58 protein-coding genes and 1 tRNA gene (1 of these 59 cut by a window edge) are annotated in these 55,501 nt (G+C 63.6%); 43 read left to right on the forward strand and 16 right to left on the reverse strand.

Features of this window, described 5'->3' with window-relative positions:
- From H8S57_RS03560 to H8S57_RS03615, 12 genes are all read left to right on the forward strand, one after another.
- Positions 1-43, forward strand: the end of a protein-coding gene (locus tag H8S57_RS03560; RefSeq protein ID WP_186906704.1) for an AfsR/SARP family transcriptional regulator. The gene continues 1,166 nt to the left of window position 1, outside the view; 43 of the gene's 1,209 nt are visible here — the last part of the coding sequence; its start codon lies off the left edge, out of view; its stop codon occupies positions 41-43.
- 20 nt (positions 44-63) lie between these two features.
- Positions 64-816: a sortase gene (locus tag H8S57_RS03565; RefSeq protein WP_186906705.1), complete on the forward strand. Its 753-nt coding sequence runs from the start codon at positions 64-66 to the stop codon at positions 814-816.
- 9 nt (positions 817-825) lie between these two features.
- The gene (locus tag H8S57_RS03570; protein WP_186906706.1) at positions 826-1,758 is read left to right on the forward strand and encodes a transglutaminase-like domain-containing protein; all 933 of its coding nucleotides are present in this window, start codon (positions 826-828) and stop codon (positions 1,756-1,758) included.
- 70 nt (positions 1,759-1,828) lie between these two features.
- Entirely contained in the window at positions 1,829-2,878 is a 1,050-nt protein-coding gene (locus tag H8S57_RS03575; RefSeq protein ID WP_186906707.1) for a type II secretion system F family protein, read from the forward strand.
- Positions 2,879-2,881: 3 nt separating this feature from the next.
- Positions 2,882-3,193, forward strand: coding sequence for a hypothetical protein (locus H8S57_RS03580; RefSeq protein ID WP_186906708.1), 312 nt, complete (start codon positions 2,882-2,884; stop codon positions 3,191-3,193).
- 35 nt (positions 3,194-3,228) lie between these two features.
- Positions 3,229-3,693: a DUF4860 domain-containing protein gene (locus tag H8S57_RS03585; RefSeq protein ID WP_186906709.1), complete on the forward strand. Its 465-nt coding sequence runs from the start codon at positions 3,229-3,231 to the stop codon at positions 3,691-3,693.
- Positions 3,690-4,007, forward strand: a complete 318-nt coding sequence (locus H8S57_RS03590; RefSeq protein WP_186906710.1) for a hypothetical protein — start codon at positions 3,690-3,692, stop codon at positions 4,005-4,007. The genes H8S57_RS03585 and H8S57_RS03590 overlap by 4 nt, the downstream gene beginning before the upstream one ends.
- The gene (locus H8S57_RS03595) at positions 4,000-4,500 is read left to right on the forward strand and encodes a hypothetical protein (RefSeq protein ID WP_186906711.1); all 501 of its coding nucleotides are present in this window, start codon (positions 4,000-4,002) and stop codon (positions 4,498-4,500) included. Before H8S57_RS03590 ends, H8S57_RS03595 begins: the two co-directional genes overlap by 8 nt.
- Positions 4,415-5,479 carry a type IV pilus twitching motility protein PilT gene (locus H8S57_RS03600; protein WP_186906712.1) on the forward strand — a complete coding sequence of 355 codons (1,065 nt, stop codon included), beginning with the start codon at positions 4,415-4,417 and terminating at the stop codon, positions 5,477-5,479. Before H8S57_RS03595 ends, H8S57_RS03600 begins: the two co-directional genes overlap by 86 nt.
- A gap of 15 nt (positions 5,480-5,494) precedes the next feature.
- Complete coding sequence (locus H8S57_RS03605) at positions 5,495-5,938, forward strand: hypothetical protein (protein WP_186906713.1); 444 nt, start codon at positions 5,495-5,497, stop codon at positions 5,936-5,938.
- A gap of 350 nt (positions 5,939-6,288) precedes the next feature.
- On the forward strand, positions 6,289-7,659 hold the full coding sequence (gene mnmE / locus H8S57_RS03610; RefSeq protein WP_186906714.1) for a tRNA uridine-5-carboxymethylaminomethyl(34) synthesis GTPase MnmE: 1,371 nt from the start codon (positions 6,289-6,291) through the stop codon (positions 7,657-7,659).
- A 127-nt stretch (positions 7,660-7,786) separates the two neighbouring features.
- A complete protein-coding gene (locus tag H8S57_RS03615) occupies positions 7,787-9,142 on the forward strand; it encodes a short-chain fatty acid transporter (protein ID WP_186906715.1) in 1,356 nt (451 codons plus the stop codon).
- 56 nt (positions 9,143-9,198) lie between these two features.
- On the opposite strand, the gene H8S57_RS03620 is transcribed toward H8S57_RS03615, so the two are convergent.
- On the reverse strand, positions 9,199-9,588 hold the full coding sequence (locus tag H8S57_RS03620; RefSeq protein WP_243204671.1) for a hypothetical protein: 390 nt from the start codon (positions 9,586-9,588) through the stop codon (positions 9,199-9,201).
- A gap of 190 nt (positions 9,589-9,778) precedes the next feature.
- Between H8S57_RS03620 and H8S57_RS03625 the strand changes: the two genes are divergently transcribed.
- Positions 9,779-10,276 carry a deoxycytidylate deaminase gene (locus tag H8S57_RS03625; protein ID WP_186906717.1) on the forward strand — a complete coding sequence of 166 codons (498 nt, stop codon included), beginning with the start codon at positions 9,779-9,781 and terminating at the stop codon, positions 10,274-10,276.
- 26 nt (positions 10,277-10,302) lie between these two features.
- On the opposite strand, the gene H8S57_RS03630 is transcribed toward H8S57_RS03625, so the two are convergent.
- The 8 genes from H8S57_RS03630 to H8S57_RS03665 form a co-directional block, all read right to left on the reverse strand.
- The gene (locus tag H8S57_RS03630; RefSeq protein WP_186906718.1) at positions 10,303-11,967 is read right to left on the reverse strand and encodes an acyl-CoA dehydratase activase; all 1,665 of its coding nucleotides are present in this window, start codon (positions 11,965-11,967) and stop codon (positions 10,303-10,305) included.
- Positions 11,964-13,238, reverse strand: a complete 1,275-nt coding sequence (locus H8S57_RS03635; RefSeq protein WP_186906719.1) for a 2-hydroxyacyl-CoA dehydratase subunit D — start codon at positions 13,236-13,238, stop codon at positions 11,964-11,966. The genes H8S57_RS03630 and H8S57_RS03635 overlap by 4 nt, the downstream gene beginning before the upstream one ends.
- A 167-nt stretch (positions 13,239-13,405) precedes the next feature.
- A tRNA-Gly gene (locus tag H8S57_RS03640) sits at positions 13,406-13,481 on the reverse strand.
- A gap of 38 nt (positions 13,482-13,519) precedes the next feature.
- The gene (locus tag H8S57_RS03645; protein WP_186906720.1) at positions 13,520-14,638 is read right to left on the reverse strand and encodes a hypothetical protein; all 1,119 of its coding nucleotides are present in this window, start codon (positions 14,636-14,638) and stop codon (positions 13,520-13,522) included.
- A 19-nt stretch (positions 14,639-14,657) separates the two neighbouring features.
- Complete coding sequence (locus H8S57_RS03650; protein ID WP_186906721.1) at positions 14,658-15,248, reverse strand: lactate utilization protein; 591 nt, start codon at positions 15,246-15,248, stop codon at positions 14,658-14,660.
- 120 nt (positions 15,249-15,368) lie between these two features.
- Positions 15,369-16,238 (reverse strand): YitT family protein, encoded by an 870-nt coding sequence (locus H8S57_RS03655; RefSeq protein WP_186906722.1) that lies wholly within the window; start codon positions 16,236-16,238, stop codon positions 15,369-15,371.
- A gap of 47 nt (positions 16,239-16,285) precedes the next feature.
- The gene (locus tag H8S57_RS03660) at positions 16,286-18,532 is read right to left on the reverse strand and encodes a DNA gyrase subunit A (RefSeq protein WP_186906723.1); all 2,247 of its coding nucleotides are present in this window, start codon (positions 18,530-18,532) and stop codon (positions 16,286-16,288) included.
- Positions 18,533-18,790: 258 nt separating this feature from the next.
- A complete protein-coding gene (locus H8S57_RS03665; protein ID WP_186906724.1) occupies positions 18,791-20,782 on the reverse strand; it encodes a DNA gyrase/topoisomerase IV subunit B in 1,992 nt (663 codons plus the stop codon).
- Positions 20,783-21,268: 486 nt separating this feature from the next.
- On the opposite strand from H8S57_RS03665, the gene H8S57_RS03670 reads away from it, so the two are divergent.
- The 17 genes from H8S57_RS03670 (at position 21,269) to H8S57_RS03750 (ending at position 35,722) form a co-directional block, all read left to right on the forward strand.
- A complete protein-coding gene (locus H8S57_RS03670) occupies positions 21,269-21,526 on the forward strand; it encodes a DUF2508 family protein (protein WP_186906725.1) in 258 nt (85 codons plus the stop codon).
- 57 nt (positions 21,527-21,583) lie between these two features.
- A complete protein-coding gene (locus H8S57_RS03675) occupies positions 21,584-21,853 on the forward strand; it encodes a pro-sigmaK processing inhibitor BofA family protein (protein WP_186906726.1) in 270 nt (89 codons plus the stop codon).
- A gap of 162 nt (positions 21,854-22,015) precedes the next feature.
- Entirely contained in the window at positions 22,016-22,657 is a 642-nt protein-coding gene (locus tag H8S57_RS03680) for an S-layer homology domain-containing protein (protein WP_186906727.1), read from the forward strand.
- A 21-nt stretch (positions 22,658-22,678) separates the two neighbouring features.
- Positions 22,679-23,113 (forward strand): MarR family winged helix-turn-helix transcriptional regulator, encoded by a 435-nt coding sequence (locus H8S57_RS03685; RefSeq protein ID WP_186906728.1) that lies wholly within the window; start codon positions 22,679-22,681, stop codon positions 23,111-23,113.
- Between the two features lie 92 nt (positions 23,114-23,205).
- Positions 23,206-24,294: a putative glycoside hydrolase gene (locus H8S57_RS03690; protein ID WP_186906729.1), complete on the forward strand. Its 1,089-nt coding sequence runs from the start codon at positions 23,206-23,208 to the stop codon at positions 24,292-24,294.
- A gap of 406 nt (positions 24,295-24,700) precedes the next feature.
- Positions 24,701-25,015: a hypothetical protein gene (locus H8S57_RS03695; protein WP_186906730.1), complete on the forward strand. Its 315-nt coding sequence runs from the start codon at positions 24,701-24,703 to the stop codon at positions 25,013-25,015.
- Positions 25,015-27,039: a V-type ATP synthase subunit I gene (locus H8S57_RS03700; RefSeq protein WP_186906731.1), complete on the forward strand. Its 2,025-nt coding sequence runs from the start codon at positions 25,015-25,017 to the stop codon at positions 27,037-27,039. Before H8S57_RS03695 ends, H8S57_RS03700 begins: the two co-directional genes overlap by 1 nt.
- A gap of 1 nt (position 27,040) precedes the next feature.
- The gene (locus H8S57_RS03705) at positions 27,041-27,535 is read left to right on the forward strand and encodes a V-type ATP synthase subunit K (RefSeq protein ID WP_186906732.1); all 495 of its coding nucleotides are present in this window, start codon (positions 27,041-27,043) and stop codon (positions 27,533-27,535) included.
- A gap of 13 nt (positions 27,536-27,548) precedes the next feature.
- Positions 27,549-28,139, forward strand: coding sequence for a V-type ATP synthase subunit E (locus H8S57_RS03710; protein WP_186906733.1), 591 nt, complete (start codon positions 27,549-27,551; stop codon positions 28,137-28,139).
- 30 nt (positions 28,140-28,169) lie between these two features.
- Complete coding sequence (locus H8S57_RS03715; RefSeq protein ID WP_186906734.1) at positions 28,170-29,168, forward strand: V-type ATPase subunit; 999 nt, start codon at positions 28,170-28,172, stop codon at positions 29,166-29,168.
- A complete protein-coding gene (locus H8S57_RS03720) occupies positions 29,161-29,481 on the forward strand; it encodes a V-type ATP synthase subunit F (protein ID WP_186906735.1) in 321 nt (106 codons plus the stop codon). Before H8S57_RS03715 ends, H8S57_RS03720 begins: the two co-directional genes overlap by 8 nt.
- Positions 29,482-29,618: 137 nt before the next feature.
- Positions 29,619-31,397 (forward strand): V-type ATP synthase subunit A, encoded by a 1,779-nt coding sequence (locus tag H8S57_RS03725; protein WP_186906736.1) that lies wholly within the window; start codon positions 29,619-29,621, stop codon positions 31,395-31,397.
- Complete coding sequence (locus tag H8S57_RS03730; protein ID WP_186906737.1) at positions 31,394-32,776, forward strand: V-type ATP synthase subunit B; 1,383 nt, start codon at positions 31,394-31,396, stop codon at positions 32,774-32,776. The genes H8S57_RS03725 and H8S57_RS03730 overlap by 4 nt, the downstream gene beginning before the upstream one ends.
- A 3-nt stretch (positions 32,777-32,779) precedes the next feature.
- Positions 32,780-33,493 carry a V-type ATP synthase subunit D gene (locus H8S57_RS03735; protein ID WP_186906738.1) on the forward strand — a complete coding sequence of 238 codons (714 nt, stop codon included), beginning with the start codon at positions 32,780-32,782 and terminating at the stop codon, positions 33,491-33,493.
- A 131-nt stretch (positions 33,494-33,624) separates the two neighbouring features.
- A complete protein-coding gene (locus H8S57_RS03740; RefSeq protein WP_186906739.1) occupies positions 33,625-34,575 on the forward strand; it encodes a hypothetical protein in 951 nt (316 codons plus the stop codon).
- A 9-nt stretch (positions 34,576-34,584) separates the two neighbouring features.
- Positions 34,585-34,818: a helix-turn-helix domain-containing protein gene (locus H8S57_RS03745; RefSeq protein ID WP_186906740.1), complete on the forward strand. Its 234-nt coding sequence runs from the start codon at positions 34,585-34,587 to the stop codon at positions 34,816-34,818.
- The gene (locus tag H8S57_RS03750) at positions 34,802-35,722 is read left to right on the forward strand and encodes a hypothetical protein (RefSeq protein ID WP_186906741.1); all 921 of its coding nucleotides are present in this window, start codon (positions 34,802-34,804) and stop codon (positions 35,720-35,722) included. Before H8S57_RS03745 ends, H8S57_RS03750 begins: the two co-directional genes overlap by 17 nt.
- Positions 35,723-35,739: 17 nt before the next feature.
- Here H8S57_RS03750 and H8S57_RS03755 read toward each other — a convergent pair whose 3' ends face one another.
- Complete coding sequence (locus H8S57_RS03755) at positions 35,740-36,447, reverse strand: rubrerythrin (RefSeq protein WP_186906742.1); 708 nt, start codon at positions 36,445-36,447, stop codon at positions 35,740-35,742.
- A gap of 163 nt (positions 36,448-36,610) precedes the next feature.
- Here H8S57_RS03755 and H8S57_RS03760 point away from each other — a divergent pair, with 163 nt between their 5' ends.
- The 3 genes from H8S57_RS03760 to H8S57_RS03770 are packed head-to-tail and all read left to right on the forward strand — an operon-like array spanning position 36,611 to position 38,662.
- Entirely contained in the window at positions 36,611-37,351 is a 741-nt protein-coding gene (locus tag H8S57_RS03760; protein ID WP_186906743.1) for an ABC transporter ATP-binding protein, read from the forward strand.
- The gene (locus tag H8S57_RS03765; protein WP_186906744.1) at positions 37,348-38,271 is read left to right on the forward strand and encodes a SufB/SufD family protein; all 924 of its coding nucleotides are present in this window, start codon (positions 37,348-37,350) and stop codon (positions 38,269-38,271) included. Before H8S57_RS03760 ends, H8S57_RS03765 begins: the two co-directional genes overlap by 4 nt.
- Positions 38,255-38,662 (forward strand): PaaI family thioesterase, encoded by a 408-nt coding sequence (locus tag H8S57_RS03770; protein WP_186906745.1) that lies wholly within the window; start codon positions 38,255-38,257, stop codon positions 38,660-38,662. The genes H8S57_RS03765 and H8S57_RS03770 overlap by 17 nt, the downstream gene beginning before the upstream one ends.
- 42 nt (positions 38,663-38,704) lie before the next feature.
- On the opposite strand, the gene H8S57_RS03775 is transcribed toward H8S57_RS03770, so the two are convergent.
- Both H8S57_RS03775 and H8S57_RS03780 read right to left on the reverse strand, forming a co-directional pair.
- Positions 38,705-39,133, reverse strand: coding sequence for a hypothetical protein (locus H8S57_RS03775; RefSeq protein WP_186906746.1), 429 nt, complete (start codon positions 39,131-39,133; stop codon positions 38,705-38,707).
- A 211-nt stretch (positions 39,134-39,344) separates the two neighbouring features.
- On the reverse strand, positions 39,345-40,946 hold the full coding sequence (locus H8S57_RS03780; protein ID WP_186906747.1) for a peptide chain release factor 3: 1,602 nt from the start codon (positions 40,944-40,946) through the stop codon (positions 39,345-39,347).
- A gap of 941 nt (positions 40,947-41,887) precedes the next feature.
- Here H8S57_RS03780 and H8S57_RS03785 point away from each other — a divergent pair.
- From H8S57_RS03785 to H8S57_RS03820, 8 genes are all read left to right on the forward strand, one after another.
- Positions 41,888-43,033 (forward strand): TRAP transporter substrate-binding protein, encoded by a 1,146-nt coding sequence (locus H8S57_RS03785; RefSeq protein WP_186906748.1) that lies wholly within the window; start codon positions 41,888-41,890, stop codon positions 43,031-43,033.
- A 77-nt stretch (positions 43,034-43,110) separates the two neighbouring features.
- The gene (locus H8S57_RS03790) at positions 43,111-43,626 is read left to right on the forward strand and encodes a TRAP transporter small permease subunit (RefSeq protein ID WP_186906749.1); all 516 of its coding nucleotides are present in this window, start codon (positions 43,111-43,113) and stop codon (positions 43,624-43,626) included.
- Positions 43,623-44,927, forward strand: a complete 1,305-nt coding sequence (locus H8S57_RS03795) for a TRAP transporter large permease (RefSeq protein ID WP_186906750.1) — start codon at positions 43,623-43,625, stop codon at positions 44,925-44,927. Before H8S57_RS03790 ends, H8S57_RS03795 begins: the two co-directional genes overlap by 4 nt.
- A gap of 30 nt (positions 44,928-44,957) precedes the next feature.
- The gene (locus H8S57_RS03800) at positions 44,958-46,226 is read left to right on the forward strand and encodes an NAD(P)/FAD-dependent oxidoreductase (RefSeq protein ID WP_186906751.1); all 1,269 of its coding nucleotides are present in this window, start codon (positions 44,958-44,960) and stop codon (positions 46,224-46,226) included.
- Positions 46,223-48,358: a molybdopterin-containing oxidoreductase family protein gene (locus H8S57_RS03805; protein ID WP_186906752.1), complete on the forward strand. Its 2,136-nt coding sequence runs from the start codon at positions 46,223-46,225 to the stop codon at positions 48,356-48,358. The genes H8S57_RS03800 and H8S57_RS03805 overlap by 4 nt, the downstream gene beginning before the upstream one ends.
- Positions 48,355-48,798 (forward strand): 4Fe-4S dicluster domain-containing protein, encoded by a 444-nt coding sequence (locus H8S57_RS03810; protein ID WP_186906753.1) that lies wholly within the window; start codon positions 48,355-48,357, stop codon positions 48,796-48,798. The genes H8S57_RS03805 and H8S57_RS03810 overlap by 4 nt, the downstream gene beginning before the upstream one ends.
- An 86-nt stretch (positions 48,799-48,884) precedes the next feature.
- Entirely contained in the window at positions 48,885-49,631 is a 747-nt protein-coding gene (locus H8S57_RS03815) for an IclR family transcriptional regulator (RefSeq protein ID WP_186906754.1), read from the forward strand.
- A 36-nt stretch (positions 49,632-49,667) separates the two neighbouring features.
- Positions 49,668-50,387, forward strand: a complete 720-nt coding sequence (locus H8S57_RS03820; RefSeq protein WP_186906755.1) for an IclR family transcriptional regulator — start codon at positions 49,668-49,670, stop codon at positions 50,385-50,387.
- Between the two features lie 99 nt (positions 50,388-50,486).
- Here H8S57_RS03820 and selD read toward each other — a convergent pair whose 3' ends face one another.
- Genes selD through yedE form a run of 4 tightly spaced genes read right to left on the reverse strand, consistent with a single transcriptional unit; the run spans position 50,487 to position 53,099 of the window.
- Positions 50,487-51,527: a selenide, water dikinase SelD gene (gene selD, locus H8S57_RS03825; RefSeq protein ID WP_186906756.1), complete on the reverse strand. Its 1,041-nt coding sequence runs from the start codon at positions 51,525-51,527 to the stop codon at positions 50,487-50,489.
- A gap of 14 nt (positions 51,528-51,541) precedes the next feature.
- Positions 51,542-51,787, reverse strand: coding sequence for a putative Se/S carrier protein (locus H8S57_RS03830; RefSeq protein WP_186906757.1), 246 nt, complete (start codon positions 51,785-51,787; stop codon positions 51,542-51,544).
- 1 nt (position 51,788) lies between these two features.
- Positions 51,789-51,995 carry a sulfurtransferase TusA family protein gene (locus H8S57_RS03835; RefSeq protein ID WP_186906758.1) on the reverse strand — a complete coding sequence of 69 codons (207 nt, stop codon included), beginning with the start codon at positions 51,993-51,995 and terminating at the stop codon, positions 51,789-51,791.
- 15 nt (positions 51,996-52,010) lie between these two features.
- Entirely contained in the window at positions 52,011-53,099 is a 1,089-nt protein-coding gene (gene yedE, locus H8S57_RS03840) for a YedE family putative selenium transporter (RefSeq protein WP_186906759.1), read from the reverse strand.
- Between the two features lie 232 nt (positions 53,100-53,331).
- On the opposite strand from yedE, the gene H8S57_RS03845 reads away from it, so the two are divergent.
- Both H8S57_RS03845 and H8S57_RS03850 read left to right on the forward strand, forming a co-directional pair.
- On the forward strand, positions 53,332-54,513 hold the full coding sequence (locus H8S57_RS03845; protein WP_186906760.1) for an aminotransferase class V-fold PLP-dependent enzyme: 1,182 nt from the start codon (positions 53,332-53,334) through the stop codon (positions 54,511-54,513).
- Entirely contained in the window at positions 54,503-55,426 is a 924-nt protein-coding gene (locus H8S57_RS03850; protein ID WP_186906761.1) for a selenium metabolism-associated LysR family transcriptional regulator, read from the forward strand. Before H8S57_RS03845 ends, H8S57_RS03850 begins: the two co-directional genes overlap by 11 nt.
- The last annotated feature ends 75 nt before the right edge of the window (positions 55,427-55,501 follow it).

Genomic DNA, 55,501 nt, shown 5'->3' on the forward strand with positions numbered 1-55,501 from the left:
GAATTTCCTCAAGATCACCTACCGGATCCGTGAGCTGTCTTGAAACAATAGGAGCTTATCTCTATGAAAAAACGCACCGCCACTCGTTTGGGTACCGTCCTTGTGTGCCTGGCCTGCGTCTGCCTGGGCGCAGTCCTGGCCCTGGTGTGGCAGGGCAGGCAGTCCGTCCTGCCCGCCGCCCCCCAGATATCAGCCGCGCCGCTGCCTGCCGCCACGCCGGAGCCTACCCCCAATGCCACCGCTGCGCCGGAGCCGACGCCGGAGGCCGAGGCGGGCGGCGACCCGGCTCTGGTCGAAGACAACGGATTGCCCAAGGATCAGCTGTATGTGACCGACGCGCGGAAGGGCTATGCCGACGGCGCGCTGCGCCTCATCATCCCCAAGCTGGGAGTGGATGTGCCGGTGCTGGACGGGGTGGACGCCCAGACCCTCCTGCGGGGGGTGGGACTGTACGATTACGCCCAGCTGCCCGGCGAGGGCGGGGCCAACACCTCCATCGCCGGCCACCGCAACGGCCTGCGGGGCGGCAAGATCACCGACAATATGCCCTTCTACTACATCAATACCCTGACCGAGGGAGACTACCTCTACCTCCAGGACAGTGAGCAGATCTACCAGTACCTTTGGGAATGCACCGAGGTCATCGAGCCCAGCAACTGGAGCCCCATCTACAATCAGGGCTACGCCTGCGTCACCCTGACGACCTGTACGCCCATCGGCGTGGCGGACCACCGGCTGGTGGTCCGGGGGGCGCTGGTGGACACCATTCCGCTGAGCGGGGATTACGATTATCCCGCCAACACCACTGAGGAGTGACCGATCGATATGAAACACAGCAAGCTCAGGCGTGCCGCCGCCGCTCTGCTGGCACTGGCGCTGGTGCTGGGCGCGGGTGGCGTCCTGCTGGCCGCGTCGGAGGCCAAGGCGGCCAAGCCTGCCTCCCTGCCCGTCAAGGCGGAGACCAAGACCGGCGTTACCGTATACGCCAACGCCAAGGCATCCATCGACGCCTCCAACCTGGCGGAAGGCTACCTGCTGGTGACGTATACCGGCGGGAGGAATGTGAAGATCAAGGTACAGATCACCAAGGAGGGCGGCGTCACCTACACCTATAACCTGAACAACCAGGGCGGTACGGAGACCTTTCCGCTGACCGAAGGAGACGGCAAATATACCGTCAAGGTGTTTGAGAACACCACCGGCACCAAATATGCCGTTGCCCACAGCGCCGCGGTGGAGCTGAAGCTGCGCAACGATTTTCTGCCCTTCCTTTACCCCAACCAATTTGTCGATTACAACGCCAAGTCCGCCGTGGTGTCCAAGGCCGCGGAGATCGTCTCCGCCGCCGGGGCGGCGACGGACCTGTCCAGGGTGCAGGCGGTGTTTGATTTCGTTACCAAGAACTTTTCCTATGATTATGAGCTGGCCAAGACGGTGCAGAGCGGTTATCTGCCAGTGGTGGACCGTGTGCTGGAGGGAAAGAAGGGGATCTGCTTCGATTATGCCGCGGTGATGTGCGCCATGCTCCGCAGCCAGAACATCCCCTGCAAGCTGGTGGTGGGCTATGCCGGGACCACGTATCATGCCTGGATCAACGTATATATCGACGGCGTGGGCTGGGTGGACAAGGTGATCTATTTTGACGGAGAGAGCTGGACGCTGATGGACCCCACCTTTGTTTCCACCGGCAAGGCAAGCCAAAGCATCATGAAGTACGTGACCGACGACACCAATTACACGCAGAAATACGCCTATTGACATAATTATGCTGGAAAGCGGGGGTCCTGCGGCACGCCGTGGGGCCCCTTTCCAAAGGGAGGGTGGCCGGATGGAACGGGATCGGATGCGGCGGGAGACGCTGGACGACGACACGCTGTCTTTGTTTTGCAGTCAGCTTTCCCTGATGCTCCAGGCGGGTATCGGCGTGGAGGAGGGGGCGGCCCTGTTGGCCGGCGATGCGGACGAGCCGGGGCAGCGGACCCTGCTGGCCGGCCTGCGGGCCGGCCTGGACCGGGGTGAGCCCCTCTCGCAGGCGCTGGAAGCGACGGGCGGGTTCCCGGATTACCTCCTGCGCATGGTAGAGATCGGCCAGGCGTCGGGGCGCCTGGATCAGGTGCTCGCCGCGCTGGGGCGCTATTACGCCCGCCAGGCGGATACCCGCCGGGCCCTGCGCAGGGCGGTGGCCTACCCCGCGGTGATGGCGGTGCTCATCGCCGTGATTTTCCTGGTGCTGGTGGCCCGGGTGCTTCCTGTGTTCCAACAGGTTTTCGTGCAGCTGGGGGTGGAGCTCTCCCCGGTAGCTGCCGCGCTGCTGCGGTTCGGCAGCGCGGGGCAGGCGGTCACCGCTGCGGCCGCGGTGGTGTTGGCCCTGTGCGCGCTGCTGCTGGTATGGCTGCTGCGCGCCCAAACGGGCGCGGCGGCGCTGAGCGGCCTGTTTGCCCGCACCAGGGCGGCCCGGGCGCTGGGCCGCAGCTGGTTTGCCTCCGCCATGGCGATGATGCTCTCCAGCGGCGTGCCGCTGGACGAGGCCATGGAGCGCACCGCCGGTCTGTTGGCAGGCTCCCCTCTGGCCGCGCCCCTGGCCGACTGCCGGGCGCGGATGGAGCAGGGGGAGCCCTTCCGCAAGGCGGTGGAGCAGGCGGGCGTCCTCTCCGGACTTTCGGCGGGACTGCTGTCCGCCGGCGAGCGGGCCGGGCGCACCGACCAGGCCATGGAGGAGCTTTCCCAACGCTGCCGGCAGGAGGCCGACCAGGCGCTGGAACAGCTGCTCGGCCGGTTCGAATACGCTCTGGTGGCGGCCCTGTGCGCAGCGGTGGCCCTGGTGCTTTTGTCGGTGATGCTCCCCCTGCTGGGGGTGCTCTCCGCGGTGGGGGGGTAGCCTATGGCGCGCAGAGGGCCTGTCCTGCGCCGGGGATTGCCGCTGGCCCTTCTGCTGGCGCTGGTCCCCCTGGCCCTTCTGCTGGCGGCCCGCAGCCTGGGCGGGCGGGCCGGCCGGGAAGGACTGGAACTGGCGGAACAGTCCATCCGCCGCGCGGCGGTGCAGTGTTATGCCCTGGAGGGCTTTTACCCCGCGGGGGTGGATTATCTGGAGGAATATTACGGCGTATCCGTGGACGAAGGCCGCTATTTTGTGGATTACCGGTATATTGCCTCCAATCTGATGCCTGATATCACTGTGCTGCCCACAGGGTAAGCCGGATCGGTTTGGGACGGAGGGGGCATAATCGGATGAAAGCGTTTGGCCGCAGCGCCCGGTCCAGCCTGGTGCTGGTGCTGTGCGCCCTGTTTTTCCTGCTGGCCATGGGGCTGACCCTGCTGTCCGGCGGGGTATACCGCGCCGTTGCGGCCCAGGCGGATGAGACCTATGCCCAGCGTACCGCGCTGTCCTATCTGGTCAATCAGGTCCGCCGGAGCGACGCGCCCGGGGGAGTGTCCGTAGGGCGCTTTGGCGATTCCGACGCCCTCTTCCTGCGGGAGGAGGGGTATGTCACCATCCTCTACTGCTATGAAGGGCAGCTCCGGGAGCTGTATATGGAAGACGGGCTGGAACTCTCCCCTGCGGACGGAGTGGACGTGCTGCCGCTGGAGCGGCTGGAGCTGGCGTGCGGCGGGGGACGGCTCACCATCGCGGCGGCGGGGCGTACCGTCACGCTGTGTCCCCGCTGCGGGGTGGAACAGGAGGGGACGGTATGAGGCGGACCCACCTGTTTCTCACCGAGCTGGTGCTGGACCTGTTCCTTTTCGCCGTGTGCGCGGCGGTGTGCGCGGGACTGCTGCTCCACGCCAGAGGCATGAGCCGGGAGAGCCGGCGCCTGACCGAGGCGGTCTACGCGGCCCAGACCATCGCAGAGCAGTGGCGCGCCACCGGCGTACGGCCCGCGTGGCCTGCGCAGGACGGGAGCGGTCTCACCGGTGTCCTTACCGTGTCGGGGGACGCGCTGGATATCGCCGTCTATGCCGACGGCGCGCTGGTCTACACGCTGGAGGGGGTGCGCTGCCTTGGATAAGCAGACCTCGCCCATCGGCGTGGGCGTCATCTCCATCTTAACGGTACTGCTGGTACTGTGTCTGGCGGTGTTCGCCGCCCTGACCCTGTCCAGCGCCCGGGCGGATCTGGCCCTGTCCCGCCGCAACGCCGACACGGTCCAGGCCTATTACGCCGCCGACGCTCAGGCAGTCCGTTGCTATGAGGCGTTCGCCGCCGGGCAGGAGGATATGCTGGAGGCCACGATCCCCGTGACGAAATATCAGTCCCTGTACCTGCGCCTGGCGCGCCGCGCAGACGGGGAGGTGGAGATCCTGGACTGGCGCACCGTGGCCGCGGAGGCGGAGCTGGACGAGACCCTGCCGGTCTGGGACGGGATACCGGAGGACGGACGGGCTCATCCGAGAACCTTTGGAAGGAAGAGGTGCCATGGAACTGCTGCAGCTGCTGCGGCAGGCGGTGGAGCGGGGCGCGTCCGACGTGCTGCTCATCGCCGGCCTGCCGGTGGCCTATAAGATCAACGGGGTCATCCTCCGGGAGGGGGAGCGCCTGGGCCCGGCGGACACCGCCGGACTGCTGGAGGGGCTCTACCGCCTGGCGGGGGAGCGGGATATGGCCCTTCTGCTCCAGACCGGGGACGACGACTTCTCCTTTGCGCTGCCCGGCTTGTCCCGTTTTCGGGTCAACGCCCTCAAGCAGCGGGGCAGCTTGGGGGCGGTGGTGCGGGTGGTCTCCTTTACCCTGCCCGACCGCACGGCTCTGGGCATCCCGGACAACGTGATGGCCTTCGCCTCCTGCCCCAGGGGGCTGGTGCTTTTTACCGGTCCGGCGGGCAGCGGCAAGACCACGACGCTGGCCTGTATCGTGGACCAGGTGAACTCCACCCGCAACGCCCATGTGATCACCATCGAGGACCCCATTGAATACCTCCACCAGCACAAAAAGAGCGTGGTCACCCAGCGGGAGCTGTCCACCGATACCCGCAGTTATGACGCCGCGCTGCGGGCGGCGCTGCGGGAGGCGCCCGATATCATCCTGCTGGGGGAGATGCGGGACGCGGAGACCATCCGGGCCGCCGTTACCGCCGCCGAGACGGGGCACCTGGTCATCTCCACCCTGCATACCATCGGCGCGGCCAACACCATCGACCGCATCGTGGATTCTTTCCCGCCGGAACAGCAGGGGCAGATCCGTACCCAGATCGCGCTGGTGCTGGAGGGGGTCGTGTCCCAGACGCTGATCCCGGCTGTGGACGGGACGCTGGTGCCGGCGTTCGAAGTGATGACGGCAAACAACGCCGTGCGCAATCTGATCCGGGAATCCAAGGCCCACCAGCTGGACAACGTCATCGCCCAGAGCGCGGCCCAGGGAATGATCACCCTGGATCAGAGCATCCTGAAGCTGGCCCAGGCCGGACGGATCGCCCCGGCCGAGGCCCTGCGCTATTGTATGAACCCTGAGTGGCTGCAAAAGCGGCTCAGTGCCCAAGTCTAAAAGGAGGCGTGCCTTATGTCCATCCGACTTAACCATAACTCCGCCGCCCTGCGGGTATGCGTGGACCGTGCCGAGCAGGGCCGCATCAGCGGCCGGGTCTTTGGTCAGCGGCTGGTCCGCCCCATCGTGTTCACCGATATCGGAGATTTGCTGCTCCAGGTGGAGGCGGTGCTGGACGCCCAGAATTTTCCCCAGGCCTTTCAGCGGGTGCGCACTTTTGTGCCCGGTAAAATGGAGCAGCAGCCCCCTGCCGCCCTGGGGGTGGAGGACGGGATCCCGGCCGGGGAGGTAGCCGCCGCCGCCGGGCAGGTGACGACCTTCCTCCTGTCGGTCGTCACACGCCGCAATACCACCTGGCAGGGCTATCTGGAATGGCTGGACAGCGGGGAGCGGCAGGAATTCGAAAGCGTTTTGGAGCTGCTCAAGCTTACCGACCAGCACGTGTTCCGGCAGAATTAGAAAACAGGACCCCTGCGCCCCCGCGCCCGCCCTTCGGGGACGGGAGGACACGTTCGGCTCCTGCCAGTCATAGGAAAAAACGTAATATTCTTTTGACGGGCATTATACAGGGGAATATGCAGCGCCTTATTTTGGTAAAATTTTTGTAAATCCACCGTTCATGAGGTTTTCCACATTTTCCACAGGGTTTTCCACAACGGTGCAGACCCTGAAAATTCCGGCGGTTATGCAAAGATAAGTTGACATAAAAGAAGTCAAGAAAAAAATCAACGGCGGAATCCACAAAGTTTTACGTCTACCAGTCCCTGGAAGATGAAGAAGCACGACGGGAAGAGAAAGGGGTGTTTCCCATGTCCGATACCATTGCCGCCATCGCCACCGCCCCGGCGCCCGGGGCCATCGGGATCCTGCGGCTGTCCGGCGACGGCGCCATTGCCGCCGCCTCGGCGGTCTTTCGCCCGGCCAGCGGGCTTCCCCTGGCGGAGCAGCAGGACCGCAGGCTGATCTACGGAGCCCTGCTGGGGCCGGACGGGTCGGTCATCGATCAGGCCCTGGCCACGATTTCCCGCGCGCCCCACAGCTATACCGGGGAGGATACCGCGGAAGTACAGTGTCACGGCTCCCCCATGGTGCTCTCCCTGGGGTTGGAGTCCCTGTTCCGCCAGGGGGCCCGGCAGGCGCTGCCGGGGGAGTTTACCAAACGGGCCTTTCTCCATGGCCGGCTGGACCTGACCCAGGCGGAAGCGGTGGCGGACCTGGTGGATGCGGAGACGCCCGCCGCCGTGCGGCAGGCTGCCGGACAGCTCTCCGGCGTGCTGGGGAGGCGGGTGCGGGCCGTCTACGACGGCCTGGTGGACGTACTGGCCCACTTTCACGCGGTACTGGACTATCCGGACGAGGAGATCGACCCCTTCCGTTCTGAGACCATTGGCGGCGCGCTGGACCGGGCCCGGGAGGCGCTGGAGGGCCTGCTGGCCACCTATGACCGGGGGCGGTATATCTGCGGCGGCGTGCCCTGCGTGCTGGCGGGGCGGCCCAATGCGGGGAAATCCTCTCTGCTCAACGCGCTGGTGGGCTACGAGCGGGCCATCGTCACAGACGTGCCCGGCACCACCCGGGATACGGTGGAGGAGCGCTGCCGTCTGGGCGGCGTGGTGCTCCGGCTCATCGATACGGCGGGACTGCGGGAGACGGAGGATACGGTGGAGCGGCTGGGCGTGGAGCGCAGCCGCTGCGCCCTGGCCGCTGCGGAGCTGGCGCTGCTGGTGCTGGACGGCTCCGCCCCCCTGACCGTGGAGGATGAGCAGGCCATGGAGCAGGCGGCCGCGGCGCCCCGGGTGATCTGCCTGGTCAACAAGTCCGACCTGCCGCTGGCGGTGGATCTGGAGAGGCTGAAGCGGCGGTTCGGCCGCCTCTGCGTGGTCAGCGCCGCCACCGGGGAAGGGCTGGACCGCCTGGCCGGGCAGGTCGCGGAGCTGTTCCCCACCGGCGGGGATCAGGGTGCGGGAGAGCTGCTGACCAACGCCCGGCAGGCCGCCGCCGCCCGGCGGGCACTGGAGAGCGTGGAACGGGCGCAGACCGCCTTGGCGGCGGGCGTGACGGCCGACGCCGTGCTCACCGATGTGGAGCAGGGCCTTTCCGCGCTGGGAGAGCTTACCGGCGCCAGCATCCGGGAGGATGTGACCGCGCGGATCTTCGAACGGTTTTGTGTGGGCAAATAGGGAACATGTCTGGAAATAATTTTCACGTTCACAAAATATTCAAAATATATTGACAAAATTTTAACAATGGATATAATAGGACCGTAGCTTTTTTCATCCAAACATGTGAAAGGCAAGGGGGAGTATTATGTTCAAGAAATTCACCAATGGCTGCGTCCGTATCGTCAACCGGTGGCTGCCGGACCCGTTCCTGTTCGCCATTATCCTGACGATCGTGGTGTTCATCGCCGCCATGATCGGCACGCAGCAGGGGCCTGTGGCGCTGGTCAACGCCTGGGGCAACTCCAAGGGGTTCTGGGGCCTGCTGTCTTTCTCCATGCAGATGGCGCTGGTGCTGGTGCTGGGTTCCGCCATGGCTTCCGCCAAGATCTGCAAACGGGCGCTGGGCGCCATTGCCAGCCTGGCCAAAGACAAGAAGAGCGCGATCCTGATCACAACCTTCGTCTCCACCATCTGCTGCTGGCTCAACTGGGGCTTCGGCCTCATCGCGGGCGCCCTGCTGGCCAAGGAGGTGGCCCGCCGCGTCCGTGACGTGGACTATCCGCTGCTCATCGCCTCCGCCTACTCCGGCTTCGTGATCTGGCATGCGGGCCTGTCCGGCTCCATCCCGCTGCAAATGGGCGCCGAGACCGGTACCGAGATCCTGGGGGTCGTGTATCGGGCGCCTACCAGCACCACGATCTTCCACCCGATGAACCTGCTCATGGTAGCCGTGATCCTGCTGGTCATGCCGTTGGTCAACTACGCGATGCATCCCGACACGGCCCATACCATTACCGTGGACCCCTCCCTGCTGGTGGAGGACGAGGAGCGTACTTACGCGATCGACACGCCCGCCGAGCGGATCGAGCACAACAAGGTCCTGTGGTTCATCACTCTGGTGCTTGGCTTCGCCTACATCGTGTATCACTTTGCGACCAAGGGCTTCAATCTGGACCTGAACATCGTCAACATGATCTTCATGTTCCTGGGCATCCTGCTGCACGGCGACCTGCGCAGATATGTGGACGCCATCGCCGATGCCGCGGGCGGCGCCGCGGGCATTTTGCTGCAGTTCCCCTTCTATGCCGGCATCATGGGCCTGATGGTGGCCGAAAACCAGCTTGGCGTATCCCTGGCCGGTATTATCGCCGACTTCTTCACCAACATCTCCAACAACGTGACCTTCCCGGTGCTGACCTTCCTGTCGGCCGGCATCATCAACTTCTTCGTACCCTCCGGCGGAGGCCAGTGGGCGGTGCAGGCCCCCATCGTTATGCCCGCCGCCACCGAAATGGGCGTGGAATACGGCCGCGCCGCCATGGCCATCGCCTGGGGCGACCAGTGGACCAATATGATCCAGCCCTTCTGGGCCTTGCCCGCGCTGGGCATCGCCGGTCTGAAGGCGCGCAACATCATGGGTTACCTGGTCATCGTGCTGATTTTTACCGGTGTGGTGGCCTGCCTGGGCTTTTTGGGCTGGGGCCTTTTCTTCCACGGCTGAGCCGAAGCAAAACAAATCCGGGGCCGCGCCATCGCGCGGCCCCGGATTGTTTCGTTTCAGCTGGTCTCCTCAAAGCTTACGCCGCAGTTGCGGCAGTTCACGGTGATCTTTCCCTTGCCCCGGGGCACCCGCAGGTATTGTCCGCAGTTGGGGCACTTGAAGTAGCGGTGCTCCTTGTCCCGGCAGATGGTGCGGCGCATTTTGCACCAGCGGATGACCGGCCCGGCAAACTGCAGAAATCTGGCGTTCTCCGCCCGTCGCTTGTCAATCCTGCGGGAAAACATCCGGTACAAGTCCCATACCAGCACCGCCAGGGCGATCCATTGCAGGAACGCCAGATAGCGCAGGCCCGACAACAGACTCAGGATCAGATAGACCACCAGAAGGAAAAAGGAGAGCTGGTCGCCGCCGTATCGACCGTACATCAGCCTTCGCAGCATATTCATGATCATGAAATACAGCTCGTCTCCTTCTGTTTATTTGCTATGGTGTTTCTTACGGAATCCTTAACAGGACAATGATAGCGCCAGTTTGCCCCGCCGTCAAGGAAGAAAGCGTAAACAAAATGTGAATTGTGCTTGCGCAGCGGAAGAAAAGCCGCTATACTGAGAAAAAAAGTAAGCATGGAGGTCCGCTATGGGACGTATCGACAAGGAAAATTACTATCTGGACATCGCCGAGACCGTGGCCGAGCGCTCCACCTGCCTGCGCCGGTGCTACGGGGCCATCATCGTGCGCAACGACGAGATCATTGCCACCGGCTACAACGGCGCGCCCCGGGGCCGGAAAAACTGCGTGGACCTGAACTACTGCACCCGGGAGGCCCTGAAGATCCCCTCCGGCCAGCGGTATGAGCTGTGCCGCTCCGTCCATGCGGAGGCCAACGCCATCATCTCCGCCGCCCGCAGCGAGACCATGGGGGCCACGCTGTATATGGCCTGCAAGGATCCGGCCACCGGCGCGCTCATCGCCGGGTCCACCTCCTGCTCCATGTGCCGCCGCCTCATCATCAACGCGGGCATCCAGCGGGTGGTCATTCGGGATACCAAGGCCGAGTACAATGTGGTCCATGTGGAGGATTGGGTGCGGGAGGACGACTCCCTGCCCACCATCCCGCCCCGGCAGCAGGAGTAACTGGGAAAGCAAGGCGGTCCGGCCGGTCAGGCCGGGCCGCCTTTGTCCGTGACATGGTCCAGGGCAAACAGGGCGGCGCCCAGAGCGCCGCACAGGTCGGGGGTATCCCCGATCCACAGCGGCGCGCCCAGACGCTCCTCCAGCGCCTGCACCACGCCCTGGTTGCGGGCCACGCCGCCGGTCATCAGATAGGGCCCGCATCCTCCGGCGCGCTGGACCAGGGCGGCGGTCTTGACGGCCACCGACCGGTTGAGCCCGTGGACGATGTCGGCGGCGCTGTGGTTGTCCGCGATCAGGGAGACCACCTCGGATTCGGCAAAGACCGTGCAGATGCTGGAGATGGTCAGGTCCGTTTCCCAGCGCAGGCCAAGCGTCCCCATCTCCGCAAGTTCCACCTCCAGCACACGGGCCATCATCTCCAGAAAACGGCCGGTGCCGGCGGCACATTTGTCGTTCATGACAAAGTTTTTCACCCCGCCGTCCTCGTCCAGGCAGATGACCTTGCTGTCCTGCCCGCCGATATCGATCACACAGCGCGCCTGGGGGTGCAGATGATGGGCCCCCCGGGCGTGGCAGGTGATCTCGGTGACCTGCCCGGTGGCAAAGGGGATGTGGCTGCGGCCATAGCCGGTGGCCACCACGGCGGCCAGATCGTCCAGACCGATCCCCTCCAGGGCGGCCAGCGCCTTTTCCGCCCCCTGCCGGGCCTTGGGGCCGGTGCGCACGATGGCGCTGGCACGGAGGCTGCCCTCCAGGTCCAGGACCGCCAGGTTGGTGGTGGTGGAGCCGCTGTCGATGCCCGCCACATAGCGGCGCCCCCGCCGGGCGGTATGCACCGCCGGGGCGCCCCGCAGGTCCAGCTGTTCCGCAAAGGCCTCCAGACGGGTGGAGAGCTGTCCGTCCCCCTGTGGGGTGAAATCGGTCTCCAACTTGAGCAGGGGAAGGGACGTCCGGCTGCGCAGGGCCTCGTACTCAAAGGAGTAATAGTCGCAGAATTTGACGGTATGATAAAGGATCCCCCGCAGGCGCGGCTGCTCCAGCAGTTCGCTCCGGCGGCCGATCTCGTTCATGCGCATACAGGGCAGCTGTCCCAGCAGAGCCCCGGCATACCAGTCCAGCAGCTGCGGACCCTCCAGCCCTTCGGGCGGCGGGGGAAGGCTGCGGTGCCCGCCGCAGGTCAGGTCGGCCACCGGAAGGGGAGAGCGGCGCCGCAGCGTCTCCAGCAGGCCGGCTCCGGCCCGGGCCCCGGTCACCGCCAGAAAATCCCCCTCCGGCAGCGCAGGGGCGGGAGAAAAGGCGGCGCGGAACGCGGCGGGGTCGAACCGGGTCCCCCGGTAGGCGGCGTAGGCCGCCGCCAGGCGCTCCAGCCCGTCCTTCAGCAGGGCCCGGGAGCAGCCGTCTGCGTGATGGGGCAGATCCAGCAGATAGAGAAAGTCCAGCTCCCCCGCCGCCTCCAATACGTCGTATACCCGGCGGATGCAGTCGCAGCAGTTGACCAGCACCAGCTCCCGAAGGCCCGTCCGGCGGCACTCCTCCAGCACCGCCTTGGCGTGACAGCAGAACTGGTTGTGAGTCACGCGCTCAGCGTATGGAAAGCCGCAGGACTCCTGATTCAGCAGCACGGGATGGCCGCCCAGAGCCTCCAGCAGCTCCAGGGGCGTGTATTTACAGGTGTATCCAAGCGGTTTCATGCTCTGCCCTCCAACTGCTCCAAAAAGGCCTGGAGCCGGGTGACCATCTGGCCGTCGTTGGCGTTGCCCGCGTCGCAGCCGTCCCCGTCCAGCACCAGGGTGGGAAAGCCCGCCGCCTCCAGTGTCTGCCGGGCCAGCTGAGACGCGCCGGAGGTCTGTTTGCAGCCCCAGTGGCAGAACCAGACCACCCCGTCGGCATGCAGGTGCCGGGCCAGCTCCAGCACCCGCTCCACCCGGCGCCGGGCCCCTCCGTTGAAGCAGCTGCCCAGCAGGCGCCGGGCCATGGATTCATAGGGGTGTGCCGGGTCGGGCGCTTCCCAAAAATCGCAGGCCATGTCGCAGGCGACGATCTCGACCCGGTCGCTGAAATTCAGGATCTCCCGCAGCGCGTCCTGCCAGTGGGGCAGCGTGTGGGCCCACACCAGACGCTTGCCGCGGAAGGCGCGGGGCAGGGCGGCCACCTGGTCGGCCAGGCGGCGGGCGTATTCCTCCGCCTCGGGAGAGCCCAGCATGCTGTGCAGGGCGAAGACGGAGAGCATCTCGGAGGTCATCTCGTCAGAGACATGGCGCACGGCCCGCTCCTCCAGGTAGCGCCGGTAGTGGGCCAGGGTGCGGCCGGAGCGCTCCAGCGCCTGGCGGAGGGCCTCCTCCGACAGGGCGCGGCCAGTATGCTCCGCCACAAAAGCGGCCATCTGCCGCAGCTGCTGCGCCACATAGGCCACCGCCTGAGGCGAATCCTCCCAGGGCACATCCACGGTGAAGTGGGGCACGCCCCACCGCTGGGCCGCCCGGCGGAAGGAGAGCTGATTGGCGTCGCACGCCAGAGAGGTGCTGAGCACGAAGCGGGGCGGCGGCATCACGCCGCTCTCCGCCAGGCCCAGCAAAATCTTATGATAGGAGCAGTAGCTCTCCGGCACGCCGTGGTCCTCGGCGGCGGCGATAAACGGGCGCTCGGCGGCGGTGGAGACCAGATAGCAGGACAGCCCCTCGGGCAGCACGGGGGGGATCCCCAGGGCGTGGAGGATCTCGCAGGGCAGAAAGATGCTCACACAAGCCGCCTGGCCGGGCTTGTCCAGGGCGCAGACCATGGAACGGGCGGTGGCCCCCTGCATGTAACAGCGGGCGCCCGGTACCGTTTTGGGCGGCAGATGGCGCATCTGGAAGCCAACCAAACGATAGGCCGTGCGCAGCAGCGCCCGCGCCCGCTCCGGGTGCTCCGGCACCTGGGCCGCGACCGCAGCGCCCAGCGACTGGACCAATTTGCTTGCCATGGGACCGCCTCCTCGGAATGGAATGGGCCGGCGGCGCTCCGCCGGACGGATGCAGGGGAGGAGCGCGGTACCGCGCCCCGCCTGCGGGAGAGACCCGGCTTTTGGATGCGCCCTCCGGGGCGGTGCTTATGAAAAAACCTCTCCGCATTCGGCGGAGAGGTTTTTTATGGAGCAGGTGACGAGGCTCGAACTCGCTACCTCCACCTTGGCAAGGTGGCGCTCTACCAGATGAGCTACACCTGCGGCGACGAAAAATATTATAGCGAATACCGCCGCCGCTGTCAAGTCTCAATTTTAGGATTTTCTGCGGGAATGGTCCCGCCTGCTTCCGGCTGGCCCTCCCAGGCGTAGCCGAGGGCGGCCAAATCCGTGCTGCTGCGGGGCGCGGGCTCGTCCGCAAAGGCGTCCAGCTGGTATTCCACGGCATTGACGGTGATGGTGTTCCAAAACCGTGCCTCCCCGGCCAGCGTCCCCTCCGTGACCGCGCAGGGCAGCTCCATCTGGTCGCACAGAAGCTGTACCGCAAGGGCCAGCCCCTCGCTGTCCGCCCCGCCGCCGCACAGGGCGTCCCAGGCGGTGCTGTGGGCGGAGCCGTCCGCCCCCGAGGGGGCACGCTCCGCCGCCAGCTGAGGCAGCAGATCCATCAGCAGGCCCAGACGGCCGTTCTGGCTATAGCGCTGGGCCTGAAGCGGAAGCACAAGGGCCTGGGCGGCGTCGGTCAGCTCCGCGCTTTTCCGCCGGAGGGCCTCCGCATCTCCGGGATAGGTCAAAAGGATCTCCACGATACGCTGGATCCCCGTGTCCGGATAGAGGGAGATCTCCACCGCCGGCATGCCCAGGGCGGCGGCGGGGGTGTCATAGTAGGCCTGGTGCACCAGCTCGGCGATGGAGGCGGCGTCTCCGACAAAGTATGCCACCCGCAGGGCCAGCTCGCCCTGGAACGCGGAGAGCGCCTCCCCCATCTCCCGGCGGATGGCGCTGGCCCCGGTGACGTTCACCAGGGCGCGGATCTGTTCCGGGGTGCGGCGGTAGGAGATATAGATGTTGGCCTCGTAGGTGGTGAGGATGCGGGTGTAGTCGTTCTTGATGAAGTCCACCGCATAGGCCCCCAACGGGTCTTCCCGCGCCACCTCCAGGCAGGCGCGGTTCAGGGCGTCTTCCACGTCCCCGTCGTAGTCCACCAGCTGCACCCGCCCCTCCTCCTGGCACTGGGAGACCAGGTACAGCACGGCCCCTACCAGCTCGGAATAGCTCTCCACCCGCAGGGTGGAGGGGTCCTCGCCCACAGCGGGCTGCTCGGTGTGGGGCTCCACCACGGTATAGGGGCGCTCCAGCAGGGAGGCGCAGCCGGAGAGCAGCAGGCAGAACGCCAGCAGCAGCGCCAAGATCCGTTTCTTCATACCCGCTCCCTTCTTCGGTTCAGAAGCCCAGGGCCTCGTTTACCAGGACCACCTCCGCCCGGCCGATCCCGCCGGGCTTCTCCCACAGCACGACCAGGGCCCGGCAGATGCGCTCAGGGCTGCTGCAGTCGTAACAGCGCTCCCCCCTGGCGGCGCAGGGGGTCTTCTTGTGCAGCCGCTGTGCGTTTTTGGGGGAGGCGATGTTCCGGGCCCGCCAGAGGGCGGAGTCGTAGTCCGGAGCGATCTTGTTGGCCCCCACGATAAAGTAGACCTCCTCATGGCCGAAAAGGGTGGAGGCCACCCGGTTGCCGGTCCCGTCGATGTTGACGAGTTCCCCGGTCTCGGCCAGCGCGTTCACCGAGGTCAGGTAGATGGGCGCGGCGGCGGCCTGCTGGAAGGTGCCGCCCGACCAGTGGCTGAACACGGCGGCGTGGGAGGACAGCCGTTCGGGCAGGCCCATTTCCGTCAGGGTCAGCGCCCCGCCGTGGCCCACGGTCTTGCCGTCGAGTTTCCGGTCTAAGTAGTCGGCGGCCTGGGCGGCCGTTTCAAAATACGTCACGTCAAAACCGCGCCGCTCCAGATTGGCGCGGAGCGTTTCATAGTCGGGCATAAACAGCGCTCCTTTCCGATGGGCCGGTTGTGCGGGCAGGGCCGTGCCCTCAGCCGCCCCTGCGGCGGCGATTCGTTCAGACAAGGGGGGATCGCGGCCCCTGTGCCGCCCCCCGGACCGTCAAAGATCGTTCTGCTTGTACTCCCGGAATCCATCCCCCAGCACCTCGTGGGCCTCGCAGACGATGAGGAAGGCGGCGGGGTCGATCTCTTTCACGGCCCGCTTCAGGGCCACGATCTGCTTTTGCTTGAAGGCCACCAGCAGCACCTTTTTCTCCGTGCCGGAATAAGCCCCCACGCCCTGCAGGATGGTCACACCCCGGTCGATGTCATGGATGATGGCGTCGCAGATGGCCTGATACCGGTCGCTGATGATATAGGCCACCTTGGCGTTGTCCAGGCCGTAAAGCACCCCATCCATCACGATGGAGGAGATATACAGGGCCACTAGTCCGTACAGAGCGGAACCCAGGCTGCGGAAGGCCAGAGCCACCGCCACGATGACCACCAGATCGATGGCCATGAGCAGCTTGCCCATGGGCAGCCAGGCAAATTTCAGCTTCAGCAGCCGGGCGATCAGATCGGTGCCGCCGGTGGTGGCGCCCTGAAGGAAGACCACGCCCAGAGAGGCCCCCATGAGCACGCCGCCGAAGATACAGGCCAGCAGCGGCTCCATGGGCTGGAAGGTGTAGAGCGCCGTGAGCAGGTCGATCATCAGCGAAGAGACCACCATCGCAAACAGCGAGGATACCAGCAGATGCCCGCCCAGCAGCTTCCAGCCCAGCAGGAACAGGGGGATGTTCAGCAGGATGACCACCGTACCGATGGGGGCCCAGGGCAGCAGGTGGTTGACGATCTGCCCCACGCCGGTGATGCCGCCGAAACCGATCTGATTGGGCACATAGCACCAGTTGAAGCCCACCGCATACACGGCGGAGGCCAGGGTGATCCAGAGATAGGGGATGAGATACCGCTTAAGCGCCTTCTTCATACAAGACCTCCCTTGAACGGCGAACGGTTGGAACGGGCAGACGCGGATCAGTCCAGCAGCGTCATCTGCTGCTCCCCGCGGTCCTCCTCCCGGAGCAGGGCCCCGGCTACGGGGAGGGAGCGGGCCCGATAGCGGGCGGCGTTGACGATGGGGGTCTGATCCAGGGGCAGGGCGGACTCCACGCGCCACTTGGGCTTGAGGGTCATGATGTTCACGCCCTGGGTGCTGCGGGTGGACTTGGGGTTGAGGCAGGCGGTGTGGAAGATGACCGCGCGGCCCTCGGTGGAGTATACCGCCATCTCCATGTCCTCCTGGAGCAGGTAGGCCGCCGCCAGCGGGGATTTGTCGCAGTAGGCGCCGGTCAGGCGCTTGCGCCGGGTCTGGGTCTGGTAGGCGGAAAGCTCCACCCGGGCGGCCTTGCCGTTTTGGAAAAAGAACAGCAGGTGCCCGGAATAATCGGCGGTGATGCAGGCCCAGAGGAAGGTTTCCTCCGCATCCATGCCCAGCTTGGTGGGCAGGTAGTCGCCCAGCACGCTGGCCTTGGCGTCGTCGAAGTCGCTGAGGCGGGCCTTGTAGCACTGCTGGCGGTCGGTGAAGACCAGCAGCTCGTCCCGGTTGGAGGCCTCCCACTGGAGGAAGGGGCCGTCCCCCTCCTTATACTTCTGCTCGCCGCTCATGCGCAGGGACTGGGGGGTGATCTTCTTGAAGTATCCCTCCCGGGAGCAGAAGACATGCACCGGATAATCGGGAACATCCTGCGCGTCCTCCGCCTCGGCGGCGGCCTGGAGCTCATAGACGATCTCGGTGCGCCGCGGCTGGGCATATTTCTTCTTGACGAGCTCCAGCTCGGAGACGATGATCTGTTTGATCCGGCCGGGGTCGCTGACAATGGCCTGGAGATCGGCGATCTCCTCCTCCAGCCCCGCCACCTCCTCGATCCGCTTGAGGATATACTCCTGGTTGATGTTGCGCAGCTTGATGTCCGCCACATACTCGGCCTGCACGTCGTCGATGCCGAAGCCGATCATCAGGTTGGGCACCACCTCGGCGTCCTCCTCCGTCTCGCGGATGATCCGGATGGCCCGGTCGATGTCCAGCAGGATGCGCTTGAGTCCCTTCAAAAGGTGCAGCTTCTCCTGCTTTTTCTTCATCACGAAGTAGGTGCGCCGCCGCACCCCGTCCATCCGCCAGGCGGTCCACTCGTCCAGGATCTCCCCCACGCCCATCACCCGGGGCATCCCGGCGATGAGGATGTTGAAGTTGCAGGCAAAGGAGTCCTGCAGAGAGGTGGACCGGAAGAGCTTGGACATCAGCTTTTCCGGATCGGCGCCCCGCTTCAGGTCGATGGTCAGCTTCAGGCCGTTCAGATCGGTCTCGTCCCGCATGTCGGCGATCTCGCGGATCTTGCCCGCCTTGATGAGCTCGGCCACCTTGTCCATTATGGCTTCCACCGTGGTGGTGTAGGGGATCTCGTAGATCTCGATCAGATTTTCCTTGGGCAGATGCCTCCATTTGGAGCGCACCTGGAAGGAACCGCGGCCGGTGGCATAGATCTGCCGCAGGGCGGCCTCGTCATACAACAGCGCGCCGCCGGTGGGGAAGTCCGGGGCCTTGAGGACCCCCAGCAGATCCGTCCCGGGATTGTTCAAAAAGGCTACGGCGGCGTCGCAGACCTCCCCCAGATTGAAGCCGCACAGGTTGGAGGCCATGCCAACGGCAATGCCCTGATTCGCGCTGACCAGCACGTTGGGGAAGGTGGTGGGCAGCAGCGCGGGCTCCTTCATGGACCCGTCGTAGTTGTCCACAAAGTCCACGGTGTCCTGGTCGATATCCCGGAAGAGCTCCCCGCAGACGGGATCCAGCCGGGCCTCGGTATACCGGCTGGCGGCCCAGGCCATATCCCGGGAGTAGACCTTGCCGAAGTTGCCCTTGGAGTCCACCAGGGGGTGCAGCAGGGCTCCGTAGCCCCGGGAGAGGCGCACCATGGTGTCGTAGATGGCGGCGTCCCCGTGGGGGTTCAATTTCATGGTCTGCCCCACGATGTTGGCGCTCTTGGTCCGCGCGCCCCCCAGCAGATGCATCTGATACATGGTGTACAGCAGCTTGCGGTGGGAGGGCTTGAAGCCGTCGATCTCCGGAATGGCCCGGGAGACGATGACGCTCATGGCGTAGGGCATGTAGTTGACTTCCAGCGTCTCGGTAATGGGCTGTTCCAGCACCTCGGGCCGCAGGCCCATGACGTTGGGGTTGTTGACTTTCTTTGCCCCCTCCTCGGGGGCTTTCTTTTTCGCCAATGGTATCAGTCCTTTTCTGAGGGGAAATCAAAAATTTATAAGCGAGAGGCGGGCAAAACCGGTACAAAAACGTCTTTTGGGGGACAGCCTGCAGCAGTTTTACCGCAGCGGCGGGCAGACACAAGGGCCGCTGGGCGCCTGCGCACCTATGGCGAATTGGACTGGGGACCGATCGCCGGCATTGTGGAGCCAATCGCCCCAATACCGGATCTCGCTGTACTCCTTCCGCGAGGCGTTCCGTCCAAATGCTCGCTTCCCTTACGAGATATCCGCCAATTCCAGATACTTATAGCCCTCGTTTGCAATATGGTCCTTGCGGCCCTGGAGGTTGTCCCCCAGCAGCAGGTCGAAGACGGCGGCGGTGTTCTCCACATCCTCGGGCATGACCTTGATGAGGCGGCGGGTGGCGGGATTCATGGTGGTCAGCCACATCATCTCCGGATCGTTCTCGCCCAGACCCTTGGAGCGGTTGATGGCGCATTTCTTTCCGGAAAGCGCCCCGTTCACGATCTCGTTTTTCTCCTTGTCGGAATAGGCGAACCAGGTCTTCTCCTTGTAATTGATCTCATAGAGCGGAGATTCGGCAATATAGACATATCCCTGCTGGATCAGGGTGGGGGTGAGCCGGTAGAGCATGGTCAGGATGAGGGTGCGGATCTGGAAGCCGTCCACGTCGGCGTCGGTACAGATGACCACCTTGTTCCAGCGCAGGTTGCCCAGGTCAAAGGCCGCCATATCCTTGGCGTGGCGGTCGTGCACCTCCACGCCGCAGCCCAGCACCTTCAGCAGGTCGGTAATGATCTCGCTTTTGAAGATCTTGGCGTAGTCGGCCTTGAGGCAGTTGAGGATTTTGCCCCGCACAGGCATGATGCCCTGGAATTCCGCGTCCCGGGAGAGCTTGACGCTGCCCAGAGCCGAGTCGCCCTCCACGATGTAGAGCTCCCGCCGTGCGGTGTCCTTCGTGCGGCAGTCCACAAACTTCTGCACACGGTTGGAGATATCCATGGCGCCGGTGAGCTTTTTCTTGATGTTCAGGCGCGTGCGCTCGGCGTTCTCCCGGCTGCGCTTGTTGATGAGCGCCTGGTCGGCGATCCTGCCTGCGTCCTGAGGGTTTTCGATGAAGTAGACCTCCAGCTGGGCGCGGAGGAACTCCGTCATGGCGTCCTGGACAAATTTGTTGTTGATGGCCTTCTTGGTCTGGTTCTCATAGCTGGTCTGGGTGGAAAAGTTGTTGGAGACCAGCACCAGGCAGTCCTCCACGTCCGCCCAGGTCAGCTTGCTCTCGTTCTTCTGATACTTGCCCTGCTGCTTGAGATAGCCGTCGATGGCGGAGACGAAGGCGCTCTTCACCGCCTTTTCCGGGGAACCGCCGTGCTCCAGCCAGGAAGAGTTGTGATAGTGCTCGATGCGCTGCACCGTGTTGGAAAAGCAGAAGGATACGCTCAGCTTCACCTTGTATTCGGGCTTGTCCGGGCGGTCCCGGCCCCGGCGCTCGGTCTGCCAGAATACCGGCGCGGTCAGGGCATTTTCCCCCGCCAGCTCGGAGACATAGTCGATGATGCCGTTTTCATACCGGAAATCGGTGGTCTCAAATTTGCCGCCCGCCTGATTGCGCAGGCGGAAGGTCACCCCCGCGTTGACCACCGCCTGCCGTTTGAGCACGTCCAGGTAGTAATCCAGGGGAATGTCGATGTCGGTAAAGACCTCCAGATCCGGCTTCCAGTGAAAACGTGAGCCGGTCTTCTTCCCGGCGTAGGGGGTCTTCTGCAGGCCGCCCACGTTTTCTCCCTTTTCAAAGTGGAGGGCGTACTCGTACCCGTCCCGATGGATGACCGCGTCGAAATAGGCGCTGGCATACTGGGTGGCGCAGGAACCCAGGCCGTTCAGGCCCAGGGAGTATTCATAGTTGTCCCCCTCGCTGTTGCCGTACTTTCCGCCGGCGTACAGCTCGCAGAAGACCAGCTCCCAGTTAAATTTCTGCTCCTTTTCATTCCAATCCACCGGGCAGCCCCGGCCGAAGTCCTCCACCTCAATGGATTTGTCCTCATACCGGGTGACGGTGATGAGACTGCCGTGCCCCTCCCGGGCCTCATCGATGGCGTTGGACAGGATCTCGAATACGGCATGCTCGCAGCCCTCCAACCCGTCGGAGCCGAAGATGACGCCGGGACGCTTGCGTACCCGGTCGGCCCCCTTCAGGGCGGAGATGGATTCGTTGCCGTAACTTTTGGGGGAAGTGCTCTTAGCCATGGGCCTCTCCTCATTCACATATTTTAACATCTTATCTTATCCCAATTGGGGGCGGGGTGTCAAGCAAAGCGGAAAAGAGCGTCCGCATTCCGTGGGAGCGGAATGGCGCCGAGCGGCCAAAGACGCTTATACTGAAACGGGACGATGCCCGCGTATGCGTGCCGTCAATCATAACCACCGGCCGTGCCGGTGGTTTTCTGTATACAAAAAGAGGAGGCCGCGCTTTTCAGCGCGGCCTCCTGAAACGGACAGTTGGCGTTGGAGGCTGGTTCAAGTCTTCCTTAAACGGGTTCCAATGCCGCTGTCTCCTTTCGCCTTTCGCCAGAGGGTGAGCTCACCCGGCACCGGCTTAAAAGGAGATGCTTTGCCTGTCCGGGTTCTAGTATGTCCCGGCCGCTCCGGGACATGCCTGGGGATTTTTGGTATAGAGGCTGTCATATTTGTCCAAACTGGAAATAGACTGAAACCAGAGAAGGAGGAGACGCTATGGCAGAAGCGGAAAGGACTTATGTGTTTCGCAGGCGGCGGGAGAGTGAGCGGGAACGGGAGCGCCGGGCCCTGCTGGAAAGCCTGGCCCAGACCCGCACTCTGATCGCACAGGCCTACTCGGGCTTCAACACGGCCCACGACGCCGATCTGATCGAATCGTACGTATTTGAGATCAACGCCCTCCAATCCCGCTACTCCTATCTGCTCCGGCGGGTAAAGGAGCTGGACGGGGAGCGGACGGTCAAGATAAGCTGACGCGGAAGGCGCGCCTGCCAAGGGACTGGCAAATATCCTGACGGGAGGTGGCTGGTCTTGGAGAGCCTGCTGAATGCCCTGCCCTGGATCGTGGGCGGCCTGGTCCTGGTGGCCGTGCTGGCCGCGCTGCGCAAGCCCCTGCAATGGCTGGTCCGGGTTTTGGCGCGGACGGGGGTGGGCCTGGCGGTGCTGTGGTGCCTGAGCGGCGTGGGCGGGGTGCTGGGCGTGAATCTGGGGGTCAACCTGCTCAACGCGTTGGTGCTGGGCGTACTGGGCGCGCCCGGATTCGGGCTGCTGCTGCTCATGAACTGGGCGCTGGCCGTCTGAATCAGATCAAAACAGCAGTCAGTCCGCGTGGCGGGCCTGGGCCCGCCACGCGGATTTTATAACGTTTCCCTAAAATTTCGTTGGATTCAGCGCTTGTTCACAGATTTTTAAAATCCATGTCGTACAATGAGAGGCACTCCATGACGAAAGGGAAGTGTCCCCATGAAAAAACGCCTCTCCGCCCTGACCTGCGCCGCCTGCCTGTGCGCGGCGCTGGCTCTGCCTGCCGCGGCTGCAGGCGCCCCGGCCGCCTCCGTTCCCGCCTACAGCGACGTCGCCGCGGACGCCTGGTATGCCGAGGCGGTGGAGGCGGTGTCTCTGGCGGGATATATGACCGGTACCAGCGAGACTGCGTTCAGCCCCAACGCGGCGGTGACCCGCGCCACCGTGGTGACCGTACTGTGGCGGCTGGAGGGCGCACCGGCGTTTTCGGTGGAAGCCCCCTTCCCGGACGTGGCCGCCGGGGCCTGGTATGAGACGGCGGCGGCCTGGGCCAAGGGGAAGGGCATCGCCGCAGGCAACGACAAGGGACGCTTCAATCCCGACAGCGCCGTCACCCGGCAGGAGCTGGCCGTCCTTCTCCACCGCTACGCCCAGTATAAGGGCGGCGATGTGGCGGAGGGCACCCTGAGCCTTTACAGCGATGCGGCAAGCATCTCCGCCTGGGCGCGGGAGGGCATGGCCCATGCGGTGGGGCTGGGGCTGATCCAGGGCAGCGACGGAAGAATCGATCCCGGCGGCGCGGCAACCAGGTCCCAGCTGGCGGTGATCCTGCAGCGGCTGATGACCCCGGCCATGGGCTAAGAGAGAAAGGAGCGGGCACGCATGGAAGAGCACGACATTTTCCTGTCTTATCTGCGGGTGACCCAGCATATGTCCCAGCAGTTCCGCACGCATTTCGGGCGTCTGAATTTGACGTTTCCGCAGGCTCTGGTCCTCACGGTGCTGGGAGAGGACGGGCCGGTACCCATCAGCACGCTGGCCGAGCGTACCGGCAGCGCAAACAGCACGGTCTCGGGCATCGTGGACCGGCTGGAGAAACTGGGCCTTGCCCAGCGGCAGCGCAGCGAGACCGACCGGCGGGTGATCTATGTCTGCGCGACCGAGAAATACCAGCAATTGCGCCGCCGGGCCGCCACCGACGTCGGGGGTTATTTCCGTTCCCTGATGAGCGATATGACGCAGGAGGACCGGGATCTGGTGGCCGCAGCGCTGAAGAAGCTGGATGCGGCCCTCGCGCTTCAGGAGGACCGGGAATAAAAAAGTGCCCGGCACAGTTTTTTTCCGGGGAAAATCGTGCTATAATATCTGCATCCTGTGATTGATTTGGCTTGCGGAGGAGGTGACGGCGGATGGCGGCCAAGGGGTATGGCACCTATCACGGGCGCAGCCGGCTGCGCCCGGCCCTGAAGGTGGTCATCGTGCTGCTGGTCGTCCTTCTGGTGCTGGCGGTAGCCACGCTGCTGCTGATGGACGGGCATATCGTCTACTCTTCCGACGGCATCCGGCTGGATCTGCCCTTCGTTCAAAAAGGGGGCGCTGAGGACCCGCCGGAGCCTGCGGGGAGTGCTCCTCTGGTGATCGACAGCCCGGTTCCCACACCGGCGCCCACGGCCACGCCCGAGCCGGAAACGCTGATGCAGGGGGTGCTGCTGCCCCGCGAGGCCCTCTACGACGGCACGGCGGAGGAGCAGGTGCGCCGGGCGGGGGCTGCCGCGGCGGTCTTTGATATGAAAGCCGACGACGGAAGCCTGGGGTATATCTCCAGCCTGGAGCTGGCGCAGGCGGGGGGCGTGTCCGCAGCCGACCCGGCCATCAACGGGGCCATCCGGGGCCTGAATGCGGGGGAGCTGTATACGGTCGCCCGGGTGTCCTGCTTCCGGGACAACGCGATCCCCCGCGCCGACATGAGCCTGGGCATCAAAAGCAGCGCGGGCAACTGGCGGGACGAGGGAGACTGCCGCTGGCTCAGCGCCGCCAATGCGGCCGCCCGGCAGTATGTGATCGGCGTGTGCGCCGAACTGGCCGAACTGGGCTTTGACGAACTTTTGCTGGAAAACTGCGCCTTTCCGGCCCGGGGCCAGGTGGACTATATCGTCGCCGGAGAGAATTATGATCCCGACGGCCTGACCGACGCGCTGGAGACCTTCTGCCGGGAGCTGGAAGAGGCCCTGGCCGATTACCCCCAGCTTAAAGTCTCCTTTGGGAGCAGTCAGGCGGTGCTGACCGGCGAGGCAAACGACCGCAGCGGCCAGACCGCGGCCTGGCTTGCGGAGCATGCCTGGCGGGTCTATGTCGCGGTGCCTGCAGGGGACGAGAGCGCCTATGAGCAGACGCTGCGCGCCGCCGGCCTGCCCGCCGGGCGCCTGGTGCCCGTGACCGAAGCCCCTGCCGGAGCAGGGGAGAATTGGGCTGTGCTGACTCGGACGCCAACCGAATGAACCGAGCAGGGACGTGCTTGCAGACGCGTCCCTGCTCGGTTTTGTTTCTGCAAAAAGGCTCGCCGCAAACTGCACAAACTTTTGCCAAAAACTTTGGCGAGAATGACGCAAGAACCGGGAAAATGTTTTGATTGAAAGGGGATGTACAAAATTTTTGCAGTAAATCTGCACGAAAATGTCGCTGGCCTTGCAAAAAACGAGAGAAGCAAAAAACTAAACCGACAATTTTAAACTTGAAATTCTGCGCTGTATGAAGTATCATTTGGGTATGATCGGGAGAATTTGTTTTTTGTCAAAATGACGCGGCGTACCCGGTGCTCGGCGGAGTGACGGCTGGCGGCCAAGACCCGCCAGCCGTCCGCTTGATGAGCGCCGTGCGCGCCATTTCGGAAAGGCGGTGAGAATTATGTCTCTGGAGGCAATCAAGCAGGTGACGCAGGCGGAGCAGGCCAACCAGGCCCGCAAGATCGAGGCCCAAGCCCAGGCAAAACGCCTGGTGGCGGAGGCGGAGCGGGCGGGCAGGGCCCGGCTGGAGCAGGCGCGCGCCCAGGCGGAGGAGCAGGCCCGCGCCCTCCTGAAGGAAGCGGAGGAAAAAGCGGCCCGGAATGCGCAGACGGTGACGGCGCAGACCCGGGAATCCTGCGAAGCCCTGCGCGGGAAGGCGGAGGGCCGCCTGGCCGAAGCCGCCCAAAGCATCGTGAGAAGGGTAGTGAATAGCTGATGTCCATCGTCAAAATGAAGCGGCTGCGGCTGATCGGTATGCGCTCGGAGCGGGAAGAGATGCTGCGGCTGCTTCAGCACATGGGCTGCGTGGAGATCGACGAGCCGTCCGATTGGCGGGACGACCCGGATTGGGCGTCGCTGACCCGGCCGGACACGGCGGCGCTCAATCAGGCGCGGGAGGCGAAGTCCGGCGCCGAGGCCGCGCTCAAGACCCTGAAAAAATACGCGCCCAAGGAAAAAGGTTCCCTGTTTAAGCCCCGGCCGGTGATCACGGAGGCCGCGCTCTTTGATAACGAGGCCTACCGCGCCGCACTGGACGATGCCGGACGCCTCAATGCGCTGGAGCGGCAGATCTCCGCTCTGTACGCCGAACAGGGCAAGCTCAAGGCCCAGAAGCTGGCTTTGGCGCCCTGGCTGGCGCTGGACATCCCCCTGGAGACCGCTTCCACCCAGGATGTGGCGGTCTTCTTCGGTACCGTGGCGGCCGCGGTGGATCTGGACGCCCTGGAGGGGGCGCTGGCGGCCGGGACGGACCTGGCGGCGCTTCTTCGGGCGGGGAGCGACGCGGAGCTGCACTATTTTGTGCTCCTCTGCCACAAGAGCCAGGAGGAGACCTGCCAGGCGGTGCTGAAGGAGTACGGCTTTTCCCGCTCTGCCCTGCGGGGCTGGACCGGCACCGCTGCCGAGAACGACCGGGCTCTGGACGCGCGGATGGCCGAGACCGAGGAAGCGCTGCGCAGGGCCAAGGAAGAGGCGGCCGGCTGCGCCCCCAAAGCGGCGGCGCTGGAGCAGTGCCTGGACCGGGCCTGCCAGGAGATCACCCGGGAGGAAGCCCGCTGCCGCCTGCTGGACACGGACCTGGCCTTCTTTTTGGAGGGATGGGTGCCCGTACCCGACGAGGCGAGGCTTCTGGAGCGCCTTGGGAAGTTCACCTGCTGCTGGGAGACCGAGGTCCCGGCGGCGGAGGACTACCCGGCGGTACCGGTCAAGCTCAAAAGCAACGTGCTTACCGAGCCGCTGACGACCATTACGGAGATGTATTCCCTGCCGGCCTACGACGGGGTGGACCCCAACGGCCTGATGGCCCCGTTCTATATTTTCTTTTTCGGGTTTATGTTCGCCGACCTGGGCTACGGCCTGATCCTGGCGGGGGCCTGCGCCTTCCTCCAATGGAAGGTTAAGCCCAAGGGAGGATTCGGCCAGCTGGTGCGGCTGATGATCCTGTGCGGCATCTCCTCCGCGGTGATCGGCCTGCTGACGGGCGGTTTCTTCTCGGACTTTCTGTATCAGTTTACCAACATGCTGGGCCTGCCCCAACCGGCGGTGCCCTTCCTCTCAGTTCCGGAAGGGAGCGGTCTGCCGGCCCCCCTGCTGGACGTGATGAACGAGCCGATGACCGTGCTCATCTTCTCCCTGGCCGTGGGCCTGGTACAGATCGTGGTGGGCATGGCAGTAAAGTTTTGGATGCTGTGCCGGGACGGTCAGATCATGGACGCGGTCTGGGATGTGGGGACCTGGTGGGTCATTTTCATCGGCATCGGCCTGTTTGCCGTGAATATGACCGGAATCTCCGGCATCGGAAGCGTGAACGGCATCCCGGTCGTGCTGATCGTGGGCTGCGTCATGCTGCTGGCGCAGGGCCGCAACGCCAAGGGCTTTGGAAAGGTGACCGCCGTGATCGGAGCGGTGTACAACGGCGTGACCGGCTACTTCGGGGATATCCTCTCCTATTCCCGCCTGATGGTCATGATGCTGGCGGGTTCCGTCATCGGTCAGGTGTTCAATATCTTGGGCGCCATGCCCGGCGGCGGCCTGCCCCCTGTGATCGGGATCCCCATTTTCTTCCTGGTCTTCCTCGTCGGCCACGCATTCAACATTGGCCTGAACGTGATCGGCACCTATGTGCACACGTCCCGCCTGCAATATCTGGAGTTTTTTAAACAGTTCTATAAAGAGGGCGGCCGCCCCTGGCGCCCCCTGAACATCGCCACAAAATATGTAGACATCAAGGAGGAACAGTAACATGAATTTCGGTGAATTGATTGCCCAATACGGCGGCCCCTTCTTCGGGTTCCTGGGCGCGGCCCTTGCTGCGGGCCTTGCCTGCGTCGGTTCCGCCAAGGGTACCGGTATCGCCGGTGAGGCGGGCGCCGGCCTGCTGGCCGAGGACCCCTCCCAATTTTCCAAGTGCATGATCCTGCAGGTCATCCCCGGCACCCAGGGACTATACGGCCTGGTCATCGGCTTTCTGGCTTTGATGAAGATGGGCCTGTTTGCCGGAACCGTCGGTGAACTCACGGTGGCCAACGGCCTGTTGATCCTGGCCGCCTGCCTGCCCATGGCGCTGGGCGGCCTGCTGTCCGGCATCGCCCAGGGCCGGGTGGCCGCCGCCTCGGTCAACATCGTGGCCAAGAACCCCAACGACTGGTCCAAGGGCATGGTGCTGTGCATCATCGTGGAGTTCTATGCCATCCTCTCCCTGCTGATCTCCTTCCTGATGATCATGTTCGGCTTCTGAGCGGGGATACGCTATGGACGGAATCGAAAAAATCACCGGACGCATCGCGGAGGATGTGGGGCGGGAGATCGACGAGCTGACCGCCGAAGCCCGCCGCCAGGCCGACGAGATCGCCGCACGGTATGACGCGCAGGCAAAGCGCGAGTGCGAGGACATCCTGGCCCGAGGCCGGCGGAACGCCGACGAGCGGGTGGAGCGGCTGGCCAGCGTGGCCCAGCTGGAGTGCCGCAAGCTGGAGCTGGCGGCCAAGCAGGAGATGCTCTCCAGGGCCTACGACAAGGCGCTGGAGCAGCTGCTGAACCTGCCGGAGCAGGAGTACACAGCCCTGCTGGCCGACCTGGCGGTGAAGGCCGCCGTCACCGGCCGGGAGGCGGTCATCCTCTCCCAGAAGGACCGCACCCGCTATGGCAAGCAGGTGGTCACCGCGGCCAACGAGCGCCTGAACGGCGGCCGGCTCACCCTGTCCGAGCAGACCCGCCCCATCCAGGGCGGGGTGATCCTCAGCGACGGGGATGTGGAGGTCAATTGCAGCTTTGAGACCCTGGTGCGTCTCCAGCGGGGCGCGCTGGACCGCCCGGTCGCCCAGATCCTCTTCGGAGATTGACGCGCACTCCGGACGAATGGAGGCAATGTCTTGACTAAGATCAAAGATACCGACTACCTGACCATATCCACCCGCATCCGGGCCATGGAGAACAAGCTGCTCACCCGTGAGCGCATGGAGCGGATGCTGGAGGCCCATACGGACGACGAGGCCGTCAAGGTCCTTTCCGAGTGCGGTTACGGGGAGCTGACGGAGCTGACCCATACCGCCCTGGACGCCCTGCTGGCCCAGGCCAGGGCGGCGCTGTATCGGGAACTGCGCAGCGCGGTGCCCGATCCCGGGCTGGTGGAAGTGTTTCAGATGAAATACGACTACCACAACGCCAAGGTGCTGCTCAAGGCCCAGGCGGTGGGCGCGGAAGCCGACCGCCTCCTGTCCGGGGGGGGGCGCTGGAGCGCCGGCGCGGTGAAGGACGCGTTTCAGCGGGACAGCCTGCGGGACTTCACGGAGCCCTTTCGCCGCGCGGTGACGCAGGCGCAGGAGCTTCTGAACGCCGGGGGCGACCCCCAGCTGGCCGACTTTGTGCTGGACCGGGCCTATTTTGAGGAGATGCACGCCGCCGCGGAAGCGACCGGCAGCGCATTCCTCCAGGGCTACGTGCGCCTGCTCACCGACGCCACTAACCTGCGCTCCGCCGTACGCTCGGCCCGGATGGGGAAGGGAAGCGATTTTCTCCATCAGGTGCTCCTGAGCGGCGGCAGCGTGGATGCGCGTACCCTGGCCAGCCGCAAGGGAGGCGACCTGTCCGCCGCATTCCGGGCGGGAGCGCTCGCCGAGGCCGCCGCTCTGGGGGATTCCCTTTCCGCGGCCGGCAGCGGGGAATTGACCGCCTTTGAGCGCGCCTGCGACGACGCGGTTATGGCCTACCTGACCCGCGCCCGCCGCATCCCGTTTGGGGAGCAGGCAGTGGTGGGCTACCTGTACGCCAGGGAAAACGAGTTTACCGCCATCCGTACCATTCTCTCCGGCCGTATGGCCGGTCTGGACGCGGACACCATCCGGGAAAGGCTGCGTGAAGCCTATGTCTAACAGTGGATACAAGATCGCGGTCCTGGGCGACAAGGACAGCGTCCTGGGGTTCAAGGCGCTGGGCCTGGACGTCTTTCCGGCCGAGACGGCGGAGGAGGCCCGCAGGATCCTCCATACCCTGGCAAAGGAGGACTACGCGGTGATCTATCTTACCGAGCAGTATGCCGCCGGGATGCAGGCCGATGTGGACCGTTACAAGGATGAGCTGACCCCCGCGGTCATCCTCATCCCCGGCAAGGACGGCAGCCTGGGCATCGGTATGGCCAACGTGAAGAGCGCTGTGGAACGGGCTGTAGGCGCGGATATTCTATAGTCCGGGGGAGGATGCTTCTCCCTGGATACAAAACCGTCGCGCCGCCTGCGGCGGAAACTCCGGGAGGCGGGGTGCTTCGCAGGGGCGGGTGCCCGCACCCGCCCGCGCCCCCCGACGTGAAAGAAGGTTGAGTCAATTTGAGCGGAAAAATCGTCAAAGTCTCCGGCCCGCTGGTGGTGGCCACCGGGCTGAAGGACGCCAATATGGCCGACGTGGTCCGGGTGGGAGAGCAGCGCCTGATCGGTGAGATCCTCACCATGAACGGCGACGCCGCGTCCATCCAGGTCTATGAGGAGACCTCCGGCCTGGGCCCCGGCGCGGCGGTGGAGACCACCGGCGCGCCCATGTCCGTGGAGCTGGGCCCCGGTATCATCGAAAATATTTACGACGGTATCCAGCGTCCGCTGGAAGGCATCATGAAAAAGGCGGGGAGCAACAACCTGCCCCGCGGCGTAGAGGTGCCCGCCCTGGACCGGGAAAAGAAATGGCAGTTCGATGCCGTGGCCAAACCGGGCGACCAGGTCACCGGCGGCGATGTGCTGGGCACCGTGCAGGAGACCAGCGTGGTGCTCCATAAGATCATGGTTCCCCCCAACATGAGCGGAACCATCGAGTCCATCCAGTCCGGCACCTTCACGGTGCTGGATACGGTGGCCGTGCTGGTGGACGCAAACGGGGCGCGCCACGAGCTGACCATGGTGCAGAAGTGGCCCGTCCGTGTGGGGCGGCCCTACCGGCACAAGTACCCCCCCAGGACGCCCCTGCTCTCCGGCCAGCGGATCGTGGACGCCATGTTCCCCGTGGCCAAGGGCGGCACCGCCGCCATCCCCGGCCCCTTCGGCTCGGGCAAGACCGTCATGCAGCACCAGCTGGCCAAGTGGTCGGACGTGGATATCGTCATCTACATCGGCTGCGGCGAGCGCGGCAATGAGATGACCGACGTGCTGCGGGAGTTTCCCGAACTGGTGGACCCGCGTACCGGCGAGTCCCTGATGAAGCGGACGGTGCTCATCGCCAACACCTCCGACATGCCCGTGGCCGCCCGTGAGGCGTCGATCTACACCGGCATCACCATCGCCGAGTATTTCCGGGACATGGGCTATGATGTGGCCGTCATCGCCGACTCCACCTCCCGCTGGGCCGAGGCCCTGCGCGAGATGTCCGGCCGCCTGGAGGAGATGCCCGGCGAAGAGGGCTACCCCGCCTATCTGTCCTCCCGCCTGGCCCAGTTCTACGAACGGGCCGGCATGGTGGCGTGCATCGGCTCTGACGCCGGCCGCCGGGGTTCCCTGACCGCCGTGGGCGCGGTCTCCCCCCCGGGCGGCGACCTGAGCGAACCCGTGAGCCAGGCTACCATGCGCATCGTCAAGGTGTTCTGGGCGCTGGATTCCTCGCTGGCCTACCGCCGCCATTTCCCCGCCATCAACTGGCTCAATTCCTATTCCCTGTATCTGGACTCCCTCAAGCCCTGGTATGACGAGCACCTGGGCAAGCAGTTCATGATCAATCGCGATAAGTCCATGTCCATCCTTCAGGAGGAGGCCAGCCTCAACGAGATCGTGCAGCTGGTGGGCAAGGACTCCCTCTCCGCCGCCGACCAGCTGACCCTGGAGACGGCCAAGATGCTGCGGGAGGACTTCCTCCAGCAGAACGGCTTTCTGGAGGTGGACTGGTACTCCAGCTATGACCGGCAGGACAAGATGCTGGGCATGATCCTGGAGTATGACCGGCTCTGCCGCGCCGCCATCGAGAAGGGCGCCAGGGTGGCCGACCTGTTCGAGATCCCCTTCCGGGAAAAGATGGGCCGGGCCAAGAGCGTACCCGACAGCGAATATCCCGCCGTTTATGCGGACATGGCCCGCGAGATGGCCGAGCAGATCGAAGCGGCCGCCGCCAAGGGAGGTGCTGAGGAATGATCCGTGAATACCGTACCATACAGGAGATCAACGGCCCCCTGATGGTGGTGCGCAAGGTCTCCGGCGTCACCTATGACGAGCTGGGCGAGATCGAGCTGCCCGACGGCAGCACCCGCCGCTGCCAGGTGCTGGAGGTCAACGGCGACAACGCCGTTGTGCAGCTGTTCGAGGCATCTGCCGGCATCAACCTGGCCGAGTCCAAGATCCGTTTTCTGGGCCACCCGCTGGAGCTGGGCGTATCCGGCGACATGCTGGGGCGGGTGTTCAACGGCATGGGCCGTCCCATCGACGGCGGACCGGAGATCCTGGCCGAGGAGTTCCGGGACATCAACGGCCTGCCCATGAACCCGGCCGCCCGGGACTACCCCAACGAGTTTATTCAGACCGGCATTTCCACCATCGACGGCCTGAACACCCTGGTGCGCGGACAGAAGCTGCCCATTTTCTCCGGCTCCGGCCTGCCGCACGCGGCCCTGGCGGCCCAGATCGCCCGCCAGGCCAAGGTGCTGGGGGACGACGCGGGCAATTTCGCCGTGGTCTTCGCCGCCATCGGCATCACCTTTGAGGAGTCCAACTTCTTCGTGGAGGAGTTCCGCCGTACCGGCGCCATCGACCGCACCGTGCTCTTTACCAACCTGGCCAACGACCCCGCTGTGGAGCGTATCGCCACACCCCGCATGGCCCTCACCGCCGCGGAATATCTGGCCTTTGAGAAGGGCATGCACGTACTGGTCATCATGACCGATATCACCAACTACGCCGAGGCCCTGCGCGAGGTGTCGGCGGCCAAGAAGGAAGTCCCCGGCCGCCGCGGCTATCCGGGCTATCTGTACACCAACCTGGCCACCATTTACGAGCGGGCCGGCCGTCAGCTGGGCAAGAGCGGCTCCATCACCCTCATCCCCATTCTCACCATGCCCGAGGACGACAAGACCCACCCCATCCCCGACCTGACCGGGTATATCACCGAGGGGCAGATCATCCTCAGCCGCGAGCTCTACCGCAAGGGCGTCAATCCCCCGGTGGACGTGCTGCCCTCCCTGTCCCGCCTGAAGGACAAGGGCGTGGGCCCCGGTAAGACCCGGGAGGATCACGCGGGGACCATGAACCAGCTCTTTGCCGCCTATTCCACCGGCAAGGAGAACAAGGAACTCATGTCCATCCTGGGCGAGGCGGCCCTGTCCCCCACCGACCTTTTGTACGCCCGGTTTGCCGACGAGTTTGAAAAGCGCTATGTCTCCCAGGGCACCGACGAAAACCGCTCGATCGAAGAGACGCTGGACCTGGGCTGGGAGCTGCTTTCCATCCTCCCGAAGGCGGAGCTCAAACGCATCAAGCCGGAGCTGATCGACAAATACCTCCCGAAAAAGGAGGGGTAAGTCATGCCCGCAATTAACGTAAACCCCACCCGGCAGGAGCTGACCCGGCTGAAGGGCCGGCTCAAGACCTCGATCCGGGGCCATAAGCTGCTCAAAGACAAGCGGGATGAGCTGATGAAGCAGTTTATGGACGTCGTGCGGGAGAACCGGGCGCTCCGCGCCAAGGTGGAGGCGGCCCTGATCCGGGCCCACGGCTCCTTCACCGTGGCCTCGGCGGTCATGTCCTCCGAGATGCTGGAGCAGTCCCTGCTCTACCCCAAACAGAGCGTGGAGTTGGACATGACCTTCCAGAACGTCATGTCCGTGAACGTGCCCGTCTATCAGTTCAAGACCAAGAGCGACGACGCCGGGGAGATCTATCCCTACGGCTTTGCCACCACTTCGGGCGAACTGGACGACGCGGTGGACGCCCTTTCCGGAATCTTTCAGGATATGCTGCGCCTGGCCCAGATCGAAAAGACCTCCCAGCTGCTGGCGGAGGAGATCGAGAAGACCCGGCGGCGCGTCAACGCGCTGGAGTATGTGAAGATCCCTCAGATGCAGGAGGCCATCAAGTATATCTCCATGAAGCTGGATGAAAACGAACGCTCTTCCACGATCCGACTGATGAAGGTCAAGGATATGCTTCTCAAGGAAGCCATTGAGGAGAAGCGGGAGGAGGACGCCAGGGCCGTGGAGGCCTTTGGCGGCCGCCTGGACGATCCGGAGAGCATCTGATCCAGCAAAAGGCCCCCATCCATGACTTGGATGGGGGCCTTTTGGCGTCAAAAAAATGATTGACAAACGATAATAGTTCCGCTAAACTGAAAAAGAAATTATTGCAAAACGATAATTTGGAGGGAGAGCACATGACAAAACGGGAGGCGCTCCTGTTGACCGCGGCGGCCGCGCTGGGAGCGGTGCTGGCCGGCCTGACGGAGTGGGGGATGGGACTGCGGGCCGGGCTGGGCTTGATTGACGGCATTGGGGATGGCCTGCGCGCGCTCTCCGGACTGGGATACGCCGGAAATCTGGCCGCCTGGGCCATCTGCCTGGCGGCGGCAGGACTGCCGTTGGGATGGCTGTGGTATCAGCGGCGCAGGCGCAGGCTGTACTGGGAGGACGCGCTGCTGCTGCTGCTGGCCGCCCAGCTTCTGTACAGCCTCTACCGGCTTGCCAATCGGGCCGCCCTGATCGGACAGGAGACGTTGGATCTCACCGGCGTTTGGGCGCTGGCGGCGGGGGGCGCCCTGTTTGCCACCCTGGCCGGATACGCGGTGCTCCGTCTGCTGCGGCGCCTGGAGAAGGAGGCGGGGCTGTCCCGCTTGTTCCGGGGCCTGCTGACCGGCGCGGCGGCGCTGCTGGTGTTCCTGGCCGTATGGGGGGCGCTGAGCGGCTTTCTGGCCCAGGCCGCGGCGGTGACCGCGGGCAACACCGGCGATCCGGCGGGGGCGGCGCGCACCAACGGAGTTGGCGCTGTCCTGACGCTGCTGGGGCTGACGCCCAGCTTCCTGGGGGCGGCGGTACTCCTGTGGGGCGCCCGGCTGGCCCGGGCACTGGAGCGGGAGCCCTTCGGGGCGGAGACGGTGGAGCTTTGCCGGATCACCGCGGAGCGCTGCCGCCGGACGGCCCAATGCGCCATCCTCCTGTGCGTGGGCGGCAACCTGCTCCAGCTGCTCCTGCTGCCCCAGCTGCGGAAGGTCTCGTTTACCATGACCCTGCCGTTGGTGAGCGTGGCGCTCTCAGCGGCGCTCTTTCTGCTGTGCCGCTACTTTCAACAGGGCAAGGCTATCCACGACGACAACCAGAGCATTATTTAAGGGCGCGCCATGGCCATACGGGTATCTCTGAGCGATGTGCTCAAGGCGCGGGGCATGACGGCCAAGGAGCTGTGCGCCAAGGTCGGCATCACCGAGGCAAACCTTTCCATCCTGCGCAGCGGGAAGGCAAGCGGCGTGCGGTTCCATACCATCAACCGCATTTGTTATTACCTGGACTGTGACGTGGGCGATATTCTGCATTTTGACGGAAGATTGGAGGAGGATGATGAAACGGATGGGTAGGCGCCTGGCGCTGCTTGCGGCGGCCGCGGCGGTGCTGGCGGCTCTGGGGACCGTGCCGCTGGCCGCGCCGGGGCCGGAGGGGCAGGCGGACCGCTTTGTGGGCTTCCATGTGGCGTTCGGTGCAAGGCAGACCCCTTATGACGACGGCAGCTGGACGGAATACGGCAGTCAGACGCTGGATACCGGGCGCTTTGGGGCGCTGTCGTTCCCGCGCAGCGTGCTGTTCGGGGTGTACGACGCGGAGCGGGGCCGGTATGACTTCCCCGGTCTGGAGGGGCGTAACTGCTTCCTCTATCAGAGTGTGGAGGAAAACGGAGACCTGGTGAACAGCAGCAGCGTGGAGCTGGCGCATCCGAACATGGCCTACAAGTCGACGGACCAGGGGGAGGAGGAAACCATCTCCGGCACCGTTTATTTCCGGGCGGGAGAGGAAGAGCGCTTTGTTACCCTCTACCGGGTGTATCAGACGGAGGACGGGCGCCTCTATCTGGACGGCAGCGGCAACAGCTACGGCGGGGCGGGCGGCATGACCGTCACGGAACATTGGCAGCAGAGCGTAACGGAGAACGGCGAGACGCACAGCACCTCCTTCTCCGTGGAGGTCTCCCTGCAGGCCGTTCAGCCGCTGCAGACGGTAACGGTCACCCAGTACGGCGGCTCGGACGAACCGCTGGCGGCCTGCGTGCTGGACGGAAGCCGGGCGGAGGAGTCGATATCCCTTCTGCCGCAGACCCAGTGGGTGCTGGTGGCCGAGCGGGACGAGGACGGCGGCGTGAAACGCACCGTCTACGACCTTGCCCCGGAAGGCGGGCCGCTGATGCATACGGCGTGGTTTTTGGATGAGGCGGGTCTGGGCCGTCCGGTTTTCCTTACCATCGGAGTGCAGGCTGAGGGGCGGGTGTGACACCCGCCCCTACCGTGCTACAGCTGCTCCAGAATGCCGCGCAGCAGCCAGGCGTGGGCGTTTTCATCCCCGGCCAGCTCCAGATAGAGCTCCCGCAGACAGGGGTCTCCGGTCTCCTCCGCCGCGGCCAGATAGGAGAGCTCGCCCCGCTGCTCTTCCGCAAAGCGTTCCCGCAGGGCGGCGGGAAAGGCGCAGGCAAGGGCGGCGGCCGGACGCTCCACCGGCCAGTAGCGCACGCCGGAGATCAGGAAATACGCGGTGGACAAACGCTTGGCGTGGCGGCGCTCGTCTGCGGCCATCGTGGAGAGGACCTTGCCGCCGGTGCCTGTGGCCCGCCGGGAGAGAAGCTGATACGTCCGCCAGTCGGCCAGTTCGTGGTCTATGTACTGCTGGAGCTGGGCGCCGTATACGGCCGAGGCCGCGCCCAGACAGGGTACGTCGTGTTCCGGCGCGCAGCCGGACTCCTCCTGGGGCATGGGCATGGGCATGGCGGGGCGCATGGCCGGAACGGACAGGACCCCGGGCGCGGCGGCGGTGGCCGCAGGGCCTTCCGGGAGGGACGCGGCTTCTGCCGCGGGCTGGGCGGCGGCTGCTTCATCCAGCACGAAGGGGCAGTCGGGCCGATCCTCCGGCATGACCCGCCGCCAGACCCGCTCAAAGACCTCCCGGTCGCAGGGGTAGTCCGGGGAATCGGGCGGGGTGCAGGGCAGTTTATCTTGTTCCATGGATTTGCCTCCTAATCTGCATAGAATCTAAGCCATACTATGCGCCATCCGGACCGGATGCCCCGGAGGAGGCCGGGAAACGGCGGACATACTTGTTTTTTCCGGATGGGCATGTTACAATATTTAATCACGGAAATCACCATGTACAAAGGAGCAACGGCTTATGTTGGAAATCAAGGGCCTCAGCTACCAGGTGGAGGGGGAGTCCGGCCAGGAACTGGGCATCCTCAACGACGTTTCCCTGACGGTGGAGGACTACAAGCTGGTGGTCATCACCGGCCCCAACGGGGGCGGCAAGACCACCTTGGCCAAGGCGATTATGGGCCTGGTGCAGCCCACGGGGGGAAGCATCCTCTGGAACGGCGCCGATATCACGCAGATGGATATCACCGGCCGGGCGCGGCTGGGGATCAGTTACGGCTTCCAGCAGCCTCCGCGGTTCAAAGGGCTGAAGGTCAAGGACCTGCTGGCGCTGGCGGCGGGCAGCGACTCCCTCACCCGGGAGGAGGGCTGCCAGTACTTGACCAAGGTGGGCCTGTGCGCGCACGACTATATCGACCGGGAGGTGGACGCATCCCTCTCCGGCGGCGAGGTCAAACGCATTGAGATCGCCACCATTCTGGCCCGCAAGGCCGGGCTGATGATCTTCGACGAGCCGGAGGCGGGCATTGATCTGTGGTCCTTCGCCAAGCTGACCGAGACCTTCCAGGCCATCCACCGGCGGCGGGAAGCCACCCTGCTCATCATCTCCCATCAGGAGCGGATCATCAATCTGGCGGATGAGATCGTGATGATCAGCGACGGCCGGGTGAGCAAATACGGGCCCAAGGAAGAAATATTCCCTCAGATCCTGGCCAACACCCTGTCCGGGTGCAGCTATATGACGGAGGGGGCGGCACAGTGAATCACACCGATTGGAAACTCCTGAAGGAGATCGCGGAGTTGGAGAAGACCCCTCAGGGGGCCTACAACATCCGCCGCAACGGGCAGCTGGACTCCCGCGCGAGCACCGCCAATATCGAGATCACCACCAAGACCGAGCCGGACAAGCCGGGCATCGATATCCGCATCAAGTCCGGTACCCGGAACGAGTCGGTCCACATCCCGGTCATCATTACCCAGACCGGTATGTCCGAGATGGTATATAACGACTTTTTCATCGGAGAGGACTGCGACGTGGACATCGTGGCCGGCTGCGGCATCCACAATACCGGCTGTGAGACCAGCCAGCACGATGGGGAGCATACCTTTTACGTGGGGAAGAATTCCAAAGTCCGCTATGTGGAGCGCCACTACGGCGAGGGACCGGGCACGGGAAAGCGCGTCATGAATCCCCGGACGGTGGTATATCTGGAAGAAGGGGCGTCCATCCACATGGAGACCACCCAGATCCGGGGCGTGGACTCCACCAAGCGGGAGACCAAGGTCGTGGCTGCCAGGGGAGCCGAGGTCGTCATTACGGAAAAACTGCTGACCCACGGCGACCAGACCGCCGAGAGCGATATGGAGATCATTCTGGACGGAGCGGACGCCAACGGACGGGTCATCTCCCGCTCCGTGGCCCAGGACGGCTCCAGACAGGTATTTTATCCCAGGATGACCGGCAATGCAAAGTGCTTTGGTCACGTGCAGTGTGATTCCATCATCATGGGGCAGGCCAAAATTTCCTCCATCCCGGCCATTGTGGCCAACAGCGTAGACGCCCAGCTGATCCATGAGGCGGCCATCGGCCGCATTGCGGGAGATCAGATCCTCAAGCTTATGACTCTGGGCCTGACGGAGCAGGAGGCAGAGGAGAAGATACTCGATGGATTTTTACAGTAAGCTGCTGGAGCGGGTCAATCAAGCGGGCACGTTTTCCACCAACAGCCGTATTTGTGTCACAAGGATCGAGCAGGGCTGCGCCGAGGGCGTCCTGCATGCGGACGAGAGCAGCCTGAACCCCAACGGTATCGTCCACGGGGGCTGCCTGGTCACCCTGGCGGACACCGTAGCGGGCTGTGCCGCCCACGGGCTGGGCGGACAGTATGTCACCCTGAGCAGCAACCTGAATTTCCTCGCGCCTGCTCAGAAGGGGGAGGTCCGCTGTGCCGCCGAGGTCCGGAAGGCGGGGCGCACGATCGTGGTGTGCGACGTAACCATCACCGACGCGGCCGGGAAACCGCTGGCCTGCGGGAGCTTCACCTTCTTCCGGGTGGGAGAGCTGCCGAACTAGGATACCAGGGGGACAGGATTTCCTGTCCCCCTTTTGCACCGCTTAAACGGGCAGGTCGCCGCTCTCTTCCAAAGCGGGCTGGCATCGCTGCAAAAAGAGCAGATCGTCCAGCCGCAGCAGGGCGGCCGCCAGGACCAGCACAGAGGCGCACAGGTTGGCGGCGGCTGATTTTCGGGCGACGGGGTCGTCGCCCTGGGAAGCCTGCTGCCAGGCGTTCAGAGCCAGACACAGGAAAAAGCCCAGGGCGCCGATTACCAGGGCGCTGGCGCAGCAGCGGATCGGAAAGACCGGCGGCAGCGCCGCCGCGGCCTGCGTGTTTCCGGCCAGCGTATCTGCCAGTTGGCGGCGCTGTATCCCAACGGCGGCGTAGGACAGCACGACGGAAAGAATGATGAACAGCAGAAACAGCAAAGAGGCGTCCACTGTTTTTAATTGGCTGCAGAGTGTCTGCCGCGAATTGGTCTCCTGCATGCAAAGCCCTCCTTTTATTCCAGTCTATCCGCCGACGGCGGAAGAGGTGCGCAAAACAGGGCCCCGGCATCCAGTTGGATGCCGGGGCCCTGTTTTGCCCGCTTTAGCGACTTTCGCGGGGCGAAAGTCGGCGTCGTTTCGGCGCTGGCCTCACCATGCCCTTTTAGGGCTTGTTCAAGCCACGCGTTTCACGCGTGGTCTTGGCTTGCATTCAGGCGATCCCGCCGCCAAATTCATAGAAGGTCAGATCCCGGTTCCGCTCCTGGGTCCAGCCGATGGCCCATTGAGACCCGAACAGCAGCAGCTGATTGCCCTTATAGTCCTCCACCAGCTTTACGTCGGTGCCCAGGATGAGGTCCTCCTCCTTCACCGGCTCGCCGTCCGCGCTCCGGATCCAGCGCAGATATTCGTAGGGCAGACCCTCCATATAGAGTTCCACATTGTACTCGTTCTTTAAGCGGTACTCCAGCACGTCGAACTGAAGGGTGCCCACCACCCCCACGATGACCTCTTCCATGCCGGTATAGGGCGTTTTGAAGATCTGGATGGCGCCCTCCTGGGCGATCTGCTCCATGCCCTTCAAAAACTGCTTGCGCTTCATGGTGTCCAGACTGCGCACCCGGCGGAAATGCTCGGGGGCAAAGGTGGGGATGGGGTCGAACCGGAATTTTTTACCCGGAGCGCACAGGGTATCTCCGATGGAGAAGATGCCCGGGTCGAACACGCCGATGATATCGCCGGCGTAGGCCTCCTCAATGATCTCCCGTTCGGCGGCCATGAGCTGCTGGGGCCGGGAAAGGCGGATCTTCTTACCGGCCTGGACATGGTAGACCTCTTTGTCCGCGTCGAACCGGCCGGATACCACCCGCAGGAAGGCGATGCGGTCCCGGTGGGCTTTGTTCATGTTGGCCTGGATCTTGAAGACGAAGGCGGAGAAGTCGTCGTCCATGCAGTCGACCACCAGTTCTCCGGCCGTTCGGGGCAGCGGAGCGGTAGTCATGCGCAGGAACTCCTCCAGAAACGGCTCCACGCCGAAGTTGGTGAGAGCGGAGCCAAAGAACACGGGAGAGAGCTTGCCGTGGCGCACGCGCTCCAGGTCGAACTCCGCCGCCGCGCCGTCCAGCAGCTCGATGTCGTCGGAGAGCTGGGCGTGCAGCCGCGGCCCGATGAGCGCGTCCAGGTTGGGATCGTCCAGAAGCACTTCCGTGGCGGTGGCCGCCTTGGCGCCGCCGTTGGAGGTGAAGTGGATGATCTCGCCCCTGCCCCGGTCATAGACGCCCTGAAATTCCTTGCCGCAGCCGATGGGCCAGTTGACCGGGTAGGTTTCCAGACCGAGCTCCTTTTCCAGCTCCTCGCACAGCTCAAAGGGATCCCGGGCTTCCCGGTCCATTTTGTTTATAAATGTGAAAATGGGGATGTCCCGCATGGCGCAGACCTTAAAGAGCTTGCGGGTCTGGGCCTCCACACCCTTGGCGGCGTCAATGACCATTACGGCGGAATCGGCGGCCATCAGGGTGCGGTAGGTGTCCTCGGAGAAGTCCTGGTGGCCGGGGGTATCCAGAATATTGATGCAGAAGCCCTCGTACTGGAACTGCATTACCGAGGAGGTGACGGAGATGCCGCGCTGCTTCTCGATCTCCATCCAGTCGGAGGTGGCGGCGCGGGAATTCTTCTTGCCCTTGACGATACCGGCCTGGGCAATGGCCCCGCCGTAGAGCAGGAATTTTTCCGTCAGCGTGGTCTTGCCCGCGTCCGGATGGCTGATGATGGCAAAGGTGCGGCGGCGATTGATTTCGGATTGATACTGAGACATAGCGGATAACCTCCAGAACAGGGCGCGGGGCCGGGATCAGCCCACGCGCCGATTGGCACGCAGATGGGGCGGTTTGCTGCCTTGGGCGTGTAAGAACGCACAGGGAGATTGAGAAGAGCGCCCTTATGGGGGCGTAACGGCAAAAGCGCAGCGGCAGCTGCGCTCGGATTTACAGCGCGGCATGGGATCCCCTCCGGACCGGTTGATGCCGAAAAACGGCCACATCCCCCCGGACGTGGTCAATTCAGGCGCAATATATCCGTATTATATCCGAAAAGAGCGCGTCTGTCAAAAAATACTGCACCGTGGGGGAATGGCTGCCCTTCTCTCAGATAGCGCGGGGCAGCAGGTCCGCTGGGCGGGGTGTGACGCTGGCAGCGGCAGGGCCTTCCCGCCCAAGCTGCGCTGCAGCTCCATGGGCAGTATCCCCCTGGGGGACGGTCAAGCGGAAGACAGGAAAAGGACCGGAGACAGCGTTGGTTGGCGCGGCGGAGAAGTGGAAGCGGGAAAACCGAGGGCCACCGGATGCACGACTTGATCCGGGCCCTGTGTGCCGGGCCGTGTTGTGCGCGCGGTTCCGCACTTGCAGCGGAATAAGGTTCAGCCGGTTCAGAACGGGAGCCCTCCCGGCGGGGCGGGACTTTTTTGTGGCAAAAAAGAGTGAAATCAGACGGCTTCTTTTGCTGCAATAGAGAAGCAGCGCGAAAAAGAGGAGAGTAGTGCAAAATATCTATTTTGTGGGTAGAAAATTGTGGTTTCCCTGTTGACATGCTGAGGGGAATATGCTATAAATTATTTGAACAAAATAATTATTTCATTCAAATAGATAAAATATCGAAAAAATAAAAAATATAAATTTTAAGCTGTTTGTTAATATCGTTCTGAAGCCAGAAGGATATTTACAATAGAAGGAATGGAAACGACTTGTAGAGGAGGATGTTATGAAAACGATCGGTAAGAGAAGTCTCGCCCTGTTCCTGTTGTTGACCCTTTTGGCGGCGCTGGGCGGCTGCGGTGGACAGACGTCGGGGGAAAGCGGCACGCCTGCGCCGCAGACCGGCGCACCGGCAGCCGAAAGCGGCGCGCCTTCGGGAGAGCAGCCGGATCCTATGACGCTGACCTTTGCGACGCATTTGCCTGAGACCGGTGTGGACGGCGCCTCGCTGAAATACTTCTTTGAAGAAGTATCCAAGGAGACCGGCGGCCTGCTTACGTTTGAGTACTATTTTGCAGGGTCCCTGGTCAGCGCCACCGATTCCCTGACGTCCGTATCCGAGGGCTTGACGGACATCGCCTTTGTCCCGGAGGGATTTTTCGAGACGCAGTTCTATCCCACGTTCGTGGCCACCATCCCCTATACGACCACGTCCGAGTGGGTGACCAACAAGGCCCTGTATGAGATGTTCCAGACCTACGCCCCCTTCCGGGAGATGTGCGCCGCTCAGAACGTGGTGAACTTGGGCGTCGTGGCCCCCAGCGAGCTGGCCATGTGCTCGAACCTGAAGATTGAGTCCCTGAACGATCTGACGGGCCTGAAGATCCGGGCCATGGGCGCGGTCAATGCGGATATGACCAAGCTGGGCGCGACCCCCGTGGCCATGGCCGCCAACGAGATCTATGAGGCCCTGGAGCGCAAGACCGTGGACGCCGCCACCGGGATCCCCGTCACCCTGGCGGTCTCCTACAAGCTCCAGGAGATCAGCGACTACTTTATCTATACCGGCTACGGCATGTACACCACCTCCAGCATCTACATGAATAAGGCGGTCTATGACAAGCTGCCCGAGGCCTATAAGCAGGCCTTCCAGACGGTCTATGAGCGCTTCGTGGACGAGTATTCCAGCGAAACGTGGATGGGCGGGGCCATCAAGGACTCCATCCAGGCCATTGAAGATGCCGGCGGCGAAGTGATCGTCCTCCCCAAGGAGGAGCGGGACAAGTGGGCGGAAAAGCTGGCAGTAGACGCCCAGGAGTTTGTGGATACCGCTACCTCTTACGGGTATAACGGCCAGGAGATCCTGGACACCTATCAGGCACTGGTGGCCAAGTATGCTCCGGACGATATCGCCTATCAGGTCTACGAGTGACCGCAGCCTGCGGCGGATCCGGCGGGAGACTCCCAAAGGGGTCTCCCGCCCTTTTAAAAGACGGAAGGAGCGACTGTATGAAACTTTTGCGGAAGGTACCCGATTTCTTCGGACTTCTGTCGGCGTTGCTGATCGCACTGATCTGGATCATCATGACGGCGGAGCTGGTGGCGCGCAATGTGTTCCACTCCCCCATCCTTGGGGTGAGCGAGATCGCCATCTATCTGTATGTGACGGCGGCCTATTTCGGTTTTTCCTATACCCAGAAGGAAAAAGGACACATTTGTGTGGAGCTGCTGTATGACCGGCTGGGGCAGCAGACCAGGCGGGTCGTTGACGTAATCGCCTATCTGCTGTGCGACGCACTGTTTCTCTGCTTTGCCGTGTGCATCTGGCGGGCATTTGGAGAATCCTGGGCGATCAAGGAGATCCAGCTCTCCGCCATGAAAATGCCGGTGTATGTGCTGAAGTTTACTATCGCCCTAGGGATCACCGCCATGCTGCTGCAGCTGATCCTGGATACTGTGGATGCCGTAAAGCTCGCTCTGGGCCAAGGCGGAAATAACGGCCTGATGGAGGAGGAAAAGTTATGAATCCTTTGCTGATCGGACTGATTGCGCTGGTGGCGCTGATCGTACTGATGCTGCTGCGGGTCCCCATCGGGATCTCCATGTTTATCGTAGGGGCCGGAGGACTGCTGCTGACCAAGGGGACGGTACTGGCCAACTACGCCCTGGCCACCACGCCGGTCAGCGCCATTTCCTCCTTTACGCTGGTGGCCATCCCCATGTTTATCCTAATGGGAAACCTGGCCAACGAGGCGGGAATTACCACCGAGCTGTACGATACCGGCTATAAGCTGCTGGGCCGGCTTCCCGGCGGGCTTGGCATGGCTACGGTGTTCGCCTGCGCGGGCTTTGCCGCCACCACCGGTTCCTCCGTGGGCATGGTGGCCGCCATGACCCGCATCGCACTGCCGGAGATGGACCGCTATGGGTATGACCGCCGTCTCAGCCTGGGCACCATTGCCGGCGCAGGCACCCTGGGCATTCTGATCCCGCCCTCCATCCCGGCGGTGATGTACGCCATCACCACCGAGCAGTCCGTGGGCCGCATCCTGTTGGGCGGCGTACTCCCCGGCGTCATCATGGCGGTGGCCATGCTGGCCTATCTGGGCATCCGCTGCGCCATCAACCCAAAGCTCGCTCCCGTGTCCTCGAAAAAGGTCCCCCTGCGGGAAAAACTGCGTTCACTCAAGGGCATCTGGGCGATCGTGGTATTGTTCGGCGGCGTGATCGGCTCCATCTATCTGGGCATCGCCACCGCTACCGAGGCCGCTGCGGTGGGCTGCCTGGGCGCCGTCGTGATCGCGGCCATCAAGAAGAATCTGAGCTGGAAGGGGATCAGATCCGCCCTGGTGGACACCGTGAAGATGACCTGCATGATCATGCTGATCTCGGTCGGCGCGGCGGTGTTCCAGCTCTTCCTGACCCGATGCGGGTTTGCGTCTGCCTTCTCCAATCTGTTTATCGGCTCTCAGATGCCGATGATGGCTACCATAATCCTGATGCTGCTGGTCTACATCCCTCTGGGCATGTTCTTCGACACCATGGGTATGATCCTGCTGACCATCCCCATCTTCTACCCCATCATGAGCAACTTGGGCGTGGATCCCATCTGGTTTGGCGTCATGGTCATCATTATGATCCAGGTCAGCCTGCTCTCCCCGCCCGTGGGCCTGAACGTCTACGTGCTGAAGGGCTGCGTCCCGGACGCGTCTCTGGGCCAGATTTTCCGGGCCTCTGCACCGTGGATGGGCATACAGCTTGTCGTGGTGGCGCTGCTGCTGCTTTTCCCGGGGCTGGTGACCTGGCTGCCCAACCTGATGAAATAGGAGCCGCAAATCCGGAAAGGAAGCGTTTGAATGGAGCGTTTTGCAATCGTAGGGTTCGGCTGCGCAGGCTGCCATGCACTCAAGGCACTCCGCGCGGCCGGCTGCAGCGCGGCGGTAGATGTGTACAGCGATACCGGGCTGCCGCCCTATAACCCGATGCTGACTACTTATTACGTGAAGGGGAAGATCCCCTATGAAGCTATGTTTCCCTTCGGAAGCATGGAGCAGCTGAAACAGGAGCTCTCCTTTACGCTGTTTGACCAATGCACGGCGGCCTCCATCGACGCCGGGGCCAGGACCCTCCGGCGGACAGACGGGACGGTGCAAACCTATGACAAGATCCTGGTATCCACCGGCGCGCGGGCCTTCGTGCCGCCGGTGGGCACGCTGCCCGACGAGAGGATCTTTTCCATGCGCTCGGTGGAGGACGCGGTGCGGCTCAAGGAAGCCTTGGCGGGGGGAACGCTCCGGCGGGTACTGGTCGTAGGTGCCTCCATGGTGGGCATCAAGATCGTGGAACTGCTGGAGGAGCGGGGCATCGAGGTGGTGCTTTCCGATCTGGCGCCCCACATTTTTCCGACCGCCGCCTTTGCGGAGACCAGCCGGCGGATCGAGGGCGAGCTCCGGGAAAGGGGGATCGTCCTGCGCTTTGGGGAAAAGACCACCGGGGCCTGCGAACAGGACGGCCGGGCGGAGGTGAGCTTCTCCGGCGGGGATCGGGAGATCGTGGACGCAGTCGTGGTCTGCATCGGCACCCGGACCGCCTTGGACTGCCTTGCGCCGGAGCAGGTGGAGATCGACCGGGGCGTTGTGGTGGACGAGCATATGCAAACCAGCGTGCCGGACCTGTTTGCGGCGGGGGATTGCTGTCAGGGCCGCGACCTCTCCATCGAGGGGACCCGCCTCATCGGCCTGTGGGCCAACGCGGTGTGTCAGGGAGAGACGGCCGGGAAAAACATGGCCGGACTGGATGCGGCCTATCCCGGCAACCTGCTTCACAACATCACCCACTTTATGGATATGGACTTTGTCTCCTTTGGAGACAAGAGCCTGCCGGGTGAGCGGCGGGTCTTCGTGGACAAGGGACGGCAGTACGCCGAGGCCACCATTTCGGACGGCCGGGTCCGCTGTATCAACCTGCTGAATCTGTTCAAAAACAGCGGCGCCGTAAAAAATTACATGCTGCGGGCCCTGTACCGGCACGATACGCCCGCGGATGCGCAGATGAAGGCCGTTCTCCTGAAAAGCGGCCTTCCCCGGGAGCTGACGGAACTGCTGATGGGAGGGGAAGGAACATGACGGAACTGGAGCGCCTGCAAGAGGCGAAGATCCCCTGCAAGGAGACCGGGATCGAGGTCAAACACACGTTTTGTTCCGTATGCGAGCCGCTGTTTCACTGCGGAATCGACGCGTATGTGAAGGACGGCCGGGTCGTCAAGATCGAGGGAACGCCGGACTATCCGGTCAGCAATGGGAACCTGTGCCCCAAGGGGCATGCCAACCGGCAGTATATCTACCGCGCCGACCGCATTCAAACGCCGCTGCGCCGGACGGGTCCCCGGGGCAGCGGCCAGTTCGAGGAGATCTCCTGGGAGGAGGCTTACCGGGAGATCGCTGCGCGGCTGAAGCAGCTCAAAGCGGCCTATGGGCCGGAGTCGGTGCTGTTCTATTCCGGCTACGCCAAATGGTACCGCTCTTTCCTCCAGCGGCTGGCCCATTCCTTCGGCTCCCCCAACTTCGGGTCGGAGTCCTCCACCTGTCACATGGCCACAGTGGAGGCGTGGAAGGATATGGTCGGCACCTTTTCCGCCTACGACGTGCAAAACGCAGCCACCTTCATGGCCTGGGCGGTCAATCCCTACCACTCCAAACCGACTCAGCTGCGGCAGCTCTATGAGGTGAAGGAGCGGGGGCAGAAGATCGTGGTCATTGACCCGCGGGTCACCCCCATGACCACCAAGCTGGCCGACCTGCACCTGCGTATCCGGCCGGGCACCGACGGAGCCCTGGCGCTGGGCATGGGGAAGCTTATCATCGACAACGGCTGGGTGGATCGGGATTATGTGGAGCACCATGTCCACGGGTTCGAGGCATACGCCGGCTACGTCCGGCAGTTTGACTTGAAGCGGGTCTGTGAGATTACCGGCCTGGCGGCAAAGGACGTCGAGCGGGCCACGGAGTGGTATGCCACCAATAAGCCCTCCTGCATCAGCCAGAGCGGCGCGCCCATCGTCCATCACCGCAACGGCTACCAGACCTTCCGCGCCATTATGAGCCTGAGTGCCATTACCGGCAACTACGACGTAAAAGGCGGCAATTTTCCCATCGGGGAGACCTATTCCCACCAGTGGGCCGGGTTTCAGACCCGGGAGCATGAATTCACTCATGCCACCAAGCCGAAGGATGCCCCGCCCCGCATCGGCGACAGGCGCTTTCCGCTGTGGGAGCACTTTATGGACGAGGGGCAGATGACCGACCTGACCCGGCAGATCCGGGAGGGGACGCCCTATCCCGTCAAGGCTGTCATGGCCTTCGGCCTCAACCACCGTATGTTCCCCGAGCCCCACAAGATCCTGGAGGCGGTGGACGAGCTGGAATTTGTCATGAGCGCGGAGCTGTTTATGACGGACATGTGCCGCCACTCCGATATTGTCCTGCCCGTGTGCACATCCTTTGAGCGGGAGGAATTCAAAGTGTATCCCGGCGGCTTTGCCACCTATATCAAACCGGTCATCGCGCCGCTCTATTCCGCCCGGCCGGATTCCACCATCATCAAGGAGCTGGCCGACGTTCTGGACCTGGACGACCCGCTGCTGCGCTCGGGCTATGAAAACTGTGTGCGCTGGATGCTCTCAGACTGTGCCCTCAGCCTGGACGACTGCATCCGGGAGGACCGGCCGGTCAGGGTGCCTGACGCCCGGCCTTATGAGCCGGGCGCCTATACCGCGCGGGGATACGATACCCCCACCGGGAAATTTGAACTCTATTCCACCAGCATCGAGCGGTACGCCCCTGGATTGAGCCCGCTGCCTACCTATACGCCCCCCTGGGACCGGGCGGAGCCGGAGGAGTATCCCATGGTGCTGTCGGTGGGCGCGCGGCTCCCCTTCGCGCTGCACAGCCGGATGCACGAGGTACCCTGGACCCGCTCCCTCCGCCCCGATCCCATGGCCGACCTGAACGATGGGGACGCCGCGGCCCTGGGCGTGGGCGAGGGGGACTGGATCACCATCGAGAGTACCGCCGGGACTCTTGCGGTACGGGCCAACCCCACCGCGCGGATCCTGCCAGGGTGCCTTCAGATGTATCACGGCTACCGGGAAGCGGATGCCAACGAGCTGGTAGGCAGCGTCCATCTGGACCCCTATTCGGGCTATCCGGGCTATAACTGCGTCCGCTGCCGCATCCGGAAGGGAGGCGGAAAAGCATGAAGCTGCGTCTGCTGCTGGAAATCGAAAAGTGCTCTGCCTGCGGGGCCTGCGCTGTGGCCTGTATGGATCAGCACGATATCGACGTGGAGGCCGGGGTGTGCCCTCTGCGGCATATCTATGACGTAGAGGCGCTGGGACGGGAGGGCTACTTGTCCGTGTCCTGCATGCACTGCGATGATGCGCCCTGTATCGCGGGGTGTCCCTCCGGATGCCTGAAAAAGGATCCGGAGACCAACCTGACCATATATGACAATACCAACTGCATCGGCTGCCACAGCTGCGCCATGGCCTGCCCGTATGGAGCGCCCTCATTCGGGACCGACGGTAAGATGATCAAATGCGACGGCTGTATCGAGCGCTGGCGGCACGGTCTGGAACCCGCCTGCGTACGGACCTGCCCCACCGGCGCGATCGCGCTGCGGGATATGGATGAGGCATAAGCGCATCAGGCTCCGGGGGTCTCGCCTCCCTTGCTTTTTGGGCGTTTCTTGTGATAAAATCTTGGAAATAGAAAGGGAGGGAGCATATGGCAGCTTCCAATGAAAGCACCTTGCAGAGGACCTTCTCTGTGGTCGAATATCTGAGCAGGGAGAAGCGCAAAGTTCCCCTCCAGGAACTGGCCGGGGCGCTTTGCCTGACAAGCGCCGCCGCGCACCGGCTCCTGAACGGCCTGATGGAACTGGGGTATGTGGATCAGGATGAAAACAAGCGGTATTATCTGACCTATAAGGTCTATAAAGTGGCCGGCAAGTCCCTCAACCGGGATAACTTTCTGCAGGATATGATCCCCTATATGAATTACTTTGCCATGCGCTACGGCTGCGAGGTGGGGCTGACGGTCTTCGCGGACGACACCATCATCCACGTCCTGAATGTAGGGAGGAACATTAATTTGGGAAAGGACTGCCTGCGGCCCGGACAGGTGTTTCCGCTCTACTGCTCCGCGCCGGGCAAGGCTTTTCTGGCGCAGATGGCGCCGGACGCGCTCAGCCGCTGGATCGAAGAGAGCGCGCTGCTGCCGCATACCATACGGACCATCATTGACAAGCAGCAGCTCTATCAGGAAATCCGGAGGACCCGGGATCAGGGCTACGGCGTCAGCGAAGGCGAGCTGTATGATATCGTATACGCAGTGGCGTTCCCCATTCACGATCAGAGCGGGGCTGCGATCGGGACCTTCAATTTCCGTATGCTGCCGGAGACCTATCAGGAAAACATGTGCAGCACCTTCACGGAAGATGTCCAGAGGGCGCTGGAGAATTTTGGGCTGTAGGGACGGCGGTGAAATATGAACAGTAATGAGGACTCCATGCAGAAGATTTTTTCTGTGATCGAGTACATGAGCGATATGGGGCGGAAGCTCTCCATCCAGGAGATATCGGCGGCGCTGGACATGTCCACCGCCACAGTCCACCGTATCCTGACCGGGCTGAAGGGCCTGGGGTACGTGGAACAGCATACGAATAAGCAGTATTATCTGACGTACAAGCTGTATGCCCTGTCCGGCGATGTCATCAACCGGGACGGCGCCATCGACCGGATCATCCCCATCATGAATTACTTTTCCATGCGGTATGGCTGTGAGGTGGGACTGACGGTATTCGACGGGGCGTCCATCATCCACATCATCAGTGTGGGAGAAAACATCAGCTTTGGGATGCAGCCTACGCCGGGGCAGGTCTGTCCAGTGTATTGTACCGCCGCCGGGAAATTCCATCTGGCCCAGATGGAACAGGACGCGCTGATGGAGTGGATCGCAAAGGCGCGTATCGTCCCCCATACCCGCAATACGATCATCGACCGGGACGAGCTGCTGCAGGAGATCGTGCGCACCCGAAGCCAGGGATACGGCGTAGCGGTGGGCGAGCTTTATGATATGCTGGCCTCGGTGGCCTTTCCCATTCGTGACGGAGGCAGGCGCATTACGGGGACCATCAACCTGAACTTTTCCGTGGAGAAGTTCCGAACCCAGATGAGCCAGACGTTTGTCCAAGAGGTGGAAGAGGCGCTCAAGCGGTTCGGCGTATAAGGGAAACGCGGTACGGTTTCAAACAAAAGCGGGGTATGCGCACACGCGCATACCCCGCTTTGGAGTTGATGGGAAAACAGCCGGCCGGACCGCGCGGCCCTATTCGTCCAGATAGATCCACTGTTCCAGCCGCTCGGTCACGGAACCGATGATCGCGGCCTGTGGGATCTGCTCGCGCAGCTCATCCAGGCAGGCCTGCGCCTGGTCTTCCGGAAGAGCCATCAGCAGTCCGCCGCTGGTCTGAGGGTCGTACAGGATGTCCTGCATGGCACGGCTGACGCCGGCGCCTGCGGCCACACCGCGGGCGGCATAGTCCCGGTTGCGGTAGGCCCCGGCAGGGATGAGGCCCATTTCAGCCAGCGGATAGGCCTCGGCGTGGAAGGGAACCTGGCTGGTCCTGATGTGGATGGAGCAGCCGCTCCCCTGCGCCATTTCAAAGCTGTGGCCCAGCAGGGCGAAGCCGGTGACGTCCGTACAGCTGTGGACCGGATAACGGACCATGATGTCCCGGGCCGTTTTGTTCAGCGTGGCCATCTGCCGCCAGACGCGCTCCAGAACCGGCTGCTCCACCAGATCCGCCTTGGCGGCCGTGGTCAGAATGCCCACGCCCAAGGGCTTGGTGAGGATCAGCGCGTCCCCGGGCCGGGCGCCGCAGTTTTTCAGGACCGCCTTGGGGTGCACAAAGCCGGATACGGCCAGTCCGTAAATGGGCTCTGCGCCGTGGATCGTGTGCCCGCCGGTGATGATGGCCCCCGCCTCATAGGCCTTGGCGTAGCCTCCCCGCAGGATCTCCTGCACGGTGGCGGCCTCCATCCGCTCCGGAATACACATGATGTTCAGGGCCAGCTTGGGTTCCGCGCCCATGGCGTAGACGTCGCTCATGGCATTGGCCGCCGCGATCTGCCCGTAAAGGAACGGATCGTCCACAATGGGGGGAAAAAAGTCGGTGGTCTGGACCAACGCCACCGTATCGCTGATGGCGTAGACGCTGGCGTCGTCGCTCTTGTCGTAGCCCACGATCAGGCGGGGGTCCTGATGGGTCTCAAACCCCTCCAGCATCCGCACCAGCGTGCCTGCGCCGACTTTGGCGCCGCAGCCGGCGCAGGCGGCCAGCTTGGTCAGTTTTACTTCCGTTTCCATCCGCGCACTTCCTTTCAGCTGTTCTCCGCGCGATAGCAGGTGCGGTAGCCCGCCTCCAGCACCTGCACGATCTGTTCGACCTCCTCGGGGCAGGACGGCTCCGGGCAGGGCGCGTCTCCTTCCCAGCGCACGCAGGTGCCGCAGCTGCTGCTCAGATCCCGGGGCACCGGCATGAGCGTGGCCGCCATTCCATGGAGCTGGCACAGCTTCTTATAGCGGATGGCGCCAAAATGGGAATAAAAGGTGGCGATATAGGTCATCTCACTTGACGATGGAAAGGGTATATTCCCCGTCCTGCTCCGTGCAGGTGACATGATACCCCTGATGCTCCGCGTAACGGGTCACATTTTCCCGGGAGGCCGGGTTGTCCACGAGGATCTGATAGGCTTGCTCTCCCGCGGCCATGGCGTTGCGCAGCAGGACGACGGGTTCCGGGCACGAAAGGCCGCGGGCATCCAGTGTTTTCATAAGCGCTCTCTCCTTTTATGCGTCTTTTTTCCGAAAGGTGTTGAGGCACGCGATGGCGCACACAACGGCAATGCCCAGGATCACCGCGATCTTGCCGTTGGCGGTGGGGCCTTCGCCGCTGGAAGCCAGGCCGAAGTTATGGGCAAAGGCCGCTCCGGCCATGAGCCCGATCACGGTCATGGCGCTGTCCGTGTTCCCCTCGCCCGAGAGGACCAGCTGGCGCAGGGGACAGCCCCCCAGCAGGACGCAGCCGAAGCCGGCCAGCAGCATGCCCAAAAAGTTCCACAGCCCGTCGGTGTGGGCCACGGGCTGCCCCGCCAGGCTCAGGTGGAAATAGGTGTCCGGCGTGGCCGCGTTCAGGATCAGATTGCACGCCAGGGCGCTGACCAGAATGGCGACAAAGCCCAGGATCAGTTTGGTCTCCCGGAACAGGACCAGATCCCGGATGCCGCCCACCATGCACAGGCGGGTCCTCTGCGCCAGCGCGCCGACGATCAGTCCGGCGGCAAGGCTGATCAAAATGGCCGCGTGTTTGGCGCCGGGTCCGCCGCCGGACTGGGTAAAGCGGAGCAGGGAGGGCGCGGCCACCAGCAGGACCAGCAGGACGACCTGGATGCAGGCAAACAGTCTTCCCTCCAGGACGGGGAGGCGGTAGGTGCGCTTGAGGGTGTAGCCGCGCTTCAGGAAGAACACTCCCGCCAGGATGCCGCAGACAAACCCGGCCAGACCGAACAGCGCGTTCAGGTCGCCGCCGGCCAGGCGCAGGATCATGCGGAAGGGGCAGCCCAGAAACATCAGGCAGCCGATCATCACAAAAACACCCAGAACGAACCGGGTCAGCGGGGCGCTGCCGCCCCGGGCGGAAAGCTCCTTCTTTCCCAGCGCCAGCAGGAAGCTGCCCAATACCAGCCCGATGATCTCCGGCCGGATGTACTGCACCGCCGCGGCGGAGTGGAGCCCCAGCGCGCCGGCGGTATCCCGCAGGAAGCAGGCGATGCAGAAGCCCATGTTGGCCGGATTCCCGAAGAACACCAGCAGGGAGGCAATGATTCCGATCACTGCTCCGGCCAAAAGAATGGAGGTCTTTTCCTTTCTAAGGTCCATATGCAATCCCCTCTCAAACGATTTGGTTGCCGTCTGTGGGCCGGGGCGGGCCCCGTGGCTGCGGGCGGGACAGGCGTCCGGCTTGGCCCAGAACCGGCACCCTCAGTATAACAGGAAACACCAGCCGTTTCCAATTGCAATTATTTATAATTCTTCTAAATCTATTGGAAAAACAAATAATAAAGTGGTATACTGGAAAAAAGACCGCGCCAGACAGCGAGGAGGGGACGCCATGCCGAGCATCTACCTTGACAACGCCAGCACCACCTTTCCCAAGCCGCAGGCCGTGCCGGACGCCATGTACCGTTTCATGACCCAGGTGGGCAGCAACATCAACCGGGGCGGCTATGCCCGGGCCTATGATACCGAAGAGACCGTCTACGAGACCCGCCAGCTGCTGTGCGGCCTGTTCGGCGGACAGGACTGCAGGCAGGTGATCTTCACCAAGAACGTCACCGAGAGCCTGAATCTTCTGCTGAAGGGGTTTCTCAGAAGCGGCGACCATGTGCTGGTCTCCTCCATGGAGCACAATGCCGTCATGCGGCCGCTGGTCCAGCTGGAAGCGCGGGGGGTCGCCTTCACCCGCGTCCCCTGCGCCGGGGACGGGAGCCTGTCTGTGGAGCGCCTTGCCGCATGCCTGACCGACCGGACCCGTGCCGTGGTCATGACCCATGCCAGCAACGTGTGCGGCACGCTGCTGCCCATTGAGGCGGTGGGGGAATTCTGCCGGGCGCACGCGCTGAGGTTTTTTGTGGATGCCGCCCAGACCGCAGGCGTCTGGCCCATCGATATGGAGCGGATGCACATCGACGCGCTGGCCTTTACCGGCCACAAGGGGCTGCTGGGGCCTCAGGGGACCGGCGGATTTCTGCTGCGGGAGGATATGGTCCCCCTGGTGGAGCCGCTGCTCTCCGGCGGGACCGGGAGCCTCAGCCATACAGAGCGTGTTCCGGATTTCATGCCCGACCGCTTTGAGCCGGGCACGCTGAACCTGCCGGGCATCGTCGGCCTGCATGCGGGCCTGCTCTGGCTGCGGGAGACCGGGATCGACGCCGTCCGCGCCCACGAGCTGCAGCTGACCGAACGCTTCCTGGCCGGGGTGAGGGTCCTGCGGGAGAAAACCGGGGGCGTCTGCGTGTCCGGAAGGGAGGACCTGTGCGGGCGGACGGGGGTGGTGTCCCTCCGGACGCCGGGGCGGGACCCGGCGCAGGTGGCGTATGCCCTGGCGGAGGACTACGGCGTGCTGACCCGGGTGGGCCTGCACTGCGCGCCCTCGGCCCACCGGACGCTGGGGACCTATCCCACCGGCACCATCCGCTTTTCCTTCGGCTGGTGGAACACGGCGGACGAGGTGGACGCGGCCCTGCGGGCGCTGGAGCGGCTGCTGGAAGGTCGGGGCGGCCATGGAGCTTAAACAGCTGCGGTCCTTTGCGACGGTGGTGGAATCCCGCAGCTTTACCAAAGCGGCGGAAAAGCTCTACACCTCACAGCCTACCATAAGCACCCACATCCGTCAATTGGAGGAGCAGCTCCATTCCCGCCTGATCGTCCGCACCACCAAAAGCATCGAGGTCACGCCCAGGGGATGGGAGCTGTACGAGTGCGCCGCCACGATCCTGAAGCTGCAGGACGATCTGCTTCAGCGCTGGTCGGGGGAGAGCCGGCAGATCATACGGCTGGGAGCGTCCACCATCCCGTCGGCCTACCTCCTGCCCGAGCTGCTTACCGCTTACGGGAAGGCCCACCCGGGCGTTTACTTTTCCATCCACCAAAGCGACAGCCGGGGCATTGTGGACGGCCTACTGAACTGCAGCTTTGACGTGGGGCTGATCGGGATGAAGTGTACGGACGAAGCCTTGTCCTGCATCCCGTTTTATCAGGACCGCATGGTGCTGATCGCGCCGGTCAACGAGCACTTTCTGCGTCTGAAGGAGCGGCGGGAGATCGCGCTGGAGGAGCTGCTGCGGGAGCCGATGATCCTGCGGGAGGAAGGGAGCGGCAGCAAAAAAAGCGCGGACCGGTTTCTGGAGCGGATGGGGGTCAAGGAGGGACAGCTGCAGATCACCGCCCGCATCAATGATCAGGAGGCTGTGAAGAATCTGGTCGCTCAGGGATTGGGGGTCTCCATCATTTCCGAGCGGGCGGCCCGGAATTTCTGCGAGGAGAAGCGGGTGCTCCTGTTTGAACTGCCGGAGGACGCCGCCCGGCGCAGCCTCTATCTGATCTCGCATAAAAGCTACAGTCTCCAGCCGTATATCCAGAAATTTACGGAGTACGTGAAGCACTTTTATGACGCGGACGGGGAACGGCCGGCCGCGGGGGCCTGATCGAACGGCGGCCGCCGGAGCGCCCCGGCGGCAGAGCTTCCCGCTCCGACCGCATCCGCACCGAAAGGCCCGGCG

The organism is Lawsonibacter hominis, from assembly GCF_014287895.1.
In the GTDB taxonomy this organism is placed as follows: Bacteria; Bacillota; Clostridia; order Oscillospirales; family Oscillospiraceae; genus Lawsonibacter_A; species Lawsonibacter_A hominis.

Excerpts from the sequence above, each read along its gene's own strand:
- H8S57_RS03565 (WP_186906705.1), top strand. The coding sequence starts at position 64 with ATGAAAAAACGCACCGCCACTCGTTTGGGTACCGTCCTTGTGTGCCTG.
- H8S57_RS03570 (WP_186906706.1), top strand. The coding sequence starts at position 826 with ATGAAACACAGCAAGCTCAGGCGTGCCGCCGCCGCTCTGCTGGCACTG.
- H8S57_RS03575 (WP_186906707.1), top strand. The coding sequence starts at position 1,829 with ATGGAACGGGATCGGATGCGGCGGGAGACGCTGGACGACGACACGCTG.
- H8S57_RS03580 (WP_186906708.1), top strand. The coding sequence starts at position 2,882 with ATGGCGCGCAGAGGGCCTGTCCTGCGCCGGGGATTGCCGCTGGCCCTT.
- H8S57_RS03585 (WP_186906709.1), top strand. The coding sequence starts at position 3,229 with ATGAAAGCGTTTGGCCGCAGCGCCCGGTCCAGCCTGGTGCTGGTGCTG.
- H8S57_RS03590 (WP_186906710.1), top strand. The coding sequence starts at position 3,690 with ATGAGGCGGACCCACCTGTTTCTCACCGAGCTGGTGCTGGACCTGTTC.
- H8S57_RS03600 (WP_186906712.1), top strand. The coding sequence starts at position 4,415 with ATGGAACTGCTGCAGCTGCTGCGGCAGGCGGTGGAGCGGGGCGCGTCC.
- H8S57_RS03605 (WP_186906713.1), top strand. The coding sequence starts at position 5,495 with ATGTCCATCCGACTTAACCATAACTCCGCCGCCCTGCGGGTATGCGTG.
- mnmE (WP_186906714.1), top strand. The coding sequence starts at position 6,289 with ATGTCCGATACCATTGCCGCCATCGCCACCGCCCCGGCGCCCGGGGCC.
- H8S57_RS03615 (WP_186906715.1), top strand. The coding sequence starts at position 7,787 with ATGTTCAAGAAATTCACCAATGGCTGCGTCCGTATCGTCAACCGGTGG.
- H8S57_RS03620 (WP_243204671.1), bottom strand. The coding sequence starts at position 9,588 with ATGAATATGCTGCGAAGGCTGATGTACGGTCGATACGGCGGCGACCAG.
- H8S57_RS03625 (WP_186906717.1), top strand. The coding sequence starts at position 9,779 with ATGGGACGTATCGACAAGGAAAATTACTATCTGGACATCGCCGAGACC.
- H8S57_RS03630 (WP_186906718.1), bottom strand. The coding sequence starts at position 11,967 with ATGAAACCGCTTGGATACACCTGTAAATACACGCCCCTGGAGCTGCTG.
- H8S57_RS03635 (WP_186906719.1), bottom strand. The coding sequence starts at position 13,238 with ATGGCAAGCAAATTGGTCCAGTCGCTGGGCGCTGCGGTCGCGGCCCAG.
- H8S57_RS03645 (WP_186906720.1), bottom strand. The coding sequence starts at position 14,638 with ATGAAGAAACGGATCTTGGCGCTGCTGCTGGCGTTCTGCCTGCTGCTC.
- H8S57_RS03650 (WP_186906721.1), bottom strand. The coding sequence starts at position 15,248 with ATGCCCGACTATGAAACGCTCCGCGCCAATCTGGAGCGGCGCGGTTTT.
- H8S57_RS03655 (WP_186906722.1), bottom strand. The coding sequence starts at position 16,238 with ATGAAGAAGGCGCTTAAGCGGTATCTCATCCCCTATCTCTGGATCACC.
- H8S57_RS03665 (WP_186906724.1), bottom strand. The coding sequence starts at position 20,782 with ATGGCTAAGAGCACTTCCCCCAAAAGTTACGGCAACGAATCCATCTCC.
- H8S57_RS03670 (WP_186906725.1), top strand. The coding sequence starts at position 21,269 with ATGGCAGAAGCGGAAAGGACTTATGTGTTTCGCAGGCGGCGGGAGAGT.
- H8S57_RS03680 (WP_186906727.1), top strand. The coding sequence starts at position 22,016 with ATGAAAAAACGCCTCTCCGCCCTGACCTGCGCCGCCTGCCTGTGCGCG.
- H8S57_RS03685 (WP_186906728.1), top strand. The coding sequence starts at position 22,679 with ATGGAAGAGCACGACATTTTCCTGTCTTATCTGCGGGTGACCCAGCAT.
- H8S57_RS03690 (WP_186906729.1), top strand. The coding sequence starts at position 23,206 with ATGGCGGCCAAGGGGTATGGCACCTATCACGGGCGCAGCCGGCTGCGC.
- H8S57_RS03695 (WP_186906730.1), top strand. The coding sequence starts at position 24,701 with ATGTCTCTGGAGGCAATCAAGCAGGTGACGCAGGCGGAGCAGGCCAAC.
- H8S57_RS03700 (WP_186906731.1), top strand. The coding sequence starts at position 25,015 with ATGTCCATCGTCAAAATGAAGCGGCTGCGGCTGATCGGTATGCGCTCG.
- H8S57_RS03705 (WP_186906732.1), top strand. The coding sequence starts at position 27,041 with ATGAATTTCGGTGAATTGATTGCCCAATACGGCGGCCCCTTCTTCGGG.
- H8S57_RS03710 (WP_186906733.1), top strand. The coding sequence starts at position 27,549 with ATGGACGGAATCGAAAAAATCACCGGACGCATCGCGGAGGATGTGGGG.
- H8S57_RS03720 (WP_186906735.1), top strand. The coding sequence starts at position 29,161 with ATGTCTAACAGTGGATACAAGATCGCGGTCCTGGGCGACAAGGACAGC.
- H8S57_RS03730 (WP_186906737.1), top strand. The coding sequence starts at position 31,394 with ATGATCCGTGAATACCGTACCATACAGGAGATCAACGGCCCCCTGATG.
- H8S57_RS03735 (WP_186906738.1), top strand. The coding sequence starts at position 32,780 with ATGCCCGCAATTAACGTAAACCCCACCCGGCAGGAGCTGACCCGGCTG.
- H8S57_RS03740 (WP_186906739.1), top strand. The coding sequence starts at position 33,625 with ATGACAAAACGGGAGGCGCTCCTGTTGACCGCGGCGGCCGCGCTGGGA.
- H8S57_RS03745 (WP_186906740.1), top strand. The coding sequence starts at position 34,585 with ATGGCCATACGGGTATCTCTGAGCGATGTGCTCAAGGCGCGGGGCATG.
- H8S57_RS03750 (WP_186906741.1), top strand. The coding sequence starts at position 34,802 with ATGAAACGGATGGGTAGGCGCCTGGCGCTGCTTGCGGCGGCCGCGGCG.
- H8S57_RS03755 (WP_186906742.1), bottom strand. The coding sequence starts at position 36,447 with ATGGAACAAGATAAACTGCCCTGCACCCCGCCCGATTCCCCGGACTAC.
- H8S57_RS03760 (WP_186906743.1), top strand. The coding sequence starts at position 36,611 with ATGTTGGAAATCAAGGGCCTCAGCTACCAGGTGGAGGGGGAGTCCGGC.
- H8S57_RS03770 (WP_186906745.1), top strand. The coding sequence starts at position 38,255 with ATGGATTTTTACAGTAAGCTGCTGGAGCGGGTCAATCAAGCGGGCACG.
- H8S57_RS03775 (WP_186906746.1), bottom strand. The coding sequence starts at position 39,133 with ATGCAGGAGACCAATTCGCGGCAGACACTCTGCAGCCAATTAAAAACA.
- H8S57_RS03780 (WP_186906747.1), bottom strand. The coding sequence starts at position 40,946 with ATGTCTCAGTATCAATCCGAAATCAATCGCCGCCGCACCTTTGCCATC.
- H8S57_RS03785 (WP_186906748.1), top strand. The coding sequence starts at position 41,888 with ATGAAAACGATCGGTAAGAGAAGTCTCGCCCTGTTCCTGTTGTTGACC.
- H8S57_RS03790 (WP_186906749.1), top strand. The coding sequence starts at position 43,111 with ATGAAACTTTTGCGGAAGGTACCCGATTTCTTCGGACTTCTGTCGGCG.
- H8S57_RS03795 (WP_186906750.1), top strand. The coding sequence starts at position 43,623 with ATGAATCCTTTGCTGATCGGACTGATTGCGCTGGTGGCGCTGATCGTA.
- H8S57_RS03800 (WP_186906751.1), top strand. The coding sequence starts at position 44,958 with ATGGAGCGTTTTGCAATCGTAGGGTTCGGCTGCGCAGGCTGCCATGCA.
- H8S57_RS03805 (WP_186906752.1), top strand. The coding sequence starts at position 46,223 with ATGACGGAACTGGAGCGCCTGCAAGAGGCGAAGATCCCCTGCAAGGAG.
- H8S57_RS03810 (WP_186906753.1), top strand. The coding sequence starts at position 48,355 with ATGAAGCTGCGTCTGCTGCTGGAAATCGAAAAGTGCTCTGCCTGCGGG.
- H8S57_RS03815 (WP_186906754.1), top strand. The coding sequence starts at position 48,885 with ATGGCAGCTTCCAATGAAAGCACCTTGCAGAGGACCTTCTCTGTGGTC.
- H8S57_RS03820 (WP_186906755.1), top strand. The coding sequence starts at position 49,668 with ATGCAGAAGATTTTTTCTGTGATCGAGTACATGAGCGATATGGGGCGG.
- selD (WP_186906756.1), bottom strand. The coding sequence starts at position 51,527 with ATGGAAACGGAAGTAAAACTGACCAAGCTGGCCGCCTGCGCCGGCTGC.
- H8S57_RS03830 (WP_186906757.1), bottom strand. The coding sequence starts at position 51,787 with ATGACCTATATCGCCACCTTTTATTCCCATTTTGGCGCCATCCGCTAT.
- H8S57_RS03835 (WP_186906758.1), bottom strand. The coding sequence starts at position 51,995 with ATGAAAACACTGGATGCCCGCGGCCTTTCGTGCCCGGAACCCGTCGTC.
- yedE (WP_186906759.1), bottom strand. The coding sequence starts at position 53,099 with ATGGACCTTAGAAAGGAAAAGACCTCCATTCTTTTGGCCGGAGCAGTG.
- H8S57_RS03845 (WP_186906760.1), top strand. The coding sequence starts at position 53,332 with ATGCCGAGCATCTACCTTGACAACGCCAGCACCACCTTTCCCAAGCCG.
- H8S57_RS03850 (WP_186906761.1), top strand. The coding sequence starts at position 54,503 with ATGGAGCTTAAACAGCTGCGGTCCTTTGCGACGGTGGTGGAATCCCGC.